The following is a 56,757-nucleotide window of genomic DNA, read 5'->3' on the forward strand; positions in this document are numbered from 1 at the left end:
AGGGTGCGCAGCAGCGCCCGCTCTGAGGGGTCGTCGAGACAGACGGCGGTGACCCCGGCGGGCAGGGCGGTGCCGGACGGCACCACGGCCGTCACGGCACCGGAGTCGTCGAGGGCCTGCCGCAGCCGCGCGGCAGGGTGCGCCGGGTCGAGGGGGATGTAGGCGGCGCCGGAGCGCAGCACCCCCAGCAGCGCGACGACCAGGTCAGGGGTGCGCAGCCGCACGGCGACGAAGCGGCCGGGGCCGGCGCCGAGGGCCCGCAGCCGGTGCGCGAGCCGGTTGGCCTCGCGGTTGAGCTCCGCGTAGGTGAGGGTGCGGCCGTTGCCGGTGACCGCGGGCCGGTCGCTGGACACGATCCGCACCGGTTCGCCGGTCGGGGGAGGGCCGGCCGCGAAGGTGTCCGCGGGCAGGGTCGGGTGCCGGGGGTCGGCGCCGGCGACAGCGAGGAGGTCCACGTAGTCGGCGGCGAACCGGGTCACGGTCGGCTCGTCGTACAGCGCCGCGGTGTACTCGATCCGGCCGTCGAGACCGCCGTCGGCCCGGTCGGTCACGTGGCAGCCCAGGTCGAACTTCGCGCCGGGGGTGTCCGGCCGCGGGAAGGGCGGCGCGACGGCGGTCCGGGCGTGGGTGACGAACATGACGGAGAACAGCGGCTCCGGGTGCACCCCGGCGACCAGGTCGAACGGCACGTCGGCGTGCGGGTAGGCGGCCACCGCCTGGTCCCGCACCGCCGCCAGCAGCTCGGCGAAGGTGGGTGCGCGGCCCAGGTCGGCGCGCATGACGACGGTGTTGACCAGCAGCCCGGCGACCCGTTCGAGTTCGGGCCGGTCGCGGACGGAGACCGGGACACCGACCGTGACGTCGCTGTGCCCGCTGTGCCGGCCGAGCACGGCCATGAACCCGGCGAGCAGCGTGACGAACTGGGTGGCCTCGTGCTCGACGCCGAGCTCGTGCAGCCGGGCCACGACCGGCGCCGGGACGGTGAAGTGCACGGTGCCGGCACGCCGGTCCGGCAGGACGGCTCTGAGGTGGTCGACGCGGCGGTCGGTCGGCAGGGACACGGCCCGTGCGCCGGCGAGCCGGTCCCGCCAGAACGTGAGGTCCGGCGCCGGCCGGGCGTGCTCCCAGGACGCGTAGTCCGCGTACTGCAGCGGCTGCGGCGGCAGCGGCCGGCCCAGGTAGGCGGCGACGAGCTCCTCGGCCAGCACTTCGTGGGTGCGGTCGTCGGTGGCGATGTGGTGCAGGACCAGCAGGGCGGTGTCACCCACCAGCCGGACCCTGACCGGTGGCCCGGCCGACAGGTCGAACGGCACCCGCAGCTCGGCCGCGAGCACCGTCGCCGGGTCCCCGGGCTCGTGGGCCGGGCGGACCGGCGCGGGCGGGGCGATGACCTGCCCGTCGTCGGCGTAGCCGGTACGCAGGATCTCGTGCCGTTCGAACAGCAGCGTCAGCGCGGCGTGCGCCCGGTCGAGGTCGAACGGCCCGGGCAGCGGCACGGCGAGCGGTTCCAGGTAGGCGACATCGGCCGGGTCGAGCTGCTGCAGGAACCACATCCGCCGCTGGGCGGCCGACATCGGCAGCGTGCCGTCGCGGGGGACCGGCCGCACCGGCGGGACCGCCGGGGGAGCGGTGCCCAGCCGCGCGGCGAGCCGGGTGACGGTCCGCGCGGCGAAGAACGCCGACACCGGCAGGTCGACGCCGAACTCGGTCCGCAGCCGGTTCACCGCCCGCACCGCGAGCAGCGAGTCGCCGCCGAGGGCGAAGAAGTCGTCGTCCGGTCCCAGCTCGGGCTGGTCGAGGACCTCGGCGAGCACCTTCGCCACGACCTGCTCGACCGGCGAGCGGGTGGCGGGCCCGGTCCGGCTGTGCGCGGGCACCGGCAGCGCGTTGCGGTCCAGCTTGCCGTTCGGCGTGGTGGGGAACGCGTCCAGCACGACGATCTGGGCCGGGATCATGTACGCCGGGATGAGCCGCGCGCAGTGCAGGTACAGCGCGCGGGTCAGCGGCGGCTGCGCGGGGTCGGCCGGCTGCACGTAGCCGACCAGCCGCAGGTTGCCCGCGGCGTCCGCGACGGGGTGCACGACCGCCGCCCGGACGGTGTCGTGCGCGGCGAGGACGGTCTCGACCTCGCCGGGCTCGACCCGGAAGCCGCGGATCTTCACCTGATGGTCGGTGCGGCCGAGGATCTCGATCCGCCCGCCCGGGTGCCGGCGGGCCAGGTCGCCGGTGCGGTACAGCCGCGCGCCGGGCACGGTGCCGAACGGGTCGGGCACGAACCGGCCCGCCGTCAGCGCGCAACGGCCGAGGTAGCCGACGGCGACCCCGGCGCCACCGATGTACAGCTCGCCGACGGTGCCTGCCGGAACCGGCTCCTGGCGCTCGTCGAGCACGTACAGCGTCGTGTTCGCCACCGCCGTGAACGCCCGGGCACCGGAGGGCTCCACAGTGGACACCGAGGACCAGACGGTCGTCTCGGTCGGGCCGTACAGGTCCCACAGCCGCACCCCGGCGGCGCACAACCGGGCGGCGAGGTCGGCCGGGAGCCGCTCCCCGCCGCACAGGGCGGTGAACCCGGCCGGTGGCGTCCAGCCGGAGTCCAGTAGCAGCCGCCAGGTCGCCGGGGTTGCCTGCATGCACCGGGCCGAGATCCGTGCCAGCAGCGCCGCGAGGCGCTCCGGGTCGCGGGCCTCGCCGGCCTCGCTGACGACGACCCGGCCGCCCGTCACCAGCGGCAGGAACAGCTCCAGGGCGGCGATGTCGAACGAGGCGGTGGTGACGGCCGGGAACGCCGCGCCGGCCGGGATGCCGGGGCGATCGTGCATCGACCGCAGGAAGTTCGTGAGCGCGGCGTGGGTGACCATGACGCCCTTGGGCTGCCCGGTCGACCCGGACGTGTAGATGACGTAGGCGGGGTCGCCGGGCAGCGCCGCCGCCCGCGTCCCGGGACCGGCCCCGACCCGCGCCAGGACCTCGGGGGTGAGCACGACCTTGGCGCCGGCGTCGGCGATGACGTAGGCCAGCCGGTCGGCGGGGTGCTCCGGGTCGAGCGGCACGTAGGCGGCCCCGGCCAGGTGCACGCCGAGCAGCGCGGCGACGAGGTCGGTCCCGCGGGGCACGGCCACGCCGACCAGGTCGCCGCCGCGGACGCCCTCGCCGGCCAGGTGCCCGGCGATCGCGCCGGCCCGGGTCATCAGCTGCGCGTAGGTCAGCCGCCGCGGGCCGCACTCGACCGCCACCGCGTCCGGGGTGCGGGCCGCCTGCGCGGCGACCAGGTCGTGCACGGGCGCGTCCGGCAGCGCGCCGGTCGTGTCCCGCATCGGGGGCAGCGCCTCCAGGAGCTCGTCGGCCGGCAGCAGCGCCAGCCGGCCGAGCGGCACGTCGTCCGACCCGCCGCCGAGCCCGTGGCACAGCACGGCCAGCCGGGCGGCGAGCGCGGCCGCCTCCTCGGCGCTGTACCGGGCCGCGGCGGCCACCAGCTCGCCGGCGACCGAGCCGTCGGCGCGCCGCACCAGGCGGACCTCCAGGTCGTGCCCGGTGGTGCGGACGCTCACGAACACCGGCTCGGCCGGCACCCGCAGGTCCGGCACCGGGCCCTCGTCGGTGGTCTCGACCAGCACCCGGGACCCGGCGGTGCCGGGCGCGGGCAGCAGGCGCAGCGCCTGCGCCACGGTGAGGTGCGCCGGCAGGTCCAGCACGCCGTCCCACGCACCGCCGTGCCGGGCGAGCAGCGTGTGCACCGCGACCAGCAGCCGCCCCTCGTCCAGGTCGGGCAGCGCGACCGGGACCGCGTGACCGGGACCGCCGGGAGTGCCGTCGACCGCCGTGGCCACCACCAGCACGTGCTCGTCGGGGGCGAGCCTCACCAGTACCGCATCCATCGCAGACAGCGGCGGCGCGGCGAGGATCCCGGCGAACAGCTCGTCGCACACCCGCATCAGGTCGGCGGCCGCGCGCAGCCCGGGCGGCGCAGGCACCCGGCGCGGCAGGTCCCCGCCGAACGCGGCCCGCAGCCGCCGCTCGTCGAGCCGCCCGCGTAGGTGCACGGCGTGCGGGGACCAGCGGCGCTCGGCCGGGAGTGAGGCCGGGAGCGGGCCGGGGCCGGGAGCGGGGCCGGGAGCGGGGCCGGGAGCGGGGCCGGGAGCGGGGCCGGGAGCGGGGCCGGGCGGTCAGCGTCCATCTTCGGCCATGCGCAGCCGGAGGCTCAGCGGGCGCATGTCGGTCCACACCCGCTCGATGTGGTCCAGGCACTCGTCGCGGGTGCCCGACGTGCCCTCGGCCCGCCACCCGGCCGGCAGCTCGCGGTCCGCGGCCCAGATCGAGTACTGCTCCTCATGGTTCACCACGACCAGGTGTCGTTCGTGCGCGGGCGCGCTGCTGTCCACGCTGCTGTTCATGGAGTCCGGCTCCTCTGCAAAGGAAGGAAGGTCAGTCGGTCAGGAAGTCCGGCAGGTGGGTGCCGAGCCCGCGGCTGGCCGCGGTGTCCAGCACGTGCGCCGCGACGGCGGCGTCCAGGATGCCGAGCCCGAACGGGGAGAACACGGTGACGGCGTGCGGGTCGTACGGCACCGTCGCCCGCCTGGCGAGGACCGCGCCGAGCTCCGCGGCGATGAAGTCGCGGCCGCCGGACCGCTGCTCGGCGAGCTCGCAGGAGGTCGCCGCCCGGCACACGTGGTCGGCGTCGTCGACGACGTTCGTGGCCACCAGGATCGACTCCGGGGCCAGATCGCGCAACGACAGGTGCAGCACGACCGTGCCGGGCCGGCACGCGGCGGTGGTGAGGTGCGGCGTTCCGGCGGTGGTGGCCAGCGACACGATCCGGTGCGCGGCGAGCGCGGTGTCGATCCGCTCGTGCACCTCGACCCGCAGGTCCGGTCGGCGGATCCGGTCGGCGAAGGCCCGTGCCCGGCCGGCGTCGAGGTCGAACAGCGCCACGTCGGCGACCGCCGGCAGCTTCGCCCGCAGGAACCGCAGCACCTCCGCGTTGATGACGCCGCAGCCGATGAGCGTGACCCCGGTGCGCACGTCGTCCGGCGCGCCGACGGTCAGTTCCTCGGCGGCGACCGCGGCGCTGGCCGCGGTGCGCCGGGCCGAGATGACCGAACCCTCCACCAGCGCGACCGGCCGGCCGTCGTCGACGCGGTTGAGCAGGATCGCCGCCGACGCGCGCTCCAGGCCGTGGCCGATGTTCCCCGGGAACGACGCGATCCACTTCATCGCCGCCACCGGCCGGGCCCCGCCGACATAGGCCGGCAGGCCGATGATCCGGTTGCGGTCGTCGTCGGGGAACCGCAGGAACACCGAGTGCGGCACGGACGTCTCACCGCGTGCGTGCGCGACGTAGGTGTCGCGGACGGTCCGCAGGACGGCTCCGTCGGCGCCGTCGAGGACGGCCTTCACGTCACGGCGGCCGAGGATCAACATGCGGCCTGCTCCTTCCACAGGTACCGGATGTCGCCGAACTTCTCGAACACCCACTCGTCGGAGTAGATGGTGTCCAGGTACCGCTCGCCGCGGTCGGGCAGCACCAGGGCGCAGGTCGCGTCCTCGGGCAGCTCCGCGCGGCGCTGACTGACGGCGCTGATGATCGCGCCGGTCGAGCCGCCGCCGAGGATCGCCTCGGTGCCGACCAGCCGACGGCAGCCCACCACGCAGTCCTGGTCGGTGACCCGCACGACCGAGTCGGCGATGCCCTCGAAGTAGAGCCCGGAGCGGATCGCCGCCCCGTGCCCCGGGATCAGCCGCCGGCACGGCACCGAGCCGAAGATCGCGCTGCCCTCGGCGTCGACCGCGACGACGTGGGTGGACAGGCCGTGCTCGGCGACGTAGCGCTTGCAGCCGTGGATCGTGCCGCACGAGCCGGTCGCGACGAACAGGTAGTCGACCCGCCCGTCGAGGGCCTCGGCGATCTCCCGCATCACGGCCTCCTGGGCGCGGGCGTTGAGCAGGTTCGCGTACTGGTTGGGCCAGTACGCGTCCGGGATGGTGGTGACCAGCTCGCGGACCCGGGCGATGCGCGCCGACAGGTAGTCGCCGATCGCGTTGTCGGGCCTGGTGACCGTGTCCAGCTCCGCGCCGTACGCGGTGAGGATCGCGATGTTCTGCGCGGTGGTCTTCGGGTCGATGACGCAGATGAACCGCAGGTCGAACCACCGGCACACCTGCGCCAGCCCGATACCGAGGTTGCCGGAGCTCGACTCGACCACGGTGGACCGGCCGGGCACGAGCTGCCCGCTGCCGATCGCGCCGAGGATCATGCCGATCGCGGCCCGGTCCTTCATGCTGCCGCCCGGGTTGAGCGACTCCAGCTTGGCGTACAGCGCCCCGCGGTGGTCCGGGAAGAGCCGTTCCAGCCGCACCATCGGCGTGCCGCCCACGGCGGCGAGGATCCCGCCGCCGATGCTGTCACGCGGGGGTTGGGGGTTCTCCGGCCGAGGCGACGGCTGCACGCTGCTGCTCCTCCTCGTCGTTCTCGGCCGAGACGATCAGGATGAAGGTCGCGAGATCCCGGAAGGACTCGCCCTCGAAGTGCTCCATCTTTTCCAGCAGTTTCATGCTCATCGAGTTTTCCAACTCGAGCAGGACCTGGACCATCGAAAACGAATCGAGGTCCCGCAGATTGTCCGGCTGCGGCACGTCGGGTTGCTCGGCGCAAATCGTGGTCGCCGTGCTCCGCACAATTTCTTCCACTTCGTCGATCAGCTTCGGATCGATTTCCGCGACCAGCACCTGGTTGACCATTGTCCCGTCGACGCTCCCTCTTCATCGGCAACTGCAGCGCGGCGACGATAACGACGGCGCAGTTGCAGGGTCAATAGGCGGTACCGCCGCGACCAGTGCCTCAGCCGCCTCTGTGTCCCGCCGGCAGGACGCCTGTGAATTTCCGGCAATCGCGACGTTGACTGTGCTCAACGGGTGCCGTTAGCCTCCGTCGCAGCCATTCCGGCACGTTGTCGATGCGGCCGCCACACCATCTGCGGTGCAGCGGGAATTGCGCGCGGTCCACCTTCGCGGCGGATCGCCCGGGACACATTTCTTACGGCCGTCGACGACCGATCCGTGAAACGAGGACGACGAGCATGCTGTTTCCCCACACCGACTCGCGGCACGTCACGCTGCGGCCGGCGGCGGCGTCGGACGCCACCAAGGTCTACGACATCCTGTTCAAGCTCGGCTCCGCCGCGCTGCCGATGATCGACACCTATGTCGAGCAGTTCGGCCGCGGGAAGTCGGCGTGTTTCCTGGTGCATCGCCGGGATGCCGACGGCGGCGAGGAGCTCGTCGGGTTCAGCGCGCTGGGCGACCTCGCCCCGGCCGGCCACCTGCGCGCCGAGGTGCACCTGCTGCCCGGCCTGGACGAGGACGTCGTCACCGAGGCGCACACGCTCACCACCAACTTCGCCTTCGCGATGTGGCGCACCCGGAAGGTCTACTTCCACACCACGGAGTCGAGCCCGTCGGTCATCGGCTTCGGCGGTGAGCGCTCCGTGCTCGTGCGTGCCGAGGCGGTGCTGCCCAGCCACGCGTTCTTCCACGGCCGGCTCTGGGACGTGCACGTGTTCGCGGTCTATCGCGAGGACTGGGACATCCTCGGCGCCGACCTGCTCAAGCAGATCGTCTGACTTCGCCCTTTTCAGGTCCAGTCCAGGAGGTGAACTGCCGACATGACCCTCTACGTCTGGGGTTATCTGGCGGAGTACGAGAAGGAACGCGACGACATCCTGCAGGCCGTCGACACCGTGTTCCGCTCCGGTCAGTTGGTGCTCGGGCCGAGCGTCAAGGGGTTCGAGGCCGAGTTCGCCGCCTACCACGGCGTCCCGCACTGCGTCGGTGTCGACAACGGCACCAATGCCATCGTGCTGGGCCTGCGGGCCCTCGGGGTCGGCCGCGGCGACGAGGTGATCACGGTGTCCAACACGGCGGCGCCGACGGTCCTCGCGATCGACCAGACCGGCGCCACGCCCGTCTTCGTCGACGTGCACCCCGGCACGTACCTGATGGACGTGGCGCAGGTCGAGGCCGCGATCACCGAGCGGACCAGGTGCCTGCTGCCGGTGCACCTGTACGGTCAGTGCGTCGACATGGCGCCGTTGCAGGCGATCGCCGACAAGCACGGCCTGCCGATCCTGGAGGACTGCGCGCAGGCCCACGGCGCCCGCCACCACGGGCGGATCGCCGGGTCGATGGGGCGGGCGGCGGCGTTCTCCTTCTACCCGACGAAGGTGCTCGGCGCCTACGGCGACGGCGGTGCGACGATCACCAGCGACGCGGAGGTCGACGCGAACCTGCGCCGGCTGCGCTACTACGGCATGGAGAGCGTCTACTACGTCGTGTCCACACCGGGCTACAACAGCCGGCTCGACGAGGTGCAGGCGGAGATCCTGCGGCGCAAGCTGACCCGGCTGGACGACTACATCGCCGCCCGGCGGCAGGTCGCCGAGCGCTACGCGGAGGCCTTCGCCGGCACCGACCTGATCACGCCGGTCACCGCACCGGGCAACGAGCACGTCTACTACGTCTACGTCGTACGCCACCCCAAGCGCGACAAGATCCTCGAGTCGCTCAAGGGCCACGGCGTGAGCCTCAACATCAGCTACCCGTGGCCGGTGCACACCCAGTCGGGCTTCGCGCACCTGGGCTACGGCAAGGGCTCCCTGCCGGTCACCGAGGAGGCCGCGGACGAGATCTTCTCGCTGCCGATGTACTCCTCGCTCACCGGCGAGGACCAGGAGCGCACGATCGACGCGCTGCGCAGCGTCCTGTCCACGATCTGATCGGTCGGCTGCTCAGGGAAGAGGTCCGAACGTCATGACGCGACTCGTTGCGCCACGCGGTCAGCACGCCGACCGGGGTGCGGTCATGCCCCTCGCGGAGTTCCACGACTGGTGGGAGGAGCGGGCGCGCGTCGGCCGGTTCGCCGTCGAGCGGATCCCGTTCAGCGCCCTGCACTCCTGGCACTTCGACACGATCACCGGCAACCTGGCGCACACCAGCGGCCGGTTCTTCACCGTCGAGGGCCTGCAGGTGCGCGACGGCGGCATCGACACCTGGTCGCAGCCGATCATCAACCAGCCCGAGATCGGCATCCTCGGCATCGTCGTCAAGGAGTTCGGCGGGGTCCTGCACTGCCTCATGCAGGCGAAGATGGAGCCGGGCAACGCCAACACGCTGCAGCTCTCGCCGACCGTGCAGGCCACCCGCAGCAACTACACCCAGGTGCACCGCGGCAACCGCACCAGGTACCTGGAGCACTTCGTCGGGGCAGGGCGCGGGCAGGTCGTCGTCGACGTGCTCCAGTCGGAGCAGGGCGCCTGGTTCTGGCACAAGCGCAACCGCAACATCGTCGTGCAGGTCACCGGCGACGTCGAGCCGCACGAGGACTACTGCTGGCTGACCCTGGCCCAGATCCGCGAGCTGATGCGGATCGACAACCTGGTCAACATGGACGCCCGCACGGTGCTGTCGTGCATGCCGTTCGACCTGCCCGGCAGCACCGACGCCGAGGCCGGGACCGGTGCCGGCGACGAGTTCCGCGACGCGCTGGTGCGTTCCCACCAGGTCCGCTCCGGCGGCGTCAGCTCCGCCGGTGCCATCCTGAGCTGGTTCACCGAGGCGAAGACCCGCTGCGACTGGACGGCGCGGCTCATCCCGCTCGGCGACGTCGCCGACTGGAAGCGCACCGACGAGCAGATCGCCGACCGTGAGGACCGGCACTTCCGCATCATCGCGGTGTCCGTGCAGGCCGCGACCCGCGAGGTGCCGGGCTGGAACCAGCCGCTGCTGCACCCGCGCGGTGAGGGGCATGCGGTCTTCGCGGTACGGCCGATCGACGGCGTGCTGCACGTGCTCGTGCAGGCCCGGGCCGAGTTCGGGAACATGGATCTGGTGGAGATGGCCCCGACCGTGCACCTGCTGCCCGGTGCCGCGGCGGCCGGCGACGTCGAGCCGTTCGGCAGCGCGGTGCTCGCCTCGGCCGGCGCCCGCTCCAGGTTCGACACGTTGCTGTCGGAGGAGGGCGGCCGCTTCTACCACGCGCTGACCCGCTACCAGATCGTCGAGGTCGGCGCCGACGTGCCCACCGAGGTACCGCCGAACTACTGCTGGATGACGGTCCGGCAGATCATGGACCTGATGCGTCACGGCCACTACCTCAACATCGAGGCCCGTAGCCTGCTGGCGTGCCTGCACAGCCTCTGCTGAGCTCCCGTTCCCAACCAAGGATGTGTTGCTGACGATGAAGATCGTTGAGATGTCCGTTCGCGACGCGTACTGCATCACGCCGGACAAGCACCACGATCGGCGCGGCCACTTCTACGAGGCGTTCCGCGCCTCGGCGCTGACCGAGGCCATCGGCTACCCGTTCGTCGTCGGCCAGCAGAACTACTCCCTCAGCAGCCGCAACACGATGCGCGGCATCCACGGCACCACGGTGCCGCCGGGCCAGGCGAAGCTGGTCACCTGCGTGCGCGGCGCCGTGCTGGACGTGGTCGTCGACCTGCGCATCGGCTCGCCCACCTACGGCATGTGCGAGATGACCCGGCAGGACGAGGAGTCCGGCATCGCCGTCTACCTCGCCGACGGCCTCGGCCACGCGTTCCTGGCGCTGACCGACGATGCGTGCATGAGCTACCTGTGCTCCGAGGCGTACGTCCCCGGCACGATGATCGAGATCAACCCCCTCGACCCCGACATCGCGATCCCGTGGGGCATCACGGAGCCGCCGATCATGTCGGACAAGGACGCCGGCGCGCCCAGCCTCGCCGAGACGGCCGCCGCCGGCCTGCTGCCCACCTTCGAGCAGTGCCAGGAGCACTACGCGGCGCTGCGGGCGGGACGGTGACGGCGGCCGGCACGACCGAGCGGCTGCGGATGGCCGTCCTGGGCTGCGCCGACATCGCGTGGCGCCGGGCCCTGCCGGCCATGGCCGCGGAGCCGCTGGTGGAGATCGCCGCGATCGCCAGCCGCACGCAGAAAAAGGCGGACCGGTTCACAGCCGCGTTCGGCGGTGTCGCCGTGGAGGGCTACGCCGAGCTGCTGGAGCGCGACGACGTCGACGCGGTGTACATCCCGCTGCCGGCACTGATGCACGGCGAGTGGATCGAGCGCGCGCTGGACGCGGGCAAGCACGTCATGGTGGAGAAGCCGATGACCGGCAGCCACGCCGAGACGGCCCGGCTGGTCGCCCTGGCGCACGAGCGGGGGCTGGTCCTGCTGGAGAACTTCATGTTCCTCTACCACTCCCAGCACGCGGCCGTGCGCAAGCTTGTCGCCGACGGCGCGATCGGGGACCTGCGCGGCTTCAGCAGCGCCTTCACCATCCCGCCGAAGCCGCTCGGCGACATCCGCTACCTGCCCGACATCGGTGGCGGTGCGTTCCTGGACTTCGGGGGGTACCCGGTCCGCGCGGCCCTGCACTTCCTGGGCGGCGACCTCGACGTCGTCGGGGTGGTGTTCCGCCAGGACCGTGACCACGGCGCGGTCATGTCCGGCAGCATGCTGCTGTGCAACGCCGCCGGCGTCCCGGCGCGGCTGTCGTTCGGCATGGAGCACTCGTACCGCACCAGCTACAGCCTGTCCGGCAGCACCGGGCGGATCATGCTGGACCGGGTCTTCACGCCGCCCGCCTCCCATCAGCCGGTGGTGCGGGTGGAGCGCCAGGACCACCGTGAGGAGATCGTGCTGCCCGCGGATCACCAGTGGGCCAACGTGATGGGCGCGTTCGCCCGTGCGGTGCTGACCGGCGGGGACCTGCGTTCCCAGGACGAGGGCACGCTGCGCCAGGCGGCGCTGATGGAGCGGGTGCTCGCCGCCGCGAGGATCGTCAGGTTCTGACTCGTCGGATTCTGGGCTGGGGCCGGGTCACCGGTCCCAGGTGATCGGCAGGTGGGCGTAGCCGTCCAGGATGTCGGCGTCCACGCGGGTGGGCGTGCCGTCCAGGCGCAGGCCGGGCATCCGGTCGAGGATCGCGTTGAGCAGCACGCCCGCCTCCAGCCGTGCCAGCGGTGCGCCGAGGCAGTAGTGCCCGCCGTGCCCGAACGAGTAGTGCCGGCGCAGGGTCTGCGCGTCGCGGGTGATGTCGAACCGGTCCGGGTCGCTCCACTGGCCCGGGTCGTGGTTCGCGGCCGCGAACATCACCAGGATCTTCGCCGCGGCGGGGATGTCGACGCCGCCGAGGTGGGCCGCCTCCGCCGACGTGCGGAACAGGCCCCGCAGCGGGGTGTCGAACCGCAGGCTCTCCTCGATGGCGTTGGGCACCAGGGTCCGGTCCTTGCGCACCAGGTCGAGCTGGTCAGGGTGCTCCAGCAGCCGGTGTACGAGGTTGCCCACGAGCAGCGCGGTGGTGGAGCTGCCGGCCACGAGCAGGAACTGGCAGAAGGCGAGCAGCTCGAACCGGCTCAGCGCCCGGCCGTCGCGGCGGGTGGTCATGAGCTGCGCGAGGAGGTCGGCCGGCGGTTCCTCGCCGGCGTCCAGGGCCGCGCGCCGGGCCACGATGTGCGGGTTGAAGTGCTCGTAGAAGGCCCGGTACGCGTCGACGACCCGCCGGTCCATGGACCCGGCCGGGTACATCAGCCCTTGCCCGAGTTTCAGCACCCACGACCAGTAGTCCCCGAGGCGGTCGGTGCGCAGCCCGAGCAGCCCGCACACGACCGACAGCGACATGGGCGCGGCCAGGTCCGTGATGAGGTCGGCGCGCCCATTGGCGAGCGCGGCGGTGACGAGGCCGTCGACGAGGTCCTGCACCTGCGCGGACAGCGCCGCCATCGCCGAGGGCCGGAACGCCGGGGCCAGCAGGGCCCGCTGGGCGGTGTGCGACGGCGGGTCGCTGGCGACGAGGACGCCGCCGGGCTGGGCGTAGGCGAGGCCGGGCCCGAACCGGGACGGCCACTGCCGGTGGTCGCGCAGCACCGAACGGACGTCGGGCTCGTCGAGCACCGCGTAGAACGGGGCGGGGGAGGCGACGGGGCAGACCCCGCCGCCGTGCGCCTTGAGCGCGTCGAACAGCGCGCCCGGGTCGGTGAGCATCATTCGTAGCCGTACTGTTCGAGCAGGTCCCCGTACTGCTCGCGGAACCGGTCGAGGTTGCGTTTGCTGAACCGCTCCCGCCAGCCGCCGCTGCGGCCCTGGAAGAAGCTCCACGACTGCGGGTTGTAGACCCGGCCGGCGACCGCCTCGGCGTCGCGGTCGGAGCCGATGTGCCGCAGCACCCGGTCGACCGCCTCGACCTGCGCCTGCCGGGAACCGCCGCCCTGCGGGCCCACCAGGTCCTCGTAGCGCACCGTGCAGACCTTCGGGTGGTTCAGCAGCCAGATCGCCTTCTGGAACTGGTCGTGGCCGAGGAACGACGGGTCGCGCAGCGCGTAGTCGATCTTCTCCTCCCAGGTCGGCTTGCTCGACAGGATGGTGGAGAAGAGGTCGGCCTCGTAGAAGTTGCCGTAGCCGGCCGCGGTCCGCCCCTCCAGGAAGTTGATCATCGAGACGAGGGTGTCGCGCGGGTCGCGGTAGTTCAGCACCAGCGGCGGGCTCTGGGTCTCGATCCATTCCGCGAGGAACGCGCCGTCGACGCGGTGCACGTCGAGCTCGTGCAGGATCCAGCACAGCCCGCCGGGGGTGTCGGCGAAGCGGGTGTACGGCAGGTGCGGGTTGCTGATGACGTCGGCGGCGAAGTCGATGCGGGTCTGGCCGTACCGGTTGACGACCTGCTGGCCGAGCCGCTGGTGCCAGTGCCACACCAGCGCCGACCACGTGTCGTGGACGCGGTCGGCGAAGTCCGGCGCGTCCAGCAGCTCGTCGTGGTCCACTTTGGACAGCACCAGCCCGGCGATGGAGCGCAGCTGCTCGGCGGTGAACTGCGGGCCGGTGTGCGGCCCCGGCCGGGGCACTCCGACGATCTTGTAGTCGAGCTCCAGCATCAGCTCCTGCATCAGGTGCGTGCCGGACTTCATGAACGAGATCACCATGGCGCGAGGTGCACGGGTCATCTGGAGCCCCTGTCGGAACGGCCTTCGGCACGGCGGTACAGGACGTTGTCGGCCCACACGACGTCGAAGACGCCCCAGCGCATCGCGGAAGCGGCGTCCGGGAACGGGCCGCAGCCGTCGAAGTGCGCGTCGGTGATGCCGAGGACCGGCACGCCGCCGGTCCACTTGCGGTACTCGTCCAGCAGCGTCGCCAGGGTCCGGTCTTCCTGCATCGACACGGTCTGCACCCGCACCGTCGGCTCCAGGCCGGGAATGCGTTGTGCCCACTGTGGACGGACCCGGTGGTCCAGCAACGCGTACGGGTCGGCGGTGCCCGGCTCGAACACCGCGGCGGCCTCGGCGGCCACGCAGATCGCGGCGGCCGCCGGCTTGGACAGCGGCTCCACCACCGGGATCAGCGCGCAGCGCGACCCGAGCGAGGAGAACCCGGGCTTGGCCCGGCCGTGCAGCACGACGGCCGGCCGTCCGGTGCGCGCGAGGAGCCGCGCCAGCTCCTCGGGGCGGCACGGCGACACCCGCCAGCCGTCCGGCACGTGCGCGTGCCGGACCAGTTCCGGCCCGAGCTGCGTGCGCCATTGCAGCGGGCGCAGGCCCGTGTCGCGGAACGCGTGCAGCGCGGCCACGCCGATCGCGGCGCAGGTGTCCTCCGGCAGTGGCGGCACCCAGGCGGTGTCGCCGGGCGGCTCGTCCGTCAGCACGATCCGGCCCAGCGCGTCGACCCGGTACCGGTCGTACGCCGCGGCCTCGCCGAACAGGCAGTAGGCGGCGGCGGCGAGCGCGGCACCCCGCGGATATCCCGTGCAGGGCAGCGACCGGCCGGCGATGCGCAGCTCGGCGGCGTCGTCGTCGCAGACGGCGGCCCACCCGTCGACGTCGGCGACGTCGTGCTCCCCGAGCAGCCTGGGCACCAGGTCGAGGTCGTCCAGCGCCGCATGGCGCGGGTTGTTGTCCAGCTGCCGCACCTCGCTGTGCAGCACCAGCCGATCGTCCTGGATCAGCGCCACGCCGCCGTTGCGGCCCTGCGTGATTCCGGCAGTGATCATCGATCTCCTCCCGTCGGTGATTACCGGCGGCCATTGCTCATCCGAAGAAGGCAAAGAACGGGCGCGAACAAATGGCGCCGGCGGCCGGAAACGACACGACCGTAGCGAGCACCCGCCAGCCGGTCAATGCGTCTCGCTGGCGGGACAGCAACGTGCGCGCACACGAGGCCCCGCAAGGAATCTCTCGGCACCGGCGCCGTTTTGGGGTACCGTCACCGACTGCCGCCGCCAGAGCGCATTTCCCAGCCCGTGATGCGGCGCGATATCTCCCAGCCGATGTTCTTCGGTGCGTTTAGGAGCAGCTATGTCGAACACCACCAACTGTCGTGTGTGCAACGGCACGGTCGGCGAGTTCTTCGATTTCGGCCGGCAACCGTTGTCCGATGCGTTCGTCGAGCCCGGCGCCGATCCGGCGCAGGAGTTCTTCTACCGCCTCGCCGTGGGTCTGTGCACCGGTTGCGCCATGGTGCAGCTCATGGAGGAGGTGCCGCGCGACCGCATGTTCCACGAGGCGTACCCGTACCACTCGTCGGGCTCGGCGTTCATGCGCACCCACTTCGAGGAGCTGGCCAAGCGCCTGCTCGACACGGAGCTCACCGGCGCCGACCCGTTCATCGTCGAGCTCGGCTGCAACGACGGCGTGATGCTCAAGGCGCTCGCCGACGCGGGCGTGCGGCACCTCGGCGTCGAGCCGTCCGGCGGCGTCGCCGACGTGGCCGCGGCCAAGGGCGTGCGGGTGCGCAAGTCGTTCTTCGAGGAGGACACGGCCAGGCAGATCCGGGCCGGGGACGGCCCGGCCGACGTCATCTACGCGGCCAACACCCTGTGTCACATCCCCTACATGGGCTCGATCCTGACCGGGGTCACCGCGCTGCTGGCCCCCGGCGGCGTGTTCGTCTTCGAGGACCCGTACCTGGGCGACATCGTGGAGCGCAGCTCGTTCGACCAGATCTACGACGAGCATTTCTTCTTCTTCGCCGCCCAGTCGGTGCAGGCGATGGCGGCCCGGCACGGCCTGGAGCTCGTCGACGTCGAGCGCATCCCGGTGCACGGTGGCGAGGTCCGGTACACCCTGGCGCACGCCGGTGCCCGTACCCCCGCCCCGGCCGTGGCCGAGCTGATCGCGCAGGAGCGGGCGAACGGGATCGCCGACCCGTCGACCCTGCAGCGTTTCGGTGCGAACGTGCTGAAGATCCGCACCGACCTCATGGCGCTGCTGAGCCGGCTGCGGGAGGAGGGCAAGACCGTCGTGGGCTACGGCGCCACCGCGAAGAGCGCGACGGTCACCAACTTCTGCGGCATCGACGCGGACCTGGTGACGTTCGTCAGCGACAGCACCCCGGCGAAGATCGGCCGGCTCACCCCCGGCGCGCACATCCCGGTGCGGGAGCCGGCCGCGTTCTCGCAGCCGTACCCGGACTACGCGCTGCTGTTCGCCTGGAACCACGCCGAGGAGATCATGGCCAAGGAGCAGGCGTTCCGGGACGCGGGCGGCCGGTGGATCCTCTACGTGCCGGACGTGAGGGTCGTCTAGATGAAGGGCATCGTGCTCGCCGGCGGCAGCGGCACCCGGATGTATCCGCTCACGCTGGCGACGTCCAAGCAGCTGCTCGCGATCTACAACAAGCCGATGGTGTATTACCCGCTGTCGGTGCTGATGCTGGCCGGCATCCGCGAGATCCTCATCATCTCCACCCCGCCGAGCATCCCCGCGCTGCGGGCGCTGCTCGGCGACGGCAGCCAGCTCGGCCTCGAGCTGAGCTACGCCGAGCAGGACGAGCCGCGGGGCATCGCCGAGGCGTTCATCATCGGCGCCGGGCACATCGGCGACGGCGACAGCGCGCTGATCCTCGGCGACAACCTCTTCCACGGCTCCGGCTTCCCCGACCTGCTGCGCACGTCGCGGCAGCGCCTGGACGGGTGCACGCTGTTCGGGCACCCGGTGTCCGATCCCGAGCGCTACGGCATCGGCGAGGTCGACGCGGCCGGCGCGCTGGTGTCGATCGAGGAGAAGCCGCTGCGCCCGCGGTCCAACAACGCCATCACCGGGCTGTACTTCTACGACAACGAGGTCGTGGAGATCTCCCGGTCCCTGGCGCCGTCGGCCCGCGGCGAGCTGGAGATCACCGACGTCAACCTGGTGTACCTCAAGCAGGGCCGGGCCCGCCTCGAACGGCTCGGCCGCGGGTTCACCTGGCTGGACGCCGGCACCCACGACTCGCTGCTGGCGGCCAGCCAGTACGTGCAGGTCATCGAGAAGCGCCAGGGCGTGCGGGTGGCGTGCCTCGAGGAGATCGCCCTGCGGATGGGCTACATCGACGTCGACAGCTGCTACCGCCGCGGCAGCGACATGCGCAACTCCGAATACGGCCGGTACCTGATGGAGATCGCCGAAACCGTGGCGTGAAGGAGCGCGTGATGGGATACGTCGAACTCACCCCGCACGACCTGCTCAAGCTGGGCTTCGACGCGCCGGAGGTCACCGACGGCGCCTGGCACGTGGACTGGGCGCCGGTGGCCGGGCAGGAGCCGCAGCTGCCGGACGTGGTGGACTTCCACACCTCCGGCAGCACCGGCCCCCGCCAGACCTGGCGGCGCACCGGCGAGCAGCTGTGGACCGAGGCCGGCATCCTGGCCGGGCTGTTCCCGCAACGCCCGGACGCCGTGGTGTCCTTCGTGCCGCCGGTCCACGTCTACGGCGCCCTCGCCACCGTCCTGGTGCCGGCGAGGCTGGGCGTGCCGTGCTGGTACCGCAAGAGCTTCTTCGGGGCGATGCCCGCCACCGGCGGCCGCCGGATCGTCGTGGCGGCCACCCCGTGGATCTTCACGCTGCTGCTGCAGCACCTGGACTGGGTGCGCTCGCACGAGCAGGTCACGGTGCTGCACAGCAGCGCGATGCTGCCGGCCACCGCGGGGGACCTCCTGGCACAGGCGGGCAACGCCGGCGTCGTGGAGATCCTCGGCTCGACCGAGGCGGGCGGCATCGCCACCCGGTCGTGGCGCGGCGGCGACCCTCCACCGTGGACACTGTTCCCCGACGTCACATGGGCGGCCCGGCCGGGCCCGGACGCCGGCGAGGTCCCGCTCGTGGTGCGCAGCCCCCGGCTCGCCCACCGGCCCGGTGCGGCGCGGCCGGAGGTGTGGCACACCGACGACCACGTCGAGCCGGTCGACGAGCGGACGTTCCGTTTCGCCGGGCGGCGCAACCGCCTGGTGAAGGTCAACGGCCGCCGGATCAACCTCGACGAGGTCGAGCAGCAGCTCCGCCCGCGCCTGGACACCGAGGACCTCGCGGTCGTGCCGGTCGCCGACCCGATGATCGGCGAACACCTCGACCTGCTGCTCGTGCTCAGGCCCGGCACCACGCTCGCCGACCTGGACCTGGTCGCGGTCAACGCACTGATCGGCGTACGGCCGCGCAAGGTCCGCGTCCTGCCGAGGATCGCACGCTCCGAAACCGGAAAAGTCAGCCGGATCCAGGCCGACGACACGATGCAGAGGTAGCCAACCGTGACCATGACCGTCGAGACGTCCAGCAGCGACACCAGTGACACCGGCGCCGGCGCCGGCCGGGCCTGGCTGGCCGACATCGTCCGCAGCGCCGCGTGGGACGCGAAGCTCGGCCCGTGCGACGACGTCGACGTTGCCCGGATGCGGGCCAGCGCGGCGACCATCGACCGGCGCCTCGCCTCCGGCGCGCCGATCTACGGCCTGACGCAGGGTTTCGGCCCGCTCGTGCTGTTCGACGCCGAGTCCGAGGCGGAGCAGGGCGCGTCGCTGATCGCCCACCTCGGCACCGCGCAGGGCACCCCGCTGCCGCCCGACGTGGCGCGACTGGTGCTGTGGCTGCGGCTCAACAGCATGCGCAAGGGCTACTCGGCGGTGTCCCCGGACTTCTGGAACACCCTGGCCGACCTGTGGAACCAGGGCTTCACCCCGGCGATCCCGCGCGACGGCACGGTCAGCGCCAGCGGGGACCTGCAGCCGCTCGCGCACGCCGCGCTCGCCTTCACCGGCTTCGGCGAGGCGTGGTCCCGCGACGAGCAGGGCCGCTGGACGGTCCAGCCCGCCGCGGACGCGCTCGGGTCGCTGGGCGCGCAGCCGCTGTCCTGGCCGGTCCGGGAGGCGCTCGCGTTCGTCAACGGCACCGGCGTGGGGCTCGCTCAGGCGATCGTCAACCACCAGTCGGCGCTGCGCCTCACCCGCGCCGTCGCGGTCCTCGGCGGGCGGCTCGCCGCGCTGCTCGGGGCCAACCCGGAGCACTTCGACACCGGCGTCGCGCTCGCCCGCGGCCAGGCCGGCCAGCTCACCGTGGCCGGCTGGATCCAGCGGGAGCTGCCCGAGGGGATGACCCACGACCCGGCCCGCCCGCTGCAGGAGCCGTACAGCGTGCGCTGCACCTCGCAGGTCCTCGGCGCCGTGCTCGACCAGCTCGACCACGCCGGTGACGTCCTGGCCCGCGAGGCCGGCGGGGTCACCGACAACCCGATCACCGTCGGCGACCGGGTCCTGCACGGCGGCAACTTCCACGCCATGCCGGTCGGGTTCGCCTCCGAGCAGATCGGCCTGGCCATGCACATGGCCGCCTACCTCGCGGAGCGGCAGCTGGCCCTGCTGGTCAGCCCGGTCACCAACGGCAACCTGCCGCCGATGCTGACACCCCGCGCCGGTCGCGGCTGCGGCCTGGCGGGCGTGCAGATCAGCGCCACCTCGTTCGTCGCGCGGCTGCGGCAGCTGGTGACCCCGGCCTCGCTGACGACGCTGCCGACGAACGGCTGGAACCAGGACCACGTACCGATGGCGCTCAACGGTGCCAACGGCGTCGCCGACGCCCTCGAACTGGGCTGGCTCACCGTCGGATCCCTCGCCCTCGGCGTCGCGCAGCTCACCGTCATGCAGGGCCGGGCGCACGACGTGTCCGGCGTCTGGGCGCGGCTGGCGGAGATCTCGCCGCCGCTGGACGCGGACCGGCCGATGGCGGCCGAGGTCCGCGCTGCCCGCGACCTGTTCCAGCGGCACGCCGGCGACCTGCTCGACGGCGACCTGCGCACCGGCGCGGCGGGTGTGCGGTGAGCGACGTGTTCCGGTTGCCGACGCCGCAGGAGGTCGGCGCGTTCTACGACGAGACCAACGAGCTCATCGCGCGCTTCCAGGGCGGCAACATGCACTACGGGTACTGGACCGGCCCCGACGACGACAGCGACTTCGTCGTGGCCGGTCAGCGGCTCACCGACATCGTCATCGGCAAGCTCGGGGTCAAGCCGGGGGAGCGGGTCCTGGACGTCGGCTGCGGGCCCGGCAAGCCCGGTGTGCACCTGGCCAAGACGACCGGCGCGGAGGTCGTCGGGATCTCGATCAGCGCGAGGGACGTCGAGCTGGCCAACGAGCGTGCCGCCGCCGAGGGCGTTGCGGACCGGGCCCGGTTCGAGCACGCCGACGCGACCGCGATGCCGTTCGGGCCCGAATCGTTCGACGCGGTGCTGCTGCTGGAGTCGATCGTGCACATGCCGGACCGGGCGCAGGTGCTCGGTGAGGTGTCGCGGGTGCTGAAGGCCGGCGGCCGGGCGGTGCTCACCGACTTCGTGCGCCGCGGCGAGCACATCGAGGTCGACAAGGAGACCCAGGAGGCGGTCGCGGCGGCGCTGTGGGCGTGGCGGGCCGCGCCGATGGTGCGCGCCGAGGAGTACCCGGGCTTCGCCGAGCAGGCCGGCCTGATCCTCGACGAGGTCGAGGACATCACGGCGCAGACGATGTACACCTACCCGCGCACCTACGTGGCGATGGCCGAGTACGCCAAGACGCACGAGGACCTCCCGGCCGACCTCCGGCGCATCCTGGAGATGGGCCTGGACGACGACTGGGAGGTCGACGCCTCGCACGTCAGCGAGGGCGTCCTCATCGTGACGCTGCACCGTCCATGACCCTGCGCCGCAGGAGCGCGGCGACCTCGTTCGGCGTCGGCTGCGAGCGCAGCTGCCCGGCGAGGTCCCGCGCCGCCGCGGCGAAGGACGGCTCGCGCAGCAGCCGCAGCACCTGCTCGCGGACCACCTCACCGGTCGCGTCCGTCGCGTAGGTCGACAGGCCGGCGCCGGACGCGACCAGGCGGGACCCCAGCAGCGGCTGGTCCACGTCGAAGGGCAGCGCCAGCTGCGGCACCGCGTGCAGCGCGCTGGTGAGCAGCGTGCCGACCCCCGCGTGGTGCACCACCGCCGAGCACGTCGGCAGCAGCGCCTGCAGCGGCACGTAGTCCACCAGCCGCACGTTGGACGGGAACCTGGTCAGCCGCGCCTGCTCGGTCAGCGGGATCGTCACGACCAGCTCGAGGTCGTCGCCGGCGAACGCGTCCAGCAGCTCCTGGATGCTCACCGCGTAGCCGACCGCGTGATCGGTCGCGGTCAGCCCGAGCGTCACCGCCACCCGCGGCCGCGACGGCCGCTGCCGCACCCACGCCGGGATCGACGCGGCCCCGCCGTACTGCGTGTACCGCATCGGCACGACCCGCACCGCCGGGGCGGGCACGCCGCGCAGCGCCGGCGGGAGCTGGTCGACGGTGAACTGCCCGGTGACGAGCTCCTCGTCGAACGCGAAGCCGTAGCGGCGCGCGTAGCCCGACAGCCATGCCCCGAGCGGGTCCTCGGCGTGCCCGCCGGTCAGGAACCGGGCGCGGGTCTGGCCGAACACGTCCTCGCCGATCAGCATCCGGCCGTGCGCGGCCCCGCACGCGACGGCCGCGAGCCCACCGGCGTAGGTGGTGGGCTCCCACAGGACCAGGTCGGGCCGCCACGAGCGGGCGAAGCCGACCAGGTCCGCGATCATCGGGGTGTTGCTCACCTTGTGCCAGCGGTTCACCTGCAGCCGGTACCCCTCGATCATGGCGTCGCCGTCGCTGCCGTCGTAGGGGGCGGGCCAGCCGACCCGCCCCCCGTCGAGCCAGTCCGCGTCGCGGCGCATGATCTGCCACAGGTCCCGGTCGCTGCCGACCGGCACCGCGGTCAGCCCAGCCTGCGTCACGACCGGGGCGAACTTCGGCTGCACCGCGACCCGCACCTCATGGCCGGCGGTGCGCAGCGCCCACGCCAGCGGCGCCATGAGCATGAAGTGCGTGGACTCCGGGTAGGCGGTGAAGAGGACTTTCACGGCCGGTACTTCTCCGCGAGCTGCTCCAGCTGTCCGGCCACCTCGTTCGGCGTCGGCAGGGAGCGGATCTCCTCGCGCAGCGCGCCGGCCCGGGTCTCGAACGACGGCTCGGCGAGCAGGTACTCCAGCGCCTCGCGGACGGCCTCGCCGCTGGCCTGGTCGGAGTGCAGCGCCAGCCCGGCGCCCTGGGCGGCGAGCTTGCGGGCCAGCAGCGGGCCCTCGAAGTGGAACGGCAGCACCAGCTGCGGCACGCCGTGCAGCGCGATCGTGGACAGCGTGCCGAAGCCGCCGTGGTTGATGACCGCGGTGCAGGTCGGCGCGAGCGCGTGCAACGGCACGTAGTCGACCACGCGCACGTTGCCGGGGACGGTGCCCAGCTTCGGCTGCTCGGCCGGGTCGACGGTGGCGACGACCTCGACGTCCACATCGGACAGTGCCTCGAGGATGTCCTTGACGTTGAACGTGTAGCCGGCGAAGTGCTCGGTCGCGCTGATGCCCATGGTGAGCGCCACCCGCGGCTTCTCCGGCGGGGTCCACAACCATTTCGGCACGACCGCCGGCCCGCCGTACGGCACGTACTGCATCGGCACGTAGTCGAGGCCGGTGGCCTTGATGCTCAGCGACTCCGGGAGCTGGTCGATGGTGAACTGGCCGGAGATCATGTCCTCGGAGAACTCGAACCCGTGCCGTGCGCCGAAGCTGCCGAGGAAGTCCACGAGCGGGTCGTTGCGCTCTTCCTCGGGCAGCGACAGGTCGTGCTGCCGGCCGATCTCGTGCGCGACGCCGAAGACGTCCATGGTGAACAGCAGCCGGCCGTGCGGTGCCCCGCACGCCTTCGCGGCGATCGGCCCGGCGTAGGTGAACGGCTCCCACAGCACCAGGTCCGGCTGCCACTGCCTGGCCATCGCCACCAGGTCGTGGATGAGCGGCATGTTGTAGAGCTTGAAGCCCCACGTGACCATGCCTTCGTACTCGTCGATCAGGTCCGCCCAGTCGACCTGGCCGGGCTCCTCGACGATGCGGTAAGGGCCGGGCAGGCCGCGGCGGAACTCCTCGCGGGTCTCCGCCGTGTCGAGCCGGTCGATGTCGACCTCCCGCCCGACCGGCGCGGCGGTGAGGCCGGCCTGCGTGATGGTGCTCGCGAACTGGGGCAGGCTCGCGACGCGGACTTCGTGCCCGGCGGTGCGCAGCGCCCACGCGAGCGGGGCCATGGTGAGGAAGTGGGTCTTCTGGGGGAGGGTGCACAGCAGGACACGCATGGACGGACTCCTAGAGGCTTCGGTACTTGTCGGTGAGCGCGACGAGCTGCCCGGCGAGCTCGTTCGGGGTGGGGGACTCTTCGATCTCGTCGCGCAGCCGCACCGCGTTGCGCCGGAAGTAGGGCTCCGCCAGCAGCCTGCGGACCGCGTCGCGGACCTTCGCGCCGGTGGCGACGCCGGTGTGCATGGCCAGGCCGGCGCCGGTCGCGACCAGGCTGCGGGCCAGCATCGGCTGGTCGAAGTGGTAGTACAGCGCCAGGTGCGGCATCGGGTGGCGGGCCGCGGTCGCCATCGTGGCCGCCCCCGCGTGGTGGATGACCGCGGAGCAGGTCGGCAGCAGCGCGTGCAGCGGCACGTAGGACTCGACCCGCGCGTTGTCCGGGATCCGGGTGAGCTTGTCCTGCGCGTTCTGCGCGACGGTCGCCACGACCTCCACGTCCAGGTCCGCGAGGTGCTCCAGGATGTCCTGCACGTCCACGGTGTAGCCGTTGTAGACCTCGGTCGCCGACAGTCCCATGGTCAGCGCGATCCGCGGCCGCTCCGGCTGCTTCCACAGCCACTGCGGCACCACGGCCGGCCCGCCGTACGGGATGTACTGGGTGCGCACGTAGTGCAGGTCGGGTGCCTCGGTCTGCAGGCTGCGCGGCAGCTGGTCGATGGTGAAGTGACCGGTCACCATGTCCTCGGTGAACGCGCCGCCGTGCCGCCTGGCGTAGCCGTCGAGCCACTCCGCCATCCGGTCGGTGCGCCCGGGTTCCTCGCCGATGAGCCGCAGGTAGTGGGCGCGGCCGAGGCCGTAGACGTCGGCGCCGTACAGCAGCCGGGCGTGCGCGGCGCCGCACGCCTTGGCCGCGACCGCGCCGGCGAACGCGGTCGGCTCCCAGATCACCAGGTCGGGCCGCCACGCCTTGGCGAACGCGACGAGGTCGGCGATGAGCGGGAAGTTCTCCAGCTTGTGCCAGTACTGCAGCGCCTGGCCGTAGGCGCCGTCGACGTGCTCCCAGGTGGCCCGGTCCGGGTGTTCGGCGACGTCGTAGGGCGCGGGGATACCCTCGCGCTCCTCCTCCAGCTGCTCCGGCGCCATGCCGGCCAGCCGGAACTGGTCCCGGCCGCGCCCGAGCGGCACGGCGGTCAGCCCGGCCTGGGTGATGGCGCCGGTGAGCGCGGGCTGGCTGGCCACGCGGACCTCGTGCCCGCCGGTGCGCAACGCCCACGCGAGGGGTGCGAGGTACTGGAAGATGGTCTTCTCGGGGTTGGTGACGACGAGAACGCGCATGGCGGCTACCGCTCCACGCGGAGCTTGGCGGTCAGCTCTTCGAGCTGCGGCACGAGCTGGTTGGGCGTGGGCATGGCGCGCAGCTCGTCGCGCAGCGCCCCGGCCCGCTCGCGGAAGCCGGGCTCCTCCAGCAGCCGCCGCACCCCGTCGCGGACCCGGTCGCCGGTGGCCTCGCTGGCGTGGATGACCAGCGCGGCGCCCTGCGCGGCGACCCGCCGGGCCAGCTCCGGCTCGTCGAAGTCCCACGGCACGGTCAGCTGCGGCACGCCCTCCTGCGCGACGGTGAGCAGCGTGCCCGGCCCGGCGTGGTGGATGACCGCGGAGCAGGTCGCGACGAGCGCCTGCAGCGGCACCCACGACTCGATCCGCACGTTGCCGGGCAGCTCGCCGAGCTTGTGCTGCTCGGCCTCGGCGATGGTGGCCACGACCTCCACGTCGAGGCCGCCGAGCGACCTGAGGATGTCCTGGACGCTGACCGCGTAGCCGGAGAACCGGTCGGTGGCGGTGATGCCGAGGGTCAGTGCGATGCGGGGCTTCGCCGGGGCGGTCCACAGCCACTTCGGCACGACCGCGGTGCCGCCGTACGGGGTGTACTGCATCGGCAGGTACTGCAGGCCGGCCCGCATCGTGACCGAGTCGGGCAGCTGGTCGATGGTGAACTGCCCGGTGATGAGCTCCTCGGAGTACTCGACGCCGTGCTTGGCGCCGAAGGCGGCCATCCACTCGGCGAGCGGGTCGACACGCTCGATCTGTTCGGCGTCGGGCTGCTGCGCCTTGAGGTCCAGGTAGATCTCGCGGGCCACGCCGAACACGTCGAGGCTCCACAGCAGCCGCCCGTGCGCGGCGCCGCACGCCTGCGCGGCGATCGGCGCGGCGTAGGTGGTCGGCTCCCACAGCACCAGGTCCGGCTGCCAGGAGCGGCAGAACTCGACGAGCCCGCCGATCATCGGGAAGTTGTCGAGGCGGTGCCAGCCGAAGGTCTTGTCCTCGTAGCCCTCGCGCATGGTGGCGAAGTCGACGTCGGCCGGGTCCTGCGCGGCGGCGTCGTACGGCGACAGCAGCCCCTCGCGGTCGGCCTCGCGCTGCTCGGGCTCGAACTCGGCGAGCCGCCAGATGCCGCGGTTGCGCCCGACGGGCACGGCGGTCAGCCCGGCCTGGGTGATGTTGTCGGCCAGTTCGGGCTGGCTGGCGAAGCGGACCTCGTGCCCGGCGGTGCGCAGTGCCCAGGCCAGGGGGACCATGGCCTGCAGGAAGGTCCGTTCCGAGTACGTGGTGAGCAGGACCCGCATGAGGTATGTCCTTTCAGGCGGTCTGATGGGTGACGGTCAGCTCTTCGAGCCGGGGGACGAGCTGGTTGGGGCTGGGCGCGGCGAGGATCTCCGCGCGCAGGTCGGCGGCCCGGTCCCGGAACGCGGGTTCGCGCAGCAGCCGGACGATCGCGTCGCGGACCGACGCCCCGGTCGCCTGGCTGGTGTGCATGGCGAGGCCGGCGCCGTGCCGCGCGAGCAGCCGCCCGATGGTCGGCTGGTCGTAGTGGTAGTGCAGGGCCAGCTGCGGCACCGGGTGCCGCGCGGTGGTGGCGAGGGTCGCGGCGCCGGCGTGGTGCACGACCACCGAGCAGGTCGGGGCGAGCGCGTGCCACGGCACGAACGGCACCAGCCGGGCGTTGGCCGGCACCCGGGCCAGCTTGCGCTGCTCGTCCTGCGCGACGGTGGCGACGAGCTCGATGTCGAGGTCGGCGACGCTGTCCAGGACGTCCTGCAGATCCAGGGTGTAGCCGTCGTAGACCTCGGTCGCGGACAGCCCCATCGTGAACGCGACCCGCGGCCGCGCCGGCGGTTCGCGCAGCCAGCCGGGGACGCTCGCCGGGCCGCCGTAGCCGATGAACTGGGTCCGCACGTAGTCGATGCCGGGCGCCTCGACCTGCAGGCTCGCCGGGAACTGGTCGATGGTGAAGTGCCCGACGGCCAGGTCCTCGGTGGCGGCGAAGCCGTAGCGCCGCGCGTACCCGCCGAACCACTCCATGAGCGGGTCCTCCGGCGTCTGCTGGACCCGGCGGTAGATCCGGCGTACACCGCCGAAGACGTCGATGCCGAACAGCAGGCGGGCGTGCGCGGCGCCGCAGGCCTTGGCCGCGATCGCGCCGGCGTAGGTCAGCGGCTCCCAGATCACCAGGTCCGGCCGCCACGAGCGGGCGAAGTCGACCAGTTCGCTGATGATGGGGAAGTTCGACATCCGGTGCCAGCCGGTCGCCGCGGTCCGCATGCCCGGCAGCAGGTAGTCCCACGTCTGCTTGGCCGGGTCGTCGAACGCGTCGTAGGGCGCCGGGATCCCGGCGCGGACCGCGTGGTGGGCGTTGTGCGCGACCTTCGCGACCCGCCAGTTGTCGCGGGTCTGCCCGACCGGGACGGCGGTCAGCCCGGCCTGGGTGATGAGCGGCGCGAAGCCGGGCTGCCCGGCGAAGCACACCTCGTGCCCGGCGGTGCGCAGCGCCCACGCCAGGGGCACCATGTACTGGAAGATGCTCTTCTCCGGGTTGGTCACGAACAGCACCCGCATCACGCCACCGCCATCCGATGTTCCAGGGTCATCTCTTCCAGCCGCCGCGCGACCTGGTTGGCCGTGGGCATCGCGTGCAGTTCGGCGCGCAGCGCCGCGGCCCGGTCCCGGAACGTGGGCTCGTGCAGCAGCCGAAGCACCCCGTCGCGGACCCGGGCGCCGGTGGCCTCGCCGGCCGGCAGGTGCAATGCGGCGCCCTGCCTGGCGGCGCGGGCCGCGAGGGCGGGTTCGTCGAAGTCCCACGGCACGGTCAGCTGCGGCACCCCGGCGAGGGCAGCGGTGAGCAGCGTGCCGGGCCCGGCGTGGTCGACGACGACATCGCAGGTGGCGACCAGCGCCTGCAGCGGCACCCAGCGGACCAGGCGGATGTTGCCGGCGACCGGGCCGATCCGTTCGGGGTCGGCGACGGTGGCCACGACGTCAGCGTCGAGGTCCCCGAGCGCGTCGAGGGTGTCGCGCACGTCGAGGACGTAGCCGGCGAAGCGTTGCGTGGCCGTCACCCCGAGGGTCAGTGCCACACGGGGGCGCCCGGGTGGTTGCCGCAGCCACCCGGGCAGCGTCGCGGGCCCGCCGTACGGGGTGTACCGCAGCGGCACCCGCCGCAGGCCGGTGTCGAAGCGCAGCGAGTCCGGCAGCGGGTCGACGGTGAACTGCCCGGCGACGAGGTCCTCGGTGAACTCGCCGCCGTCGCGGCGCGCGTAGCCGCCGAGCCACGCCGCGAGCGGGTCGGCGGCCGGCTGGAGCCGCCGGTACACCTGGTACGTCCGCCAGAACACGTCGAGGCTCCACAGCACCCGGCCGTGGGCGGCGCCGCAGGCCTGCGCGGCGATCGGCGCGGCGTAGGTGGTCGGCTCCCACAGCACCAGGTCGGGCCGCCAGGCGCGGGCGAAGGCGACCAGGTCGGCGATCATCGGGAAGTTGTCCGGCTTGTGCCAGCGGGTCAGCAGGTCCGTGTACCCGTCGCGCATCGCCTCCCACGACAGGTCCGTGTCCGGCGCGGCGCAGGCCTGGTACGGCTGGGGCAGGCCCTCGCGCATCGCCTCCTGCTCCTGCGGGTGCAGGGCGGTCATCCGCCGGGTGTCGCGCGCGGCGCCGACCGGCACCGCCGTCAGGCCGTCGGCGGTGACCACGCCGGTGAAGGACGGCGGCACCGCGAAGCGCACCTCGTGCCCGGCGGTGCGCAACGCCCAGGCGAGCGGGACGCAGGACCGGTAGACGCTCGGGTCGGCGACGGAGGCGAACAGCACGCGCATCGCGGTCAGACCGCGCTGCGGTGCTTGACGGTGAGCTGCTCGATCTCCGGCACGACCTCGTTGGGGCTGGGCAGGGCCAGGATCTCCGCGCGCAGGTCCGCGGCGCGGGCGGCGAACGACGGCTCGGTGAGCAGCCGCACCACGGCGTCGCGGATGCCGGCGCCGGTCGCGCCCGCGGTCGGGATGTCCAGCCCCGCGCCGTGCGCGGTGAGTTTCCGGGCCAGGATCGGCTGGTCGAAGTGGTAGTGCACGGACAGCTGCGGCACCGGGTGCAGCGCGGTGGTGGCGATGGTGGCCGCCCCGCCGTGCTGCACGACCGCGGAGCAGGTCGGTGCGAGCGCCTGCCACGGCACGTACGGCACGACGGTGGTGTTGGCCGGGATCGCGCCCAGCGCCTCGCGTTCGGCGTCGGCGACGGTGGCGACGAGGTGGATGTCGAGGTCGGCGAACGCGTCGAGGACCTCCCGCATCGAGATCGTGTACCCGTTGTAGATCTCGGTGGCGGACAGGCCCATGGTGAGCGCGACGCGCGGCCTCGCCGGCGGCTCCCGCAGCCACTTCGGCACGACGGCCGCGCCGCCGTAGGGCACGTAGCGCATCCGCAGGTAGCGCAGGCCTGGCGCCTCGTCCTGCAGCGTCAGCGGGAACTGGTCGAGCGTGAAGTGCCCGGTGAACATGTCCTCGCTCGCCTCGAACCCGAAGCGCCGCCCGTACCCGGCGAACCAGTCCATGATCGGGTCCCGGGGTTGCGTCGCGGCGGCGTTGAGCGCGCGGTAGGTCTGGCGTACCCCGCCGAACACGTCGATGCCGAACAGCAGCCGGGCGTGCGCGGCGCCGCACGCCTTGGCCGCGATCGGCCCGGCGAACGTCATCGGCTCCCAGATCACCAGGTCCGGCCGCCACGCGCGGGCGAAGTCGACCAGGTCGTTGACGATCGGGAAGTTCTGCGGCTTGTGCCAGCTGTTGAGCGCCTCGGCGAGGCCCGTGGACAGATAGTCCCAGGTAGCCTTCTCCGGGTGGTCGAAGGCGTCGTAGGGCGAGAGGATGCCGACGCGCATCTCGGCGCGGACCTCCGGGCGGTGGGCGGTGATCCGCCACGGGTTGCGGTCGCTGCCAACCGGCACCGCCGTCAGGCCAGCCTGGGTGATGACACCGGCGAAGGCGGGCTGGCTGGCGACGCGGACCTCGTGCCCGGCGGTGCGCAGCGCCCACGCCGTCGCCGCCATGTACTGGAAGATGGTCTTCTCGGGGTTGATCACGAACAGCACCCGCATCACACCGCTCCGTTCGTCAGCGCCAGCGCTTCGAGCCGGGGCACGAGCGCGTTGGGTGTCGGCAGGGCGAGCAGTTCGTCGCGCACCCGTCGCGCGCCTGCCCGGAACTGCGGCTCCCGCAGCAGCCGCTGTACCGCTTCCCGCACGACCGGGCCGGTGGCCTTCGTGGCGTGCACCGCCAGCGCCGTGCCCATGTCCACGAGGCCGTCGGCGAGGGCCGGTTCGTCGAAGTGGTACGGCAGCACCAGCTGCGGCACGGCGTTGAGGGCGGTGGTCGACAGGGTGCCGAAGCCGGCGTGGTGGATGACCACGGCGCAGGTCGGCACGAGCGCGGTCAGCGGCACGAACGACACCAGCCGCGCGTTGGCCGGCACCCGGGCGAGCCTGCGCTGCTCGCGTTCCGGCACGGTCGCCACGACCTCGACGTCGAGGTCGGCGAGGGAGTCCAGGATGTCCTGCACGTCGACCGCGAAGCCGTCGAAGCGCTCGGTGGCCACGAGGCCGAGGGTGAGCGCGACGCGGGGCCGGGCCGGGGGAGTGCGCAGCCAGGCGGGGATCGTCGCGGGCCCGCCGTACGGCGTGTACCGCATCGGGACGTAGTCCACGTCCGGCGACTCGATGCGCAGCGCCGCGGGCAGCTGGTCGATCGTGAACTGTCCGGTGATCATGTCCTCGGTGAAGTCGGCGCCGAACGATCGCGCGTAGGCGCCGAGCCACTCCGCCATCGGGTCGGTCCCGTCCTGCATCAGCCGCAGGTAGTGGTGGCGGGTCACGCCGTAGATGTCGTGGCTGAACATGATGCGGCCGTGCGCGGCGCCGCACGCCTTCGCCGCGATCGACCCGGCGTAGGTGCTCGGCTCCCACAGCACCAGGTCCGGCCGCCACGCCTGGGCGAAGGCCACCAGGTCCGGGATCATCGGTACGTTCTCGACCTTGTGCCAGTCCTTCACCTGACGCTTGAACCCGTCGCGCAGGTACTCCCAGGACATGTCCTGCGGGCGCTGCTCGACGACGTCGTACGGCATCGGCAGGCCGGTGCGGTCGCTGGTGTACCAGTCCGGCGCGAGCTCCAGCATCCGGGCAGGGTCGCGGTACCGCCCGACGGAGACCGCGGTGAGCCCGGCCCTGGTGATCTCCTCGACGAACGCGGGCTGGCTGGCGAAGACGACGTCGTGCCCGGCGGTGCGCAGCGCCCACGCCAGGGGCGCCATCGCCAGGAAGTGGGTGCGTTCGGCATACGTGACGAACAGAACCCTCATGCCGTCACCTCCGCTGCGCTCCGGCGCCGGCCTGAGGGCGACGCTGCACTGCTGATTCGCGGCTCCTCGCTGCGCTGCGGGCCGCTCATGCCGTCACCTCCGCTGCGCTCCGGCGCCGGCCTGAGGGCGACGCTGCACTGCTGATTCGCGGCTCCTCGCTGCGCTGCGGGCCGCTCATGCCGTCACCTGCGCTGCGCTCCGGCGCCGGCCTGAGGGCGACGCTGCACTGCTGATTCGCGGCTCCTCGCTGCGCTGCGGGCCGCTCATGCCGTCACCTGCGCTGCGCTCCGGCGCCGGCCTGAGGGCGACGCTGCACTGCTGATTCGCGGCTCCTCGCTGCGCTGCGGGCCGCTCATGCCGTCACCTGCGCTGCGCTCCGGCGCCGGCCTGAGGGCGACGCTGCACTGCTGATTCGCGGCTCCTCGCTGCGCTGCGGGCCGCTCATGACCTTTCCTCGTCCCGCACCGTGGCCACGGCCAGGCGGTCCAGGCCGTCGGACAGGCCGATCCGGGGCGTCCAGTGCGCGGCGGCGCAGAACGCCGACGGGTCCAGCACGAAGTCGATCGCGTCGGTCGGCATCGAATGGGCGGCCGGCGGCACCGGCACGACCGGCACCGGCGGCTGCCCGGTGTGCGTGGACACGACCTTCGCGATCGTGCCGAACAGGTCGGCGATGCTGATGCCGACGCCGGTCCCGATCAGCCAGTGCCGGCCCTCCAGGGCCTCGGCGTGGTCGATGGCGGCCACGAACGCGTCCGCCGCGTCGTCGACGCAGAGCAGGTCGCGCAGCATCGTGCCGTCGTGCCACACGGTCAGCGGCTGCCCCGCGATCGCCCGGCGGACCATGCTCGCCGCGACCCCGCGGTCCAGGCCCACCGGATCGGTGCCCTGGCTGTAGATCGTGGCCAGGCGCAGCGTCACACCGCGCAGCAGGCCGTCCGCGTGTGCGGCCTCCAGGGCCTGCTCGCCGGCGAGCTTCTGCCGGTCGTACGCGGTCAGCGGCGCGTCGGGTTCGGTGCCGTCGATGCGGGGCAGGCTGCTGCGGCCGGCCTGCGACATGGACCCGGCGAACAGCACCAGCGGCGGCCGGGGCCGTTGCTGGGCCCGCACCGCGTCGATGAGGTCGTGGACCAGGCCGAGGTTCACCTTCTCCGCGACCGGGTCGTCGGCGGCGACCCGCCAGCTGCTGGGGCCCTCGATGAAGGCGACGAGATGGATGACGACGTCGGCGCCGTCGATCGCGGCGGCGAGCGCGCCGGGCGCGGTGAGGTCGACGGCGCGCACCTCCACGTCGGCGCGGGCGCCGGGCGGCACGACCGCCGGGCGGCGCCCGACCAGGCGCAGCCGCACCGGCCGGTCGGCCAGCCGCCGGGTCAGCGCGGTGCCGACCAGGCCTGACGCGCCGAGCACCGCGATCAGCGGCGGGGTGCCGGGACTCTCCACGAACTCCTCCAAGGACTCAGGCCGGCGCGACACGCCACTGCAACGGCTCCGGGAGGATGCCGTCGAGATCCTCGTCGACGTGCCTCTCCCAATCGGCGCGTTCGATCTGGAACGTGTGCAGGTCCCACAACTGACCGCGGAAATACAGATGGTCGTCGAGCACGGCGCGGATTCCCGTGCCGCCGAGAGTGAGGCCGAATGCGCTGAAACTCGCCTCGGTCGTCTGCGCGATCACCTTGTCGATGTTGAACATCGCGAATGCGTAGTTGAGCAGCAGGTGAATTGCCTCGGAGCCGACACCCATCCGCGCCCTGAGGGGGTCGAGATAAATGCCGCACCGGATGTGTCCGGCCGGGTCGAGCCCGTGCAGCGTACTGAACCCGAGCACCGTTGCGCTATCACGACGATGCACGAGAAATGCGGCGTCGAGGATTTTGAACATTCCGGCGGTGGTCGCGGCAGGGCGGAAGCTCTCCAGCCCGGTGCGCAGCAGCGTGGCGAGGAAGACGGTGTGGTCGTGCATCGTGGCGGGTCGCAGCTCGAGGCGGCGCGACACGGTGTGCGGGAAGATCACTCGACGGCGTCCGTTTCTTCGAAGGAGGTTCCTGGGGCGGGCCGCGTCCCGCTGGCGGGACGCGGTGGTGGCGTCAGGCGTGCGCCGTGTCCGGGGTCTGCACGGCGGTGACGGCGCGGGTGTTGTCCCAGCTCATCTCGCCGATCGGGGCCGGCAGACCGTCGACCTCGGCGAGGTCGGCGGCGGTGAGCTGCAACTGGGTGGCGGCGGCGTTCTCCTCCAGCCAGCGCCGGTGCCGGGTGCCCGGGATCGGCACCACGTTGTCGCCCTGGTCGAGGACCCAGGCGATGGCGACCTGCGCGGGCGTCGCGCCGTGCCGGTCGGCGATGCGGCGCAGGCCGTCGATGATCGCCCGGTTGGCGTCCATCGCCTCCGGCGTGAACCGGGGGTCCCGGCTGCGCGAGTCGTCCTCGGGCAGCCGCACCCGCTCCAGCACGCCGGTGAGGAAACCCCGGCCGACCGGCGCGAACGCGAGGAACCCGACGCTGTTCTTGCGGCACCACGGCAGCACGTCCTCCAGGCTCGCCGTGCACCACACCGACAGCTCGTACTGCACGGCGGTGACCGGGAAGAGCGCGTGCACCTGCTCCAGCTCGTCCGGGGTCGCGTGTGAGATGCCCAGGCCACGCACCTTGCCGGCGGTGACCAGCTCGCTCAGCGCGCCCCACGTCTCGGCCAGCGGCACCGCCGGGTCGACCCGGTGCAGCTGGTACAGATCGATGGTGTCGACCTGCAGCCGGCGCAGCGACGCGTCGCAGGCCCGTCGGATGTGCTCCGGCCGGCCGTCCCGGCTGAACTTGCCGTCCGGCCCGCTGACCAGGCCGCACTTCGTGGCGACGCGCACCTGGTCGGCGTACGGCCGCAGGGCCCTGCCGAGCAGTTCCTCGTTGGTGAACGGCCCGTAGACGTCCGCGGTGTCGAACAGGTCGATGCCGAGTTCGACGGCGCGGCGGATGACCCGCACCGACTCCTCGTCGTCGCGTTCGTCGCGGTCCAGTGGTTGATAACCGTGTGACATCGAACTGCAGCCGAGCCCGATAGCGCTCACCGAAAAGCCATCGACGAATTGTGTCTTCCGCATGTCTACCCGCAAATCTACCCGTGTGGGCGATCGAGGTTCGTCAGGACGAGACGGCCGGACCGCGCGAATGGACGGGCGCGCTCGACACCGGCGGTGCGGTTCGGATCGTCACCAATGAGGCCGCGTTCGCGCAATAAGCGGCGGAGAATTCTTTCAGCCGGTTGACCGGCCGGGCCCCGGTTCGAGAAAATCACCGATCAGCGCCGGATCCGCATCGTTGACAAATGCGACGGCCTGGTCCATGCCGATGTCCGGTGCCTGATAGAACTTGAATCCCGCGGCGGTCGACACGCGGACCGTCAGCAGCCCCAGCATCCGCTGCACGATCGTCTCTCGCATCGTCCAGCCGATCACGGAGCGGGTCTGCAGCGCCGCCGTGGAGCGCGTCGCGAGGCCGCAGCGCAGGACGATGTACGGCCCGACGATCCCGTGCCCGAGCGTGCGGTACGCGACCCGGGCGAACTGCAGGGTGACCGGCGTGAGGCACAGCGCCGCGATCCACGTCCAGGACGGAACCCCGCCGAGGGCGTCCATCCAGGCGAGCATCCCGGCCAGGAACGCCGGCACGAACAGCGCCCAGAACACCCGCCGGACCAGCGCGCCACGCGCGTGCCGGCGCAGCGGCGCCTCCATCGGCAGGTACCCGTCGTCCAGCACCAGCGCGGCGACCCGCCGGGCCTCGCTCACCGGGCCGCGCGGCAGGATCGCGCTGGCCGGCTCCTTGCCCGAGACCCAGCCGGCCAGCCCGGTGGAGATGACCTCGGTCTCGGCCAGGCCGCACCACCGCCAGAACAGCGGCTCGCTGAAGTGGATGCCGCGCAGGCGGGCGTCGTCGCGGTAGATCTCGCGGGTCTGCAGCAGGCCCTGACGGGTCAGCAGCGCGCTGCCGTGCTCGGTCTGGGTGCGCAGCAGCACGAAGCCCCAGTTGTCGGTCACGAAGCCGATGGCCAGGCCGCACACGCCGAGCAGCCAGGTGCCGGCGACCGCGACCACGATCGACCAGCCGAGGCCGAGCCCGTCCCAGTCCACGACGCGGCGCAGGATGTCGGCGAGGTTCACCCCGACGAGCTGCAGCAGCCAGAACGTGCTCCACAGCAGGAACGCGGCGACCAGGAACGCCCACGCGTTGACGAGGTTGTAGAAGATCCACCGCCAGCGCAGCCGCGCGATGACGGTGTCGCCGTCCTCGGTGACCTCCACCTCGGTCTCGGCCGCCGGGGGCGCCGCGACGGCGCCCATCAGGTCGTGGCGCAGCTGCCGGGCCATCGCGACGGACAGCGCGTCGAGCTTGAACGACGGGGTCGCCTCGCCCGAGCCGATCAGCACGATGCGCAGCCCGGCGACGCGGTGCCGCAGCCGTGCGTGCATGTCGACGCTGCGGATGCGGTCGCGCGGCACGAACCGGAAGCTGGTGAACCACACGCCGGTGCGCTGCTCGACGCGCTCCGGGGTGATCCGGTACCAGGTGCGCCACCACCGGATCAGGTCACCGACGGCACCCACGACGCCCAGCGCCGTGGTGACGATCGCGGTCCAGATGGAGAACGTGTCGAACCCGAGATGGAACACGCCCATGGTGACCGCGGTCGGGATCAACGACAGCACCAGCATCACCAGGTCGACGTAGACGACCCGGATGTCCAGCCGCCGCCACGGGACGTCATCGTCCGGCTGCGGTACGTCGGTCTCGGGCCGGGCCTGCAACGAGGGCGCCGGGCTCACGTCGCGTCCCACGGGGTGCTCTGGGTGACCTCGGTGAGCCGCTGCGCGGCGTCGGCGGCGACCTTCGCGTCCAGGCCACGCACCACGATCCCGCCCTCCCTCGCCGCGGTGGTCACCTTCAGCGTGGCCAGGCCGAGCAGCGCCTGCAGCGGGCCGCGGTGGGTGTTGACGCTCTGGATGCGCGAGATGGGCGTGATCCGCCACTCCCTGGTGATCCAGCCGTTGAGCGCGTAGACCGCCATGTCGGTGTACTCCCACCGGTGCACGAGGTACCGCCAGGTCGGCATCGCCAGGATGTTGATCGTCGAGGTCACCGACAGCAGGATCAGCACCGGGTAGACATAGGGCCGCGAGGCGTCCCACAACGTGTAGGTCAGGCCGAGACCGCCGACCAGGACCGCCGCCGAGAGCATGGCGTTGAGCGTCCACAGGGCAATGGCCCGGCGCTCGACCCGGTGCCGCGGCGGCCGCAGCCGCAACGGTGCTTCCATGATTTCCTGGCGCGGTAGCGCTTCAGTCATGGCCGACATGCTGCATCAGCCCGTGTCCCATTTACAAGAAAACGTCCGGCGCAAATGAAACGGGTCCCGGCCGATGGTCGGCCGGGACCCGCAGACAACTCCGTGCCCCGTGGCGTGGTATTCAGTGCGCCCCGTTGATTGCTGCGGTTTCCAGAGCCTGGGTCGCCGCATTGTCCAGACACGACACGATCCACGCCAGCAGATCCTTGTCGGCCCGTTCGGCGGCCTCCTGCCACCGCTGTTTCTGCCCGGTCTCCAGCTGCACCTGCAGGCTCACGCTCTCCACGTCGCGGGTGCGCCCGTCGCGGCGGTACTGGATCTGCCGGCGCAGCTCGTTGCGCGACCAGCCCTGCACCTCCGCCGCCAGCAGCAGCTCGTCCTGGTCGGCCTCCGGCAGGCTGGCGACCTCGGCATGATGCTGGAAGCTGAGCTTCTCGCGGCGCCGCTTGGGGGTGAACCGCCGGGCCACCCACGCGTAGTTGCGCAGGGTCTGGTAGTCCAGCGACGTCTCCGCGATCGCGTGCCGGTACCGGTCGGGGTACTGCGCCTGGCCGTAGATGAGCCAGTCACCGAGCCACCACGCGGACGAATCGGAGATGACAAAGATCTGCCGTCCCAGATTGCGCCACGCGTTGATCGGCATCCCGTCGGGAATACTGAGGGTCGTCCGCTTGGTCATTGCTTTTCCGTCGACAGCGAATCGCCCGTTGTTGTTGAGCGTCTGCGGCGCGCCGTTGTGCAGCGCGACCGATTCCCGGCCCGTCGATGCTCTTTCCGTCCGCGCGGACGGGTGGTCCATGCGGTTGACGTTCGTCATTCACCACCATCGCAATCGGATGCGTGCATCCTCGCCAAAGCTGACCAATCGATCGAGATCCTTTCAGTCCGGCTCTCGACGTTTGCCAGACGACCGCTAGACGACGCCTAAACGCGGAGGTGCGAACCGTTGATTCCGTTGTGACGGGGTCGCGGCGAGGTGTCCCGCTGGCGGGACGCGGGCAGGGATCCGCACGTCAGGGCCGGTGCGTGCGGCTGCGGGTGCCGGTTCAGAAGAAGTGGCCGACAGAGTCGAGCTGCCGGGCGTAGGCGAACACGAGGGTGTTCATGCGGAAGTGGTCCGGCAGCGGCTCGTGCACCAGGTTGGCGTCGACGAGGGTGTTCATCGCGTGCCGGACCAGCCGGGGACCGGCCTCGATGAGCTCGGCGGCGTCCTGCAGCGTCAGCTCCGCGCCCGCGCCGGTGCCCAGTGCCCGGAACAGCTGCGCGGCGTCGGCGGGCAGCGCCCGGTAGGACCAGTCGAAGACCGACCGCAGCGACGTCTCCTCGTCGCCGGGCACGTCGAGGTTGCCGAACAGGTTGCACTCGGTGAACTCGGCCATCGCCACCTTCGGCGACGGCGCGCTGTTGATCCGGGCGGCCGCGATCCGCAGCGCGAGCGGCAGCCGCGCGCAGGCGGCCACGACGTTGCGCACCACCGGGTACTCCCGCGCAGTGAACGGCTGCCCCACGATCCGGCTGAAGAGGCTGATCGCCTCCTCCTCCTGCATCACGTCGAGCGTGACCCGCCGGGCGCCGTCCCGCACGGCGAGCCCGGCCAGCGAGTATCGGCTGGTGACCACGATGACACTCGACGATCCGCCGGGCAGCAGCGGCCGCACCTGCTCGACCGAGCGGGCGTTGTCGAGCAGGATGAACAGCCGCCGGCGGGCGGTGAGGCTGCGGTACAGCGCGCTCTGCTGCTCGGCGTCGTCGCTGCCGGTCCGGGCCGCGCCCAGCGCCGCCAGCAGGTGCCGCAGCGCCGCCGCCGGCGACATCGGCCGGGCCGCGTGCGCGAAGCCGTGCAGGTCCAGGTGCAGCTGCCCGTCGGGGAACCGCCGGGCGAGGGTGTGTCCGAGGTGGACCGCGAGGGCCGACTTGCCGACCCCCGGCCCGCCGCTGAGCACGATGACCCCGGACTCGCCCGTGGTCTGCGCGGCCGTCACCAGGTCGTTGAGCTTGCGCAGCTCGGCGGTGCGCCCGGTGAAGCCGGCCACGTCCCGGACGAGCTGCGCGGGCCGCGGCGGCCGGCGCCGGCGGCGTCGCGGCGTCGCGGGCGGCGGTGGCCGGCGCGGCGGTGCGCTGCGCCGGGACCTGCTGACGGTGCTGCTCGCGGCGCAGGATGCCCTGGTACAGCTCCTGCAGCTCCTCGCTGGGCTCGATGCCCAGCTCGTCGGCGAGGACCGCCCGCACGTCGTGGTATTCGGTGAGCACGTCGGCCTGCCGGCCCAGCCGCAGATAGCACTGCATGAGCATCAGCCGCAGCCGCTCCCGCAGCGGGTTGCGGCGGGCCAGCCCGAACAGCTCACCGACGAGGTCGGCGTGCTGGCCCAGCTTCAGCAGGATCTCCGCCCGGTCCTCCATCGCGACCAGCCGCAGCTCACTCAGCCGGGTGCGCTCGGTGGCGACGAACGGGCCGGCGGCGCCGCCGTAGGCCGTGCCCCGCCACAGCGCGAGCGCGCCGTCGAGCTCACCGACGGCGCTGTGCAGCGCACCGGCGCCGTGCAGCCGCCGGGCCTCGGTCAGGTGCTCCTCGAAGCGCCGCTGGTCGACCTGCCCCGGCGGAAGCACCAGCATGTAGCCGGAGCCCTCCGACAGCAGCATCTCCGCCGGCGCGCGCTGCGCCCGGGACGGCTCCAGCGCGCCGCGCAGGCGCCCCACGTACGTGTAGACGCTGTTGATCGCGGTCGCCGGCGCGTCGATGCCCCAGACCGCGTCGACCAGCTCCTCGCGGCTGACGACCCGCCCGGTGTTGGCGGCGAGGGTCGCGAACAGGGCGAGCTGCCGCGGCGAACCGAGGTCGACGTCGCGCCCTCCGGTGCTGACGGTGATCGGACCGAGCAGCCGGACCTCCGTCTTCTCGATCCCTGTCGGCTCCACACACGGCATGAGTCCCCCGGCCCGTCCCGTCAGCACCGTTGCACGGGGCCCGAGACTATCAATCAGTTTCAATCACCAAACAGTTGCTCGGAGCGTGTGTGACCGTTCGTCACGTCACTCGTGGTGGATCGCCTTCAGCACGTCCATGCGAGCGGCCCGCCAGGCCGGCCAGATGGCCGCGACGACGCCGATGACAATCGCGCTGAGCAGGTACAGGGCGAGCCGGACGGCGTCGATGTCGAGCACCTCGATGCCCTCGCCGGCCAGGACCCGCTGGGTGGCCACGCCCAGGCCGACGCCGAGCAGCAGCCCGAGCGCGGCACCGAACACGGCGATGACCACGGACTCGTAGCGGATCATCGCCCGCACCTGCCGGCGCTTCATGCCGACCGCGCGCAGCAGGCCGATCTCCCGGGTACGCTCGACGACCGCGAGACCCAGGGTGTTGACGATGCCGACGGCGGCGATCGCGATGGACAGCAGCAACAGCACCATGATGACGTTGAGTGCCTGGTCGATGTCGGCGCGGGCGTCGTCCTTGGCGTCCTGGCGGTCCTTGAGCTGGATGTTCGGGTAGGCCTTGAGCACCTGCCGCACGCCGTCACCGGCCGCGGCGAGCCGGGCGTCGTCGATGTCGACGAACGCCCGCTGGATGAGCGTCGCCGTGGTGTGCGCGCCGTAGCCGGCCGGTGCGATGAGGTAGGGCCGGTTGAGCACCTGGTTGTCGGCGAAGAGCCCGGCGACGGTGAACGTCACCGCGGTGCCGTCGGGGTAGCGCCCGGGGATCGTGCTGCCGACCTTCCAGCCCCGCTGGTCCGCGACCGTCTTCTGGACGAGCAGCTGGTCGGCGCCGAGGGTGGTGGCGCCGTCGGTCACCTTGAGGCGGACCGGCACCGTGAGCGCGGCCGGGTCGGCGACGGTCACCGACGCCTCCTCGTCGCCCAGCCGCACCGTGCCGGACCGCACCGGCACGACACCGCGCACCCCCGGCACGGCGGCGACCCGGTCGACGGCGTCGGCGCTGAAGCCGGTGAGCCCGCGCGGGTCCATCGAGAAGTCGGCGCCGAACTGGGCGTCGAGGCGCTTGTCGACGGACGCGCTCATCGAACCGGCCACGACCGTCGCGAGGGACACCAGCGCGAGCCCCACCATGAGCGCCGAGGCGGTCGCCGCGGTGCGGCGCGGGTCGCGGCGGGCGTTCTCCACGCCGAGCCGGCCGATCGCCCCGGCGACCAGGCCGATCGGCCAGCCCAACAGCCGCGTCACGGGCCGGCTCAGCACCGGGCTGAGCACGACCGCTGCGAGGAAGAGCAGGACACCGCCGATGACGACGAGCCCGGAGCCGTCCTCGCCGCCGCTGGACAGCCCGCCGGCCAGGGCGAGGCCGCCGATGACCGCCGGAATCAGCCCGAGGACCGTGCGCCGCCGCATCCCGCGCGGCGCCGGGGTGCCCCCGTCACGCAACGCCGCCACCGGCGGGATCTTTGCGGCCCGGCGGGCCGGCAGGTAGGCGGCCAGCACCGTCACCAGCAACCCGACCACGTAGGACCACAGCACGGTGCCCGGCTCGATCACCGGCGCCCGGTCCGGCAGCGTGGTGCCGAACCGTTCGAACAGCAGCCGCAGGACCAGCGACACCCCGACGCCGGCGGCGAGGCCCAGCGTGCTACCGACCAGCCCGATGCCGATCGCCTCGCCGAGCACGGCCCTGGTCACCTGGGCCCGGCTCGCGCCGACCGCGCGCAGCAGCGCCATCTCCCGGGTCCGCTGCGCGACGAGCATCGTGAACGTGTTGAAGATGATGAACGACCCGACCAGGACGGAGATCCCGGCGAACGCGAGCAGGAAGCGGCCCAGCACGTCGAAGATGCCCTGGATCTCCTTCTTGGTGTCCTGCGCCTGCTCCTGCGCGGTCTTGACCTCGTACTGCGCCGGCAGCGCGGCGGTGAGCTGGTCGGCGAGCTGCCGCGGGGTCACGCCGTCGCGCGGCCGCACCCAGATCGCGGAGTAGTGGCCGGGGCTGGTGAGCATCTGCTGCGCCACGTCGGGGGCGAAGCCGACGAACGTGACGGCGTCGCCGAGCTGGTCCTCGCCGAGGTCGTAGATGCCGACGACCCGCATGCTCTTCTCGGCGCGCTCGGTCACCACGGTCAGCTCGTCGCCGACGGCGATGCGGCCCTCGGTCGCGGTGTGCGTCTCCACCACCAGCTCCGTGTCGCCGACCGGCTTGCGCCCGGCGATGAGCTTGACGGTCGACTTGGAGCCGGGCCGCTCGACGTACTCCCGGCCGAGGTGTGCGGCGTTGTCCCCGCCGACGATGGTGCCGTCGGCCGTCAGGATCGCGGCGTACCCCTCGGTCGCGCCGAGCCACGCCTGCGCCCCCGGGACCTGCTGGACGGTCTGCCCGAGCGACTCGGGGATGTAGACCTGCGGGGTGCCCTCGCCGGTGAACGTCTGCTTCGGGTAGACGAACACCTCGCGGGCGCTGTCCAGGCCGGAGAACGTCGAGTCGAAGCTGCGGGAGGCCGTGTCGCGGAAGATCATGGTGCCGGCGACGAAGGAGACGCCGAGCAGCACGGCGACCGCGGTGAACATCAGCCGCAGCCGGTGCGCGGCGAGGCTGCGCAGGGTCAGCTTCAGCATCATCGGCCGGTCTCCGGCTCTTGCGGTTCGGTCATCTCCGGCTCCTAGCTGTTGCCGTCGGCAATGGTCGTCGGGCACGGCGGTGCCGCCGGGGGCGCGTCCCGGCTGTCGCGTTCGGTGGGTCCTGCGCAGTCTGGCACCGGCACACGGCGTGTGGCGAGAGCGGCGGGACACTTCGGGTCCTAAGTGGACAGCGATTTCGACGAAAGATGACCCCCCTTGCGGCGGCGTCGACTTTCGGCGACTAGGCGCGGGCGTGCGCACCGTCCTAGCGTCGAGCCATGGCGAACGAGCGTCCCACCGTGCTGGGCTTCCCCGTCATCGACCGGCTGGTCATCTATCTCGGCGTCCCCGCGCTGTTCGTGCTCGTCGGCACCGCGCTGCCGTTCGTGGCCCGGTGGATGCTGAGCTGGGGCACGGCCCTGCCGCTGCGCCCGGCGTTCCGCGTGGTGGGCGCGGTCGACAACTGGTGGAAGGTCGCGGTCAACGTGGCGATCTGGCTGGTGTTCGGCCTCGTCGTCGCGCTCACGGCGAAGAACGAGTCGGCCGTGGTGACCCTCACCGCCGGCGAGGTGCGCTTCGGCCTCGGCGACAAGGCGACCACCGTGGCCCGCGCCGACGTCGCCGCGGTCTTCGCCGACGGCAAGCGTCTCGTCGTGCTCGACCAGGAGTCCCGCCAGGTCTTCCGCGAGCGCACCCAGGCGTCGCACCAGGTCCTCGCGGCCGCGTTCCGCGAGCACGGGTATCCGTGGCAGGACGGCGACCCGTACGACGCGCTGTTCCGGCCGTGGACACCCGGTGCCCCGGACCTCCCGTCCGAGGTCGACAGCGTGCTCAGCGCCCGGGAGTCGGCGCTGAAGAAGAAGGCCGCCAAGGAGGCGGGGGAGCTGCGCGACGTGGCGCAGAAACTCGGCTACGTGGTGCGCGACCAGGGCACCCGCCAGGACTGGCGGCCGCTCGTGCGCTCCTGACGCCGGGTGACACGCCGCCCTCCGCGATGCGGCACGACCGGCGGCGGTGACGGATAGCATGACTGCGCACGATGTCCATCGGACATCCGCGACACCTGTGGCGTCTTCCGCCGGCAAGGAGCTGATCGACCAGCATGGGCAAGCATCCGTTCCCGGCCGAGGAGTTCCACGCCATCTACAGCAGGGTGCCGCGACTGACCGTCGAGGTGGTCTGCCTGACCGACCGGGGCGTCGTGCTCACCCGCCGTTCGATCGAGCCCTGCGTCGGCCAGTGGCACCTGCCCGGCGGCACCGTCCGCTTCGGCGAGCACCTGCGCGACGCGGTGGCACGCGTCGCCCACGACGAGCTGGGCGTGCACGTCGACGTCGGCCGGCAGATCGGCTACATCGAATACCCCGTCATGCTCGGCAACGGCTACCAGGGCTGGCCGGTCGGCATCGCCTTCGAGGTGAGCGTCGCCGGCGGCGAGCTGATCGGCGGCGACCAGTCCGACCACGTCGGTTGTTTCCGGTCGGTGCCCCCGGACACGCTGGTGGAGCAGGGCGACTTCCTGCGCGGATACCTGGCCGGCGCGTTCGTGGGGTCCTGACCGGTGAACCGGTCCGTGCCGGCGTGGTTGGCCCGGCTGGCGCCGATCGTCTCGCTGGCCCTGTTCGCCCCGTGGGTCGCGGAGTATCTTGTCGGCTCGCACACCGTCGTCGACCTGCCCCTGATCGTGTTCCTGGTGCCGCTGTACGGCGGTGGTGCGCTGCTGGTGCGGGAGCTGGCCCGGCGCACCGGCCGGGGCTGGCCGACGATCCTGCTGCTGGGCCTGGCCTACGGCGTCATCGAGGCGGGCCTGATCGACCAGTCGCTGTTCAACCCCAGCTACCAGGGACAGGACTTCCAGAGCATCGCCCACGTGCCCGGGCTGTCGATGAGCGCCTTCTGGGGCATGGTCTTCATCGCCGGGCACGCGATCTGGAGCATCGGCGCGCCGATCGCGTTCGTCGAGTCGTTCCTCGGCGCGCGGCGGCACGCGCCGTGGACCAACGGCTTCGGACTCGCGCTGGTGGCGCTGCTGTACCTGCTCGGCTGCTGGCTGGTCTTCGCCGACCTGCGCAGCACCGAGGGGTTCCAGGCCTCGCCGCTGCAGCTCGGCGCCGCCGCCGTCACGGCCGTCGCGCTGATCGTCGCCGCGTTCGCGGTGCAGCGCCGCGCCGCACCGGTCCGCGTGACGCCGTCGCGTCTCGTCGCCGCACCCCACGCCACGGGCCGGCTGTGGCCGCCGCACTGGGGCGTCGTGCTCGGGCTGTCCTTCGTTGCGTCGCTGGTGCTGTGGATCCCCGGCACCTGGCTCGGCGTCGCCTGCAGCGCCGTGCTCCTCGGCGGCGCCACGGTCCTGGCGCTGCGCTGGTCGCGGAGCCGCCGCTGGAGCCCGGTGCACGTCCTCGCGATCGCCGACGGTGCGCTGCTGACCTACGCGGTCAACGGGTTCAACCTGCACCCGTGGCGGCGGCTGCCACACCGGGCGGAGGTGCTCAGCGACGTGACGTTCGCCGTCGTCACGGTCGCCCTGGTCGCCCTGTCACTGTGGTGGCAGCGCCGCCGCTGGCAGCGCATGACGGCCGCCCGGAGCCTACACGGCCTTGGGTAGCGGGCAACGGTCGGCGACGGTGGCCGGGCTGACGCCGGGCGACACGTGCCGCAGCTCGCCGGCCAGGCTCGCCAGCGGCACCTGCGGGTGCACCCCGATCCAGGCCGCCACCGCGACCAGCGCCCGCGGCAGCCCCGCGCACCAGTCGATGAGCTCGCCCACCGCGGCCGGCTCCGCGAGCATCCGGTCCCGGCCGAGGCGACCGGCCAGCAGCCTGCGCGACTCCCGAGCCGTCAACGGGTCGATCGTGAGGACCCGGGCGCCCCACGCCGCGACGAGGTCCGGCAGCGGACCGCGGCTGGTCACCACCGTCGCGCAGTCCGCACCGCCGGGCAGCAGCGGCCGCACCTCCTCGGCGCAACCGCCGGCGTCGTCGAGCACGATGAGCATCCGCCTGCCGTCCAGCAGGCTGCGGAACAGCGCCGAGGCGTCGTCGAGGTCGTGGGGGACCTGCCCGCGCGGCACCCCCAGGGCGGACAGGAACCGCTGCAGCACCTGCAGCGGACCGAGCGGCGTGGCGGTGCTTCCGGCCAGGTCCGCGAAGAGCTGCCCGTCGGGGAACCGGTCCCGGGCGCGGCGCGCCCACTGGATCGTCATGGCGGTCTTGCCCACGCCGCCCGCGCCGGTGACGATCGTCGGCCCGGTGCGGCTCATGACGAGCGCGTCGAGCCAGACGAGCGCCTCGAACCGGCCGACGAAGTCGGCCACGTGCCCGGGCAGCTGCGCCGGGAGGGCCGCCGCCGCGGGGCGCGCGCCCGGCCCCGGCGTGCTGCGCGCGAGGCCGCCGCCGCGTCCGTGGGCCACCTGGAAGCCCGGCCTGCTCGGGGTGGACTGCTCGGTGCGGTCGCCGTCGGCGCGGCCGGCGGCGGCGCGTCCGTTGTCGGCGCGGCCGCGCAGGACCAGTTCGTGCGTGTGGGACAGGGCGGAGCCCGGTTCCTGCCCGAGCTCGGTGAGCAGGCGGTGCCGGGTGCTCTGGTACACGTCGACCGCCTCGGCGCTGCGCCCCTGCCGGTGCAGCGCGAGCATGAGCAGTTGCGCCGCGCGCTCCCGCAACGGATGCGTGGCGACGAATTCGGTCAACTCTCCGAGCAGCCCCCGCGCCAGCTCGGCGTCCTGCCGTACCACCAGTTCGATGCCTAAACACTGCTCCCAGGTGGACAGCCGCCGCTCGTTGAGCGCGGCCACCGCCGGGGTGAGCGCCGGCGCGTCCAGCCCGGCGAGGGCAGGCCCACGCCACAGCGAGAGCGCCTGGCGTAACAAGGCGATCCGGCGCCGGCTGTTCTCCGGCTGCACCCCCGCCTCGGCGAGCGTCGCGTCGAACGTGAGCGTGTCGAGCCGGCACTCGTTCGTGACCAGACGATACGTGTCGCCCGACAGTTCGATCAGTCCATCGTGGGCACCGGCCGCCCGCAGCGCGTTGCGCAGCCCCGCCATGACACCGTGGACCTGGCGCCGGACCCCGGCCGGCTCATCGGTCCAGACCGCCGCGGCCAGCCGGTCGACCGGCACCGCCTGCCCGGCGTCGAGCAGCAGCGCGGCGAGCGCCCGCTCCTGACGCCGGTCGAGCGGTTCGTGTGGCTGGGCCCCGCGCACCTGCAGGCGCAGCGGTCCGAGCACCAGGAATTCAACGTCTACCTTGGACGACACGTGTCGCCTCCGGATGTTGAGAGGGGCACGAATGAAGGACCAGCGACACACTTCCATGCACACATCGACGTGTCGACATGCTCAGCGCGCTGTCAGGTGACCTTGAGGAAATCTTGAGGGGACACCGTCCGTGCTTGTTTCTGCCGCTATATCGCGGCGGTATCGCGGACGTGTCGCCACGATGTCACAGGTATATCGCGGCACGGAATCGCGGGGTTTTCATTGTGCGGGAGGCCGCCCGTTTCCGCTGCTCCATCCCTTCCCGCCGGCCGTGCGCGGCACCGTGCCAAATCCAGGGAACCCGAGAAAAGTTCGCAGCAATCCGCGCTCTCGGTTCGATTCTGGTGGATGCACGGCGGTTCGGCTCCGCACCTGAAGGTTCGGCTCAGTCTTGCACTATGAGGCGGTCTTGAGTGTTGTCGCAATGTGTTGATGTTTGTTCGGTTGCGCGGCGCAGTCGCGGCCGAACAGGCCGCGTACTGGATGGCACAGGGCATGCGGCGCTGGCTGAACCTTCCCGCCCGTGCAGTCCCGCGCACTACCGGCGCCGCCGGCCGACGGAAGCGCTGTTCTTCGGTGTCACGGGTCCGCTACTGTGCGGCAGATGCGGGCTCGGCTGATGACCTACACCGATGCTGTTCAACTTCTTGATGGAACAGACAGCCCGATCGTCAACGTTGTCGGCAGACTGGCTGGCATTGGTGCGGCCGCGGTGACGACGGCGAGCGCCGGCACCGTTGACTTCTTCGCGTTGCGCGACGAGCTGGTCCGTTGGGGCAACAACGTTGTCGGGACGCTGCGTGAGCGAGTGCGAGGGTTGCACAGACTGGATCGCACTGAACGGCTTGTAGCGGCACACGCTGTGCTGGTCGTGACCGCTTTTTACCAGGCGCTGGAGGAGTCGCTCAAGGAGCATCCAGACTTCGACCTGCATCTGGCCCGGCTCACGCGACCCGAGCAGGTGTCGTTGGCGACCGGCACGTGGCCGGGACATACGTATTCGCAGCTCATCAACGCCTTGATGAACTCTCCGCTGCCGATACCGGCAGCACACCGACCCTTCGAACAAACAGTCTCGGAACTGGACGAGTTCTACAGGAATCTCGCCCGCTCCCTACGTGACTTCCTGCAAGGCCTCAGCGCGTATGCGGGGCGGAGCCGCGAAGTCGACGAGCTGTTCCAATCGATGCGGTCGCAGCTCATCGCGCTCTCGGTGCAGCGATACCGCGCGGGTTACCTCACGCTGGCCGGACAGGTTCCGGAGTTCGCAGTGTGGACGGCGCAGGTGGACGCGCAAGCGACAAGGGCGTTGTTCCGTGCGACGTCCAGCGAGCTCGGCGAACGGCTGACGAACCTTGCGGTCAGCATGCAGGGCATTGCGCAACTCCTGGGTGACATGGGCACGGGCGCCGTAGTCGACCAGCAGCGTGGCCACCTTGCCCTGCGCTACCGAACGGCACTGGACCGGCCGGTGCTTTCCAGCGCGCAGGCTCCGGCACATGTGATCCTTCCGACGCTGGCAGAGGGCTATGTCAACCCGCGCGGGCGCGTGGCTACGGCTGGCCGTAACGATCTGCCGGCGACCGAGTCGTGGTGGCATGACAAGCCTGAGCTTGCAGACCTGCAGGCGTTCATGGCCGGCCATCTCACCAGCCCGATTGCAACCGGCATTCCGTTGGTCCTTCTGGGCCAGCCGGGGTCGGGGAAATCTGCGCTGACAAAGGTGCTCGCAGGTCGGCTCCCGGCCGCTGACTTCGTTGTTGTGCGGGTCGAACTGCGTGCAGTGCCCAGCGACCAGTCGATACAACGCCAGATCGAGGAGGCGATGTACCAGACGCTCGGCGCGCGGGTCGGCTGGTCCGACCTGAGGCAGCGTGCCGAGACTGCGCTGCTGGTGGTCCTGCTCGACGGTTTCGACGAGCTGCTGCAGGCGACGGGTCTGAATCATGCTGACTACCTGGAGAGGGTGCAGGAGTTCCAGGAACGGGAGGCCGAGCTGGGCCGGCCGGTTGCTGTCGTGGTGACCAGCCGGATTGTGGTTGCAGATCGGATGCGGTTCCCCGACGGCACGGTAGTGGTTCGGCTGGAACCGTTCGACGAAGCGCAAGCACAACAGTGGCTGGCAATCTGGAACAGGGCCAACACTCCTCGTCTTGCTGCTCGATCGTTGCTGCCGCTGCAGCTGGACGCTGTTTGGGCGCACCGCGAGTTGGCGTGTCAGCCGCTGTTGTTGCTGCTGCTGGCGCTCTACGACGCCGGCGACAACGCCCTGCAGCGACTGGAGGCCGGAATTGGGCGGGTCGAGCTTTACACCAGACTGTTCGACGATTTCGCCGCTCGTGAGGTCGACAAGCATGCGAGCTGGCAGACCGGGTCAACGCGACGATCGGCGATCGAGGCCGAATGGCGAAGACTGTCGGCGGTTGCCGTCGCGATGCTGAATCGTGGCAGTGACGTAATTACCGAGGCGGACCTTGAGGCAGACCTTTCCAGCCTTCTGTCACCCGAGGATCTGGTGCTCGACACGGCAACGTCCACCAGTCGTGCTTTGACGGCTGGGCAGCTGCTCACGGGGCGGTTCTTCTTCATCCACGAATCGCAGGCCACGCGGGACACCGGTGCGCCTGAGAGGAGCTTCGAGTTCCTGCACGCAACGTTCGGCGAGTTCCTGGCCGCAAGGCGGATCATCGATGCATTGGTTGATCTTGCAGAGGAGCGGGAGCAGCGACTGCGTCGCCGGCACTCCAGCTTCGACGCGGGCTATTTCTATGCACTCGCGTCATTTGCCACCATTACTCGGCGCGGTCCGCTGCGGGACTTCTGCCACGGCTTGCTGGCGCGCCTCAACGACGGCGATCGGCAGAAATGTCGGGAGCTGGTCGTAGCACTGTTCATCGACTCCGGACATGCCCATCCGACGTGGTCGTACAGCGGATATGAGCCTGTCAGGCGACCCGTCGCGGCACGGCACGCCGCGTTCTCGGCCAACCTGCTCTGGCTCGCCGTTGCGCTGGCGACGACCCCCGTCGACGTTGCAGAACTGGTAGGCACTCCGGCCGTTGTGCACTGGCGGCAGCAAGCCCTGTTATGGCAGAGCCAACTGCCTTCCGAGGATCGTCTACAGCTCTGGCAGAACTTCCGAGTCGCATGGCGTCGCGAGGACCTCGGCAGCCGGCTCGAGATTCGCCTCGAAGATCACACGGACGTGTCGCTCTATGAATCATTGCCTTGGCCGCCGGACGAGTCGGCTGCCGTTTTCCAGCCCGACCAAACCTTGGCGCCTGACCTGATAGTGCCGAGCCACACGGACATCGGTCGGGGTCTGCGACGGTCGGCTTTTGTTCAAACCGCCAACGATGTCCGCGAGCATCTCTACGCCATGGCACCGTACTGGCAGACCTTTGGTGACGTGCGGGAACTCACGCAACACGGTCATCCGGTCACAGACGCCCGTGTGCTGCTCCAGTTGCTCCTCACACAAAGCACCGATGTCGGGGCGCAACAGCGTATCGACCTGTTCCATACGGCATTCGGCGCGAGCAGCCATCCGTTCTACCACCAGCTCGTCGGCCGCGCGCTGCTGCATGCAGCCATACATCTGCCGGTCGGCCTGCTGACCTGGACAACTTCGGCCAGCCTGTCGCCCTCGCAGATCGGGCACGCGCTGGGCGCGCTGGACGCGGCGATTACCGGAATGGCGAACGTCCTTCAAGCAGTGGATGCCGACACGGCCGATTACAACGGTGACCACGAAGAATGGGCTGCAGCCATAGGTTCCCCACCCGAACACCTTGCGCGGCTGCTGGAATCCTGGACATCGCTCGACCGTCGTTTCGGGCCATCACGGCTGCCGCCCCGGTGACGCGCGCACGATGGTGGGCAGCGGTGCCCCGTGGCCGCGGCGTTAGGCGGCGCGGATGCTGGGAAAACAGACCGTGGAGAGGGTTCCCGCCGCCACCGGAGGAGGAGTCATGCCAGCGGGTTCGAATGCCAAGCGTGAACGGCAGTACGAGCACATCAAGGCCAGCGCCAAGCGGCGCGGCGAATCGACCGACCGGGCCGAGGAGATCGCCGCCCGGACCGTGAACAAGGAACGCGCCCGCGCCGGCGAGTCCCGGACCGCCAGTCGTTCGTCCACGCACGACGTGTCGTCCGGCCACCGGGGCGGGAAGCGCTCGCACACCGGCGCGCAGGGGCGGACCAGGGAGCAGCTGTACAACGAGGCGAAGCAGCGCAACATCAAGGGCCGTTCGAGCATGAACAAGGCCGAACTCGAACGCGCGCTGTCGCGCTGACCGGTCCGCCGCCCGGCATGCCCGGGCGGCGGCTTCAGCTCGACGGCTCGTACGGCGTGGCGGTGAGCAGCCGGGCCAGGTGTGCGGCGTTCGCGGCGAGGGTCTTCGTCGCGGCGCCCGTGGTGTCCGGCGTCGGGCCGGCCTCGATGTAGTCGAGCTTCTGCATGGCCTCGCCGACCCAGTAGGTGCCGCCGGCGGCCGGGATCGTGAAGCCGACGTCGTTGAGGGCCTGGAACACCTCGGCGGTGACGTGGTGGGCGCCGTCCTCGTTGCCGACGACCGCGACGACGGCGACCTTGCCGTACGTCAGCAGCCGACCCTGCTCGTCGGTCTCGGACAGCTCGGCGTCGAGCCGTTCGAGGACCACCTTGCACACCGACGCCGGCTGGCCCATCCAGATCGGGGTGGCGACGACCAGGATGTGCGCGTCGAGGAGCTTGGCGCGGATCCGCGGCCACGCGTCGCCGTCGCCTTCGTCGGTCGACACGCCGAAGCGGACGTCGTGGTCGACGACCCGGACCACCTCGCCGTCCACGTCGTGGTCGGTGAGCGCGGCGAGCACCTCCCGGCCCAGCCGCTCGGAGCTGGACGGGACCGGGGACTTCTTCAGCGAACACACCAGCACGAGCGCCTTCAGGGTCGGCATACTCCGACGGGTACCCCGCCCGCGGGGCAGCAAATCATCCCGCGCCACGACGTCGACGGTGAGGTCGCCGTGGTGCCGGATGGTCGGGATCCGGTTCGGCGCACCCGCCGTCGGTGCTACCGGAGAGCGGTACTCGGTGCTACGGTATAGTGGTACTCGGTGGTACGAGGTACCGGAGCGGAGCGGTGATGGACGACCTGACAGAGATGCTGAAAGGCACCCTCGAGGGCTGCGTGCTGGAGATCATCGGCGGCGAGGAGACCTACGGCTACGCCATCACGCGCCGGCTGAACGAGCTCGGGTTCACCGACGTCATCGAGGGGACGGTGTACACCATCCTGCTGCGACTGGAGCGCAACGGACTCGTCCAGGTGACGAAGCGACCGTCCGAGGTCGGTCCGCCGCGCAAGTTCTACGCACTCAACGACGCCGGACGCGAGGAACTCGCGACGTTCTGGGCGAAATGGCAGTACGTCTCATCACGCATCGACAAGCTCAAGGAGGGCGGGAGATGAGCTTCTGGGAGACCATCACCGGCAGCGATCTCACGAGGGAATGGAAGGCGTTCGAGGCCCGCGCGGCCGTGTTGCCGGCCGACTACCGGGCGGCGTGGGAGCAGATCAAGGGCAACCTCTTCCCGTACGGGGACTTCACCGGTCGCAATCTCATGCCGATCCTCGACGCCGCCCTGGGGCTGCTCGAGCAGGCATCGGCGGACGGGCAGGACATCCACGAGGTGCTCGGCGACGACATCCCGGGCTTCTGCACGGCGCTGGCCGGCGGCGAGGGGGCCCGGACCTACCGCGACCGGTGGCGCGAGCAGTTGAACAGGAATGTCGCAAGGAAACTGGGCCGGCTAGGAGGCTGACGTGGGCATCCAGGACATCATCGAGGGCAAGAAGCAGTGGCGGGCGCACGTGGCTCGGGTCAAGGCGCTCCCGCCGGACTACCAGATCGTCTACAAGGAGATGCAGAAGTACCTGTTCAAGGTCGGGCCGATCGACCTGCCCGACGGCGGCCTGCTGCCCGGGATCGTCGACTTCTTCGAAGAGGGCGTCGCGGCCGGCAAGGGGGTGCTGGAACTCATCGGCAGCGACGTCGCCGCCTTCTGCGACGACCTGATCAAGGACTCCCGGACCTACGCGGACGTCTACCAGGAGTCCATCAGCGGCGAGAAGTAGCCGACGGGCTCAGCGCTCGATCACCCGCATCTGCTCGTCGGTGTGGTGGCCGCCCTCGGCCGGGGGCAGCGCGGTGAGCGTGGCGACCTGCTCGGGCGTGAGCGTGACGGCGTCCGCGGCGGCGTTCTCCTCCACGCGGCTCACCCGCTTGGTGCCGGGGATCGGGACGACGTCGTCGCCCTGTGCCAGCAGCCAGGCCAGCGCCACCTGCGCGGAGGTGGCGCCCACCTGATCCGCGATCGCCCCCACCTGGGCGGCGAGGCGCAGGTTGTGCTGGAGGTTCCCGCCGGTGAAGCGCGGGTTGTTCTTGCGGAAGTCGCTGTCGTCGAAGCGCTCGACGTCGGCCGGCGTGCGCAGGGCACCGGTGAGGAACCCCCGGCCGAGCGGTGAGTACGCGACCAGGCCGATGCCCAGCTCGCGCAGCACGGGCAGGATCTGCTCCTGGTCGCGCGTCCACAGCGAGTACTCCGACTGCAGGGCGGCGACCGGGTGCACGGCGTGCGCCCGGCGGATCGTGCCGGTCCAGGCCTCGGAGAGCCCGATGTGGCGGATCTTGCCCTCCTGCACCAGGCCGGCAAGCGCGCCGACGGTGTCCTCGATCGGGGTGCTGGGGTCGACGCGGTGCTGGTAGTACAGGTCGATGTGGTCGGTGCCGAGGCGTTTGAGCGAGCCCTCGACCGCGGTGCGGATGTTGCCGGGGCTGCTGTCCAGCCCCGCCGGGACACGGCCGTCGTGGGAGATCAGGCCGAACTTGGTCGCCAGCACCACCTGGTCGCGGCGGCCCCGCAGCGCCTTGCCGACGAGCTCCTCGTTGACGTAGGGGCCGTAGACCTCCGCGGTGTCGATCAGCGTGACACCCAGCTCGATGGCCCGGTGGATGGTGCGGATCGACTCCGTGTCGTCGCTGCCGGCGCCGCTGTAGCCGTGCGACATCCCCATCGCGCCGAGTCCGATGCGGGAGACCTGCAGGTCGCCGAGTTTCGCGGTACGCATGTCCGCCATTCTCCGCGATGCGCGCCGGTCTGGTCGACTTCGGGACCGCCGAGCAGGATCTGACCGTCCGGGTCGGCCCTCCGTACGGACCGTTGACTACGGTACGTCGAACATCGTTGCCCTTCTGCGGTGGCCCGAAGGCAGGACGAGGCCGCTGTTGTTCGACGGCACGCCGCTGCTGCCGTCGGCCGTCTGGGCGGACGACACGGGCCGGCTGCTGACCGGCCGCGACGCGCAGCGATCCGCCCGGCACGATCCGGCGCGCTACGAACCCAACCCGAAGCGGCGCATCGACGACCTCGAGGTGCTGCTGGGCGACACGGCGTACCCGGTGCAGCAGCTCGTGGCCGCCTCCCTCGGCCGGGTGATGCGCGAGGCGCGGCAGGCGGCCGGCGGGCCGATCGGGCACGTCACGATCACCCATCCCGTGGCCTGGGGCCCGGCCCGGGCCGGGCGGTGCTGGCCGGAGCGGCCGCCGACGCCGGCATCGACGCGCCGCGGTTCGTCGCCGAGCCCGTCGCGGCCGCCGCCTTCCTCGCCGGACTGGCGGGTCAGCAGGTGCGACCCGGGCAGTGCGTGCTGGTGTACGACCTGGCCGCCGGCATGTTCGACGCCACCGTGGTGCGCCGTACCGAGGCCGGCTCGTGGTGTGCGAGGGCGCGCTGACCGGCGGCGACGTCCCGCGCGACCCAACCGGCCGGTGCGTCCGTGCCGCCCGCCCGACCGGTCGCGGAGCCGCAACCTCCCGCGAGCCGCAGCCTTCCCGCGAGCCGGCACCGCAGCTTCGCGCGAGCCGGTACCGCAGACGGTGGTGGCTGCCGAACGGCCGCGACCGGCGCAGCGCGCCGACGAGGGGCCGCGCCGCGCCTGGCTGCTGCCCGCCGCGAATGCCGCCCTGGTCGTGCTGCTCGCCGTCGTCATCACCTCCGTCGTCGACGTGCACTTCGACGACGACGGCTTCTCCCTGCCGTGGTGGCTCACGCCACTCGTCGCCGGCCAACTCGTCGTCGCCGCCGAACCCGTGCGCAGGCTGGCCGGCGTCTGGGTCTGGCTCCTGGTGGTCGTGCTCCTGGGGGCCGGACTCGTCACACCCGCCGAGGACGACATCAACTCGCTGACGATGCTGCTGAGCGCCGCGCTGCTTGCCGGTGCCGCGGTGTTCGTCCGGCCCGGGCGCCCGGTGGGCCGCCGCGGCATGAACTGGGTGTTCGGCGTCGGCACGGCAGTCTCGCTGATCCCGATGTCGGTGCTGGCGGTGATGTCCCGAGGGGGCGGCGGCCCCGGGCCGGTGTTTGCCGCCCTGGTGCCGACCATGCTCGGCATCGCGGCGGGGCTCGCCCTGGTCCGCCTCGTCGAGACCCGCCGGAACGCCGCCCTGGCCCGCACGGCGTGAACGCCCGCACCTTTCGCTGACGTGTGTCAGCTACGACCGAACCAGCGGCGGCGTGGAGGAGCCGGCGCCGGCCTGTTCCGGATGCGCTCAAGCACCCGGCCCAGGTCGGCGAGCGTCCTGATGTCGTCCTGCGAGCCGTCGGCGTCGACCCAGATGTGGGTCCCTGCCATCGTGGGCATCACGGTCTGGGGCGCATGCCGGTACCTGATCCGCATAGATGTGCCCTCGCACACGAACCGGGCCGTCAGCTGGGGCGGGTGGTACGCGGCGGCGCCTTGTGCATCGCTGTACGGGACTTCGTCCTCGAATACCGGCTCGTCGACCGAATCGATCGTCACGCCGAGCCGACCGGCCCAGGCCGTGAGCTCCGCGTGCATCCGGGTCGTGCCCCAGTCGATCAGCCCTGCCCGCCGGGAACCGGCCGCGGCCCGCCGTTCGGCGTCCTGCCGCTGAGCCGCCTGCCTCGCCCGTTCTTCGAGTCCCACTCCACACCTCTTCACGAAGCGGTCGCCACCGTGCGCAGTTCGATTCGAACACACGGTCAGCACGGAGCAATCCCCCTGGACGGTCGATGTCTGTGGCCTTCACGGCTGCCGGGCGATAAACGCCACCTACGTGGTGCCACCGCTGTAACCCCGGCGCGCCTCGCCCGGCTTCACCTCTGGCGTCCTGCGAGCGGTGAACGCCGCGCTCAGGCACCCGAACGCGAGCAGGGCCGCGACGGTGCGGACGGCATGGGCGAGCTGCCAGCGGTCGCGCACGCTCGCCCAGTCCGGCGGGGGCGACTGCACGCTCCAGGTCAGCTGATCGGTGTTGATCGGGACGTTGAACACGAGCGTCGTCGCGACGACGCTCAGCAGCAGGACGAAGGCGAGCACCGGCCAGCGCACGCGCTGCCGGTTGCGGGCCGCGGACGCGACGAGGACGGCCGCGGCGATCAGGGCCGGGATGAGGGTGGCGGAGGCGAGGCCGTCCAGGCGGTCGAGCTCGACGTGCCGGACCTGGGTGTACACCGAGGCATCGGCGCTTCGCAGCGTCGACTCGATGACGAGGACCGTGACGAGGAACCCTGTGAAGAGTCCGCCGAAGAGCAGACTCACGAAGCGGGCGATGGTGACGGTCATGTCGGCTCCTGTGCGTCAGCTGGCGATGCCGATGACCTGTTTGACCGTCTCGGGTTGGTCGAGCACGCGGAGCATGTGGTGGGCGACGTCGGCGCGCGGGACGGAGAAGCCGCCGCGGATGTTCTGTCCGTACGCCGTGCGGTACACGCCGGTCATTGGCTTGTCGGTCAGCTTCGGCGGTCGTGAGACGGTCCAGTCCAGGCCGCTGTCGCCGAGGATGTCCTCCATCAGCGCAAGGTCGGCGTAGTGCGCGTGGAACATGGCGTGCGCGAACCGGGCGCCCAGGTGCCGCATGAAGAACCCGTCGCCGGGATCGTGCTTCGGCGGGTTCGGGCGGCCGGGTGACGGCACGGTGCCGACCGGCGCGGCGCTGACCACGACGACGCGCCGGACGTGGCCGGCCTGCATGGCCGCCACGATCGCGCGGGTGCCCCGCGAGGTGATGCCCGCGTCGGATCTCGGGTTGCGCGGTCCGAGCCCGGACAGCACGGCGTCGGCGCCGGTGACCGCGGCCGCGAGCGCCGCCGGGTCCGGGTGCGCGAGGTCGGCGGTGACGACCCGCGCGCCCGCCGGCAGGTTCCTGGGGTTGCGGGCCACGGCGGTGACGTCGTGACCCGCGGCGAGCGCCTGTTCGACCAGGTGCCTGCCGATGCCGCCGGTCGCGGCGAAGATGACGAGTCTCATGCACAACTCCTGTCGGTTCACATCTCGTACGATATGAGAACCATACTAAATGAGTTCGAGACTCGGACAATATGAGTTACATAACATGTGTGCCTTGGGAGCGCGCCGTGACCGCAATGGCGTCCGGTCACGCCGGGGGTGCGTAGGGCGGCGGGGCAAGACCGTCGGCCAGAAGCTGCCGCGCCTCGGCGCGCACCCGCCGGTTGAATCTGCGAGACATGTCGCCGCAACATGCTATCGCTTGCGATGG

Annotated in this window: 50 protein-coding genes and 1 pseudogene (1 of these 51 only partly in view); 20 read left to right on the forward strand and 31 right to left on the reverse strand. The window is 71.7% G+C overall.

Annotated features, from left to right (window positions below; translation table 11 throughout):
- The 5 genes from OHA72_RS37400 to OHA72_RS37420 all read right to left on the reverse strand — a co-directional run.
- Window positions 1-4,043, reverse strand: the 5' portion of a protein-coding gene (locus OHA72_RS37400) for a non-ribosomal peptide synthetase (protein WP_327000782.1). 3,766 nt of this gene lie to the left of the window's left edge; 4,043 of the gene's 7,809 nt are visible here — the first part of the coding sequence; the start codon lies at window positions 4,041-4,043; its stop codon lies beyond the left edge, outside the window.
- 123 nt (window positions 4,044-4,166) lie between these two features.
- Window positions 4,167-4,394, reverse strand: a complete 228-nt coding sequence (locus OHA72_RS37405; RefSeq protein WP_327000783.1) for an MbtH family protein — start codon at window positions 4,392-4,394, stop codon at window positions 4,167-4,169.
- Window positions 4,395-4,425: 31 nt separating this feature from the next.
- The gene (sbnB, locus tag OHA72_RS37410; protein WP_327000784.1) at window positions 4,426-5,421 is read right to left on the reverse strand and encodes a 2,3-diaminopropionate biosynthesis protein SbnB; all 996 of its coding nucleotides are present in this window, start codon (window positions 5,419-5,421) and stop codon (window positions 4,426-4,428) included.
- The gene (sbnA, locus tag OHA72_RS37415; protein ID WP_327011741.1) at window positions 5,415-6,359 is read right to left on the reverse strand and encodes a 2,3-diaminopropionate biosynthesis protein SbnA; all 945 of its coding nucleotides are present in this window, start codon (window positions 6,357-6,359) and stop codon (window positions 5,415-5,417) included. Before sbnA ends, sbnB begins: the two co-directional genes overlap by 7 nt.
- Window positions 6,360-6,402: 43 nt before the next feature.
- Window positions 6,403-6,726 (reverse strand): hypothetical protein, encoded by a 324-nt coding sequence (locus OHA72_RS37420; RefSeq protein ID WP_327000785.1) that lies wholly within the window; start codon window positions 6,724-6,726, stop codon window positions 6,403-6,405.
- A gap of 350 nt (window positions 6,727-7,076) precedes the next feature.
- On the opposite strand from OHA72_RS37420, the gene OHA72_RS37425 reads away from it, so the two are divergent.
- The 5 genes from OHA72_RS37425 to OHA72_RS37445 are packed head-to-tail and all read left to right on the forward strand — an operon-like array spanning window position 7,077 to window position 11,829.
- A complete protein-coding gene (locus OHA72_RS37425; protein WP_327000786.1) occupies window positions 7,077-7,619 on the forward strand; it encodes a GNAT family N-acetyltransferase in 543 nt (180 codons plus the stop codon).
- A gap of 42 nt (window positions 7,620-7,661) precedes the next feature.
- Window positions 7,662-8,771, forward strand: coding sequence for a DegT/DnrJ/EryC1/StrS family aminotransferase (locus OHA72_RS37430; RefSeq protein WP_327000787.1), 1,110 nt, complete (start codon window positions 7,662-7,664; stop codon window positions 8,769-8,771).
- 34 nt (window positions 8,772-8,805) lie between these two features.
- Window positions 8,806-10,197, forward strand: coding sequence for an NDP-hexose 2,3-dehydratase family protein (locus OHA72_RS37435; protein ID WP_327000788.1), 1,392 nt, complete (start codon window positions 8,806-8,808; stop codon window positions 10,195-10,197).
- Between the two features lie 34 nt (window positions 10,198-10,231).
- Window positions 10,232-10,837, forward strand: coding sequence for a dTDP-4-dehydrorhamnose 3,5-epimerase family protein (locus tag OHA72_RS37440; protein WP_327000789.1), 606 nt, complete (start codon window positions 10,232-10,234; stop codon window positions 10,835-10,837).
- A 29-nt stretch (window positions 10,838-10,866) separates the two neighbouring features.
- Window positions 10,867-11,829, forward strand: coding sequence for a Gfo/Idh/MocA family protein (locus OHA72_RS37445; protein ID WP_442788761.1), 963 nt, complete (start codon window positions 10,867-10,869; stop codon window positions 11,827-11,829).
- A 27-nt stretch (window positions 11,830-11,856) separates the two neighbouring features.
- Here the strand turns inward: OHA72_RS37445 and OHA72_RS37450 are convergent, their stop codons facing one another.
- From OHA72_RS37450 to OHA72_RS37460, 3 genes are read right to left on the reverse strand one after another with little or no spacing between them, the layout of a single operon-like run.
- A complete protein-coding gene (locus OHA72_RS37450) occupies window positions 11,857-13,023 on the reverse strand; it encodes a cytochrome P450 (RefSeq protein ID WP_327000791.1) in 1,167 nt (388 codons plus the stop codon).
- A complete protein-coding gene (locus OHA72_RS37455) occupies window positions 13,020-13,976 on the reverse strand; it encodes a sulfotransferase family protein (protein WP_327000792.1) in 957 nt (318 codons plus the stop codon). Before OHA72_RS37455 ends, OHA72_RS37450 begins: the two co-directional genes overlap by 4 nt.
- A complete protein-coding gene (locus OHA72_RS37460) occupies window positions 13,973-15,019 on the reverse strand; it encodes a hypothetical protein (protein ID WP_327000793.1) in 1,047 nt (348 codons plus the stop codon). Before OHA72_RS37460 ends, OHA72_RS37455 begins: the two co-directional genes overlap by 4 nt.
- A gap of 304 nt (window positions 15,020-15,323) precedes the next feature.
- Between OHA72_RS37460 and OHA72_RS37465 the strand changes: the two genes are divergently transcribed.
- Genes OHA72_RS37465 through OHA72_RS37485 form a run of 5 tightly spaced genes read left to right on the forward strand, consistent with a single transcriptional unit; the run spans window position 15,324 to window position 20,940 of the window.
- A complete protein-coding gene (locus tag OHA72_RS37465) occupies window positions 15,324-16,553 on the forward strand; it encodes a methyltransferase domain-containing protein (RefSeq protein WP_327000794.1) in 1,230 nt (409 codons plus the stop codon).
- Entirely contained in the window at window positions 16,554-17,426 is an 873-nt protein-coding gene (gene rfbA, locus OHA72_RS37470) for a glucose-1-phosphate thymidylyltransferase RfbA (protein ID WP_327000795.1), read from the forward strand.
- Between the two features lie 11 nt (window positions 17,427-17,437).
- Window positions 17,438-18,523 (forward strand): class I adenylate-forming enzyme family protein, encoded by a 1,086-nt coding sequence (locus tag OHA72_RS37475; protein ID WP_327000796.1) that lies wholly within the window; start codon window positions 17,438-17,440, stop codon window positions 18,521-18,523.
- Between the two features lie 12 nt (window positions 18,524-18,535).
- Complete coding sequence (locus OHA72_RS37480; protein WP_327011742.1) at window positions 18,536-20,092, forward strand: aromatic amino acid lyase; 1,557 nt, start codon at window positions 18,536-18,538, stop codon at window positions 20,090-20,092.
- Entirely contained in the window at window positions 20,089-20,940 is an 852-nt protein-coding gene (locus OHA72_RS37485; protein WP_327000797.1) for an SAM-dependent methyltransferase, read from the forward strand. The genes OHA72_RS37480 and OHA72_RS37485 overlap by 4 nt, the downstream gene beginning before the upstream one ends.
- Here OHA72_RS37485 and OHA72_RS37490 read toward each other — a convergent pair.
- From OHA72_RS37490 to OHA72_RS37570, 17 genes and pseudogenes are all read right to left on the reverse strand, one after another.
- Window positions 20,915-22,156, reverse strand: a complete 1,242-nt coding sequence (locus OHA72_RS37490) for a nucleotide disphospho-sugar-binding domain-containing protein (protein WP_327000798.1) — start codon at window positions 22,154-22,156, stop codon at window positions 20,915-20,917. The two genes, OHA72_RS37485 and OHA72_RS37490, sit on opposite strands and share 26 nt — an antisense overlap.
- The gene (locus OHA72_RS37495) at window positions 22,153-23,415 is read right to left on the reverse strand and encodes an activator-dependent family glycosyltransferase (RefSeq protein WP_327000799.1); all 1,263 of its coding nucleotides are present in this window, start codon (window positions 23,413-23,415) and stop codon (window positions 22,153-22,155) included. Before OHA72_RS37495 ends, OHA72_RS37490 begins: the two co-directional genes overlap by 4 nt.
- 10 nt (window positions 23,416-23,425) lie before the next feature.
- Window positions 23,426-24,691 carry an activator-dependent family glycosyltransferase gene (locus tag OHA72_RS37500; protein ID WP_327000800.1) on the reverse strand — a complete coding sequence of 422 codons (1,266 nt, stop codon included), beginning with the start codon at window positions 24,689-24,691 and terminating at the stop codon, window positions 23,426-23,428.
- A 5-nt stretch (window positions 24,692-24,696) separates the two neighbouring features.
- Window positions 24,697-25,980, reverse strand: coding sequence for an activator-dependent family glycosyltransferase (locus tag OHA72_RS37505; protein ID WP_327000801.1), 1,284 nt, complete (start codon window positions 25,978-25,980; stop codon window positions 24,697-24,699).
- A gap of 13 nt (window positions 25,981-25,993) precedes the next feature.
- A complete protein-coding gene (locus OHA72_RS37510) occupies window positions 25,994-27,250 on the reverse strand; it encodes an activator-dependent family glycosyltransferase (RefSeq protein WP_327000802.1) in 1,257 nt (418 codons plus the stop codon).
- Entirely contained in the window at window positions 27,250-28,503 is a 1,254-nt protein-coding gene (locus tag OHA72_RS37515; RefSeq protein ID WP_327000803.1) for a nucleotide disphospho-sugar-binding domain-containing protein, read from the reverse strand. The genes OHA72_RS37510 and OHA72_RS37515 overlap by 1 nt, the downstream gene beginning before the upstream one ends.
- 5 nt (window positions 28,504-28,508) lie before the next feature.
- Complete coding sequence (locus OHA72_RS37520; RefSeq protein ID WP_327000804.1) at window positions 28,509-29,777, reverse strand: activator-dependent family glycosyltransferase; 1,269 nt, start codon at window positions 29,775-29,777, stop codon at window positions 28,509-28,511.
- Complete coding sequence (locus OHA72_RS37525) at window positions 29,777-31,036, reverse strand: activator-dependent family glycosyltransferase (RefSeq protein ID WP_327000805.1); 1,260 nt, start codon at window positions 31,034-31,036, stop codon at window positions 29,777-29,779. Before OHA72_RS37525 ends, OHA72_RS37520 begins: the two co-directional genes overlap by 1 nt.
- 441 nt (window positions 31,037-31,477) lie before the next feature.
- On the reverse strand, window positions 31,478-32,479 hold the full coding sequence (locus OHA72_RS37530) for an NAD-dependent epimerase/dehydratase family protein (protein WP_327000806.1): 1,002 nt from the start codon (window positions 32,477-32,479) through the stop codon (window positions 31,478-31,480).
- A 16-nt stretch (window positions 32,480-32,495) separates the two neighbouring features.
- Complete coding sequence (locus tag OHA72_RS37535; RefSeq protein ID WP_327000807.1) at window positions 32,496-33,053, reverse strand: GNAT family N-acetyltransferase; 558 nt, start codon at window positions 33,051-33,053, stop codon at window positions 32,496-32,498.
- Between the two features lie 73 nt (window positions 33,054-33,126).
- Window positions 33,127-34,071: an aldo/keto reductase gene (locus OHA72_RS37540; RefSeq protein ID WP_327000808.1), complete on the reverse strand. Its 945-nt coding sequence runs from the start codon at window positions 34,069-34,071 to the stop codon at window positions 33,127-33,129.
- A gap of 216 nt (window positions 34,072-34,287) precedes the next feature.
- The gene (locus tag OHA72_RS37545; RefSeq protein ID WP_327000809.1) at window positions 34,288-35,856 is read right to left on the reverse strand and encodes a PH domain-containing protein; all 1,569 of its coding nucleotides are present in this window, start codon (window positions 35,854-35,856) and stop codon (window positions 34,288-34,290) included.
- A complete protein-coding gene (locus OHA72_RS37550) occupies window positions 35,853-36,377 on the reverse strand; it encodes a PH domain-containing protein (protein WP_327000810.1) in 525 nt (174 codons plus the stop codon). The genes OHA72_RS37545 and OHA72_RS37550 overlap by 4 nt, the downstream gene beginning before the upstream one ends.
- Window positions 36,378-36,498: 121 nt before the next feature.
- A complete protein-coding gene (locus OHA72_RS37555) occupies window positions 36,499-37,056 on the reverse strand; it encodes an LmbU family transcriptional regulator (RefSeq protein ID WP_327000811.1) in 558 nt (185 codons plus the stop codon).
- Window positions 37,057-37,423: 367 nt separating this feature from the next.
- Window positions 37,424-38,410 (reverse strand): AAA family ATPase, encoded by a 987-nt coding sequence (locus tag OHA72_RS37560; protein WP_327000812.1) that lies wholly within the window; start codon window positions 38,408-38,410, stop codon window positions 37,424-37,426.
- Window positions 38,411-38,591: 181 nt separating this feature from the next.
- Window positions 38,592-39,302: pseudogene (locus OHA72_RS65060) on the reverse strand (AfsR/SARP family transcriptional regulator); the annotation flags it as partial.
- A gap of 105 nt (window positions 39,303-39,407) precedes the next feature.
- Complete coding sequence (locus OHA72_RS37570) at window positions 39,408-41,939, reverse strand: ABC transporter permease (protein WP_327000814.1); 2,532 nt, start codon at window positions 41,937-41,939, stop codon at window positions 39,408-39,410.
- Window positions 41,940-42,217: 278 nt separating this feature from the next.
- Here OHA72_RS37570 and OHA72_RS37575 point away from each other — a divergent pair, with 278 nt between their 5' ends.
- The 3 genes from OHA72_RS37575 to OHA72_RS37585 all read left to right on the forward strand — a co-directional run bounded on the left by OHA72_RS37575 (window position 42,218) and on the right by OHA72_RS37585 (window position 44,544).
- The gene (locus tag OHA72_RS37575) at window positions 42,218-42,907 is read left to right on the forward strand and encodes a YqeB family protein (protein WP_327000815.1); all 690 of its coding nucleotides are present in this window, start codon (window positions 42,218-42,220) and stop codon (window positions 42,905-42,907) included.
- Window positions 42,908-43,041: 134 nt separating this feature from the next.
- The gene (locus tag OHA72_RS37580) at window positions 43,042-43,497 is read left to right on the forward strand and encodes an NUDIX hydrolase (protein ID WP_327000816.1); all 456 of its coding nucleotides are present in this window, start codon (window positions 43,042-43,044) and stop codon (window positions 43,495-43,497) included.
- Window positions 43,498-43,512: 15 nt separating this feature from the next.
- Window positions 43,513-44,544: a hypothetical protein gene (locus tag OHA72_RS37585; protein WP_327000817.1), complete on the forward strand. Its 1,032-nt coding sequence runs from the start codon at window positions 43,513-43,515 to the stop codon at window positions 44,542-44,544.
- Here OHA72_RS37585 and OHA72_RS37590 read toward each other — a convergent pair.
- Window positions 44,527-46,191, reverse strand: coding sequence for an AfsR/SARP family transcriptional regulator (locus OHA72_RS37590; RefSeq protein WP_327000818.1), 1,665 nt, complete (start codon window positions 46,189-46,191; stop codon window positions 44,527-44,529). The genes OHA72_RS37585 and OHA72_RS37590 overlap by 18 nt on opposite strands.
- A gap of 604 nt (window positions 46,192-46,795) precedes the next feature.
- On the opposite strand from OHA72_RS37590, the gene OHA72_RS37595 reads away from it, so the two are divergent.
- Complete coding sequence (locus OHA72_RS37595; protein WP_327000819.1) at window positions 46,796-50,053, forward strand: NACHT domain-containing protein; 3,258 nt, start codon at window positions 46,796-46,798, stop codon at window positions 50,051-50,053.
- 109 nt (window positions 50,054-50,162) lie between these two features.
- Window positions 50,163-50,486, forward strand: coding sequence for a plasmid stabilization protein (locus OHA72_RS37600; RefSeq protein WP_327000820.1), 324 nt, complete (start codon window positions 50,163-50,165; stop codon window positions 50,484-50,486).
- A gap of 34 nt (window positions 50,487-50,520) precedes the next feature.
- Here the strand turns inward: OHA72_RS37600 and OHA72_RS37605 are convergent, their stop codons facing one another.
- Complete coding sequence (locus tag OHA72_RS37605) at window positions 50,521-51,132, reverse strand: flavodoxin family protein (protein WP_327000821.1); 612 nt, start codon at window positions 51,130-51,132, stop codon at window positions 50,521-50,523.
- 188 nt (window positions 51,133-51,320) lie between these two features.
- On the opposite strand from OHA72_RS37605, the gene OHA72_RS37610 reads away from it, so the two are divergent.
- Genes OHA72_RS37610 through OHA72_RS37620 form a run of 3 tightly spaced genes read left to right on the forward strand, consistent with a single transcriptional unit; the run spans window position 51,321 to window position 52,313 of the window.
- Window positions 51,321-51,647, forward strand: coding sequence for a PadR family transcriptional regulator (locus tag OHA72_RS37610; RefSeq protein ID WP_327000822.1), 327 nt, complete (start codon window positions 51,321-51,323; stop codon window positions 51,645-51,647).
- A complete protein-coding gene (locus OHA72_RS37615) occupies window positions 51,644-52,000 on the forward strand; it encodes a DUF1048 domain-containing protein (RefSeq protein ID WP_327000823.1) in 357 nt (118 codons plus the stop codon). Before OHA72_RS37610 ends, OHA72_RS37615 begins: the two co-directional genes overlap by 4 nt.
- 1 nt (window position 52,001) lies before the next feature.
- Window positions 52,002-52,313, forward strand: coding sequence for a DUF1048 domain-containing protein (locus tag OHA72_RS37620; RefSeq protein WP_327000824.1), 312 nt, complete (start codon window positions 52,002-52,004; stop codon window positions 52,311-52,313).
- 9 nt (window positions 52,314-52,322) lie between these two features.
- Here the strand turns inward: OHA72_RS37620 and OHA72_RS37625 are convergent, their stop codons facing one another.
- A complete protein-coding gene (locus OHA72_RS37625) occupies window positions 52,323-53,306 on the reverse strand; it encodes an aldo/keto reductase (RefSeq protein WP_327000825.1) in 984 nt (327 codons plus the stop codon).
- 456 nt (window positions 53,307-53,762) lie between these two features.
- Between OHA72_RS37625 and OHA72_RS37630 the strand changes: the two genes are divergently transcribed.
- Together OHA72_RS37630 and OHA72_RS37635 are read left to right on the forward strand one after the other, a co-directional pair.
- Window positions 53,763-53,972, forward strand: coding sequence for an Hsp70 family protein (locus OHA72_RS37630; protein ID WP_327000826.1), 210 nt, complete (start codon window positions 53,763-53,765; stop codon window positions 53,970-53,972).
- Between the two features lie 145 nt (window positions 53,973-54,117).
- Window positions 54,118-54,699, forward strand: coding sequence for a hypothetical protein (locus OHA72_RS37635; RefSeq protein WP_327000827.1), 582 nt, complete (start codon window positions 54,118-54,120; stop codon window positions 54,697-54,699).
- A 26-nt stretch (window positions 54,700-54,725) separates the two neighbouring features.
- Here OHA72_RS37635 and OHA72_RS37640 read toward each other — a convergent pair whose 3' ends face one another.
- The 3 genes from OHA72_RS37640 to OHA72_RS37650 all read right to left on the reverse strand — a co-directional run bounded on the left by OHA72_RS37640 (window position 54,726) and on the right by OHA72_RS37650 (window position 56,507).
- Window positions 54,726-55,184: a hypothetical protein gene (locus OHA72_RS37640; protein WP_327000828.1), complete on the reverse strand. Its 459-nt coding sequence runs from the start codon at window positions 55,182-55,184 to the stop codon at window positions 54,726-54,728.
- 126 nt (window positions 55,185-55,310) lie between these two features.
- Window positions 55,311-55,823 carry an anthrone oxygenase family protein gene (locus OHA72_RS37645; RefSeq protein WP_327000829.1) on the reverse strand — a complete coding sequence of 171 codons (513 nt, stop codon included), beginning with the start codon at window positions 55,821-55,823 and terminating at the stop codon, window positions 55,311-55,313.
- A 15-nt stretch (window positions 55,824-55,838) separates the two neighbouring features.
- Window positions 55,839-56,507, reverse strand: a complete 669-nt coding sequence (locus tag OHA72_RS37650) for an NAD(P)-dependent oxidoreductase (protein WP_327000830.1) — start codon at window positions 56,505-56,507, stop codon at window positions 55,839-55,841.
- Between the last annotated feature and the right edge of the window lie 250 nt (window positions 56,508-56,757).

Source organism: Dactylosporangium sp. NBC_01737 (assembly GCF_035963215.1).
In the GTDB taxonomy this organism is placed as follows: domain Bacteria; phylum Actinomycetota; class Actinomycetes; order Mycobacteriales; family Micromonosporaceae; genus Dactylosporangium.

What these genes read in the sequence shown, in the direction of transcription:
- OHA72_RS37520 (WP_327000804.1), bottom strand. Translation starts at nt 29,777, where the DNA reads ATGCGGGTGCTGTTCGTGATCAACCCCGAGAAGACCATCTTCCAGTAC.
- OHA72_RS37595 (WP_327000819.1), top strand. Translation starts at nt 46,796, where the DNA reads ATGCGGGCTCGGCTGATGACCTACACCGATGCTGTTCAACTTCTTGAT.
- OHA72_RS37500 (WP_327000800.1), bottom strand. Translation starts at nt 24,691, where the DNA reads ATGCGCGTTCTCGTCGTCACCAACCCCGAGAAGACCATCTTCCAGTAC.
- OHA72_RS37475 (WP_327000796.1), top strand. Translation starts at nt 17,438, where the DNA reads ATGGGATACGTCGAACTCACCCCGCACGACCTGCTCAAGCTGGGCTTC.
- OHA72_RS37580 (WP_327000816.1), top strand. Translation starts at nt 43,042, where the DNA reads ATGGGCAAGCATCCGTTCCCGGCCGAGGAGTTCCACGCCATCTACAGC.
- OHA72_RS37430 (WP_327000787.1), top strand. Translation starts at nt 7,662, where the DNA reads ATGACCCTCTACGTCTGGGGTTATCTGGCGGAGTACGAGAAGGAACGC.
- OHA72_RS37405 (WP_327000783.1), bottom strand. Translation starts at nt 4,394, where the DNA reads ATGAACAGCAGCGTGGACAGCAGCGCGCCCGCGCACGAACGACACCTG.
- OHA72_RS37570 (WP_327000814.1), bottom strand. Translation starts at nt 41,939, where the DNA reads ATGATGCTGAAGCTGACCCTGCGCAGCCTCGCCGCGCACCGGCTGCGG.
- OHA72_RS37625 (WP_327000825.1), bottom strand. Translation starts at nt 53,306, where the DNA reads ATGCGTACCGCGAAACTCGGCGACCTGCAGGTCTCCCGCATCGGACTC.
- sbnA (WP_327011741.1), bottom strand. Translation starts at nt 6,359, where the DNA reads ATGGTGCGGCTGGAACGGCTCTTCCCGGACCACCGCGGGGCGCTGTAC.
- OHA72_RS37450 (WP_327000791.1), bottom strand. Translation starts at nt 13,023, where the DNA reads ATGATGCTCACCGACCCGGGCGCGCTGTTCGACGCGCTCAAGGCGCAC.
- OHA72_RS37605 (WP_327000821.1), bottom strand. Translation starts at nt 51,132, where the DNA reads ATGCCGACCCTGAAGGCGCTCGTGCTGGTGTGTTCGCTGAAGAAGTCC.
- OHA72_RS37440 (WP_327000789.1), top strand. Translation starts at nt 10,232, where the DNA reads ATGAAGATCGTTGAGATGTCCGTTCGCGACGCGTACTGCATCACGCCG.
- OHA72_RS37515 (WP_327000803.1), bottom strand. Translation starts at nt 28,503, where the DNA reads ATGCGCGTGCTGTTCGCCTCCGTCGCCGACCCGAGCGTCTACCGGTCC.
- OHA72_RS37495 (WP_327000799.1), bottom strand. Translation starts at nt 23,415, where the DNA reads ATGCGTGTCCTGCTGTGCACCCTCCCCCAGAAGACCCACTTCCTCACC.
- OHA72_RS37525 (WP_327000805.1), bottom strand. Translation starts at nt 31,036, where the DNA reads ATGAGGGTTCTGTTCGTCACGTATGCCGAACGCACCCACTTCCTGGCG.
- OHA72_RS37460 (WP_327000793.1), bottom strand. Translation starts at nt 15,019, where the DNA reads ATGATCACTGCCGGAATCACGCAGGGCCGCAACGGCGGCGTGGCGCTG.
- rfbA (WP_327000795.1), top strand. Translation starts at nt 16,554, where the DNA reads ATGAAGGGCATCGTGCTCGCCGGCGGCAGCGGCACCCGGATGTATCCG.
- OHA72_RS37455 (WP_327000792.1), bottom strand. Translation starts at nt 13,976, where the DNA reads ATGACCCGTGCACCTCGCGCCATGGTGATCTCGTTCATGAAGTCCGGC.
- OHA72_RS37445 (WP_442788761.1), top strand. Translation starts at nt 10,867, where the DNA reads ATGGCCGTCCTGGGCTGCGCCGACATCGCGTGGCGCCGGGCCCTGCCG.
- OHA72_RS37550 (WP_327000810.1), bottom strand. Translation starts at nt 36,377, where the DNA reads ATGACTGAAGCGCTACCGCGCCAGGAAATCATGGAAGCACCGTTGCGG.
- OHA72_RS37555 (WP_327000811.1), bottom strand. Translation starts at nt 37,056, where the DNA reads ATGACCAAGCGGACGACCCTCAGTATTCCCGACGGGATGCCGATCAAC.
- OHA72_RS37510 (WP_327000802.1), bottom strand. Translation starts at nt 27,250, where the DNA reads ATGCGGGTGCTGTTCGTGACCAACCCGGAGAAGAGCATCTTCCAGTAC.
- OHA72_RS37505 (WP_327000801.1), bottom strand. Translation starts at nt 25,980, where the DNA reads ATGCGGGTCCTGCTCACCACGTACTCGGAACGGACCTTCCTGCAGGCC.
- sbnB (WP_327000784.1), bottom strand. Translation starts at nt 5,421, where the DNA reads ATGTTGATCCTCGGCCGCCGTGACGTGAAGGCCGTCCTCGACGGCGCC.
- OHA72_RS37480 (WP_327011742.1), top strand. Translation starts at nt 18,536, where the DNA reads ATGACCGTCGAGACGTCCAGCAGCGACACCAGTGACACCGGCGCCGGC.
- OHA72_RS37435 (WP_327000788.1), top strand. Translation starts at nt 8,806, where the DNA reads ATGACGCGACTCGTTGCGCCACGCGGTCAGCACGCCGACCGGGGTGCG.
- OHA72_RS37650 (WP_327000830.1), bottom strand. Translation starts at nt 56,507, where the DNA reads ATGAGACTCGTCATCTTCGCCGCGACCGGCGGCATCGGCAGGCACCTG.
- OHA72_RS37610 (WP_327000822.1), top strand. Translation starts at nt 51,321, where the DNA reads ATGGACGACCTGACAGAGATGCTGAAAGGCACCCTCGAGGGCTGCGTG.
- OHA72_RS37645 (WP_327000829.1), bottom strand. Translation starts at nt 55,823, where the DNA reads ATGACCGTCACCATCGCCCGCTTCGTGAGTCTGCTCTTCGGCGGACTC.
- OHA72_RS37615 (WP_327000823.1), top strand. Translation starts at nt 51,644, where the DNA reads ATGAGCTTCTGGGAGACCATCACCGGCAGCGATCTCACGAGGGAATGG.
- OHA72_RS37540 (WP_327000808.1), bottom strand. Translation starts at nt 34,071, where the DNA reads ATGTCACACGGTTATCAACCACTGGACCGCGACGAACGCGACGACGAG.
- OHA72_RS37600 (WP_327000820.1), top strand. Translation starts at nt 50,163, where the DNA reads ATGCCAGCGGGTTCGAATGCCAAGCGTGAACGGCAGTACGAGCACATC.
- OHA72_RS37425 (WP_327000786.1), top strand. Translation starts at nt 7,077, where the DNA reads ATGCTGTTTCCCCACACCGACTCGCGGCACGTCACGCTGCGGCCGGCG.
- OHA72_RS37575 (WP_327000815.1), top strand. Translation starts at nt 42,218, where the DNA reads ATGGCGAACGAGCGTCCCACCGTGCTGGGCTTCCCCGTCATCGACCGG.
- OHA72_RS37465 (WP_327000794.1), top strand. Translation starts at nt 15,324, where the DNA reads ATGTCGAACACCACCAACTGTCGTGTGTGCAACGGCACGGTCGGCGAG.